Annotated in this window: 55 protein-coding genes and 2 pseudogenes (1 of these 57 cut by a window edge); 34 read left to right on the top strand and 23 right to left on the bottom strand. The window is 70.1% G+C overall.

The genetic code is table 11. The annotated features are described in order from the left end of the window. The first annotated feature begins 114 nt into the window (after positions 1–114). On the top strand, positions 115–390 hold the full coding sequence (locus tag PV396_RS37345; RefSeq protein WP_319212465.1) for a hypothetical protein: 276 nt from the start codon (positions 115–117) through the stop codon (positions 388–390). Between the two features lie 8 nt (positions 391–398). On the opposite strand, the pseudogene PV396_RS37340 reads toward PV396_RS37345, so the two are convergent. From PV396_RS37340 to PV396_RS37330, 3 genes and pseudogenes are all read right to left on the bottom strand, one after another. Then, positions 399–485 (bottom strand): annotated as a pseudogene (locus PV396_RS37340) (RidA family protein); the annotation flags it as partial. Positions 486–562: 77 nt separating this feature from the next. After that, positions 563–1,102: a GNAT family N-acetyltransferase gene (locus tag PV396_RS37335; RefSeq protein WP_319212421.1), complete on the bottom strand. Its 540-nt coding sequence runs from the start codon at positions 1,100–1,102 to the stop codon at positions 563–565. Further along, entirely contained in the window at positions 1,099–2,580 is a 1,482-nt protein-coding gene (locus PV396_RS37330) for a metallophosphoesterase family protein (RefSeq protein WP_319212419.1), read from the bottom strand. The genes PV396_RS37335 and PV396_RS37330 overlap by 4 nt, the downstream gene beginning before the upstream one ends. A gap of 323 nt (positions 2,581–2,903) precedes the next feature. On the opposite strand from PV396_RS37330, the gene PV396_RS37325 reads away from it, so the two are divergent. After that, positions 2,904–3,182 carry a DUF1876 domain-containing protein gene (locus tag PV396_RS37325; RefSeq protein ID WP_319212417.1) on the top strand — a complete coding sequence of 93 codons (279 nt, stop codon included), beginning with the start codon at positions 2,904–2,906 and terminating at the stop codon, positions 3,180–3,182. Between the two features lie 34 nt (positions 3,183–3,216). Here the strand turns inward: PV396_RS37325 and PV396_RS37320 are convergent, their stop codons facing one another. From PV396_RS37320 to PV396_RS37295, 6 genes are all read right to left on the bottom strand, one after another. Further along, positions 3,217–4,398, bottom strand: a complete 1,182-nt coding sequence (locus PV396_RS37320; RefSeq protein ID WP_319212461.1) for a serine hydrolase domain-containing protein — start codon at positions 4,396–4,398, stop codon at positions 3,217–3,219. Between the two features lie 47 nt (positions 4,399–4,445). Then, on the bottom strand, positions 4,446–4,850 hold the full coding sequence (locus PV396_RS37315) for an organic hydroperoxide resistance protein (RefSeq protein WP_319212459.1): 405 nt from the start codon (positions 4,848–4,850) through the stop codon (positions 4,446–4,448). Between the two features lie 220 nt (positions 4,851–5,070). Next, on the bottom strand, positions 5,071–5,547 hold the full coding sequence (locus tag PV396_RS37310; RefSeq protein ID WP_319212415.1) for a MarR family transcriptional regulator: 477 nt from the start codon (positions 5,545–5,547) through the stop codon (positions 5,071–5,073). Between the two features lie 28 nt (positions 5,548–5,575). After that, positions 5,576–6,382 carry an ABC transporter ATP-binding protein gene (locus tag PV396_RS37305; protein ID WP_319212413.1) on the bottom strand — a complete coding sequence of 269 codons (807 nt, stop codon included), beginning with the start codon at positions 6,380–6,382 and terminating at the stop codon, positions 5,576–5,578. Continuing rightward, entirely contained in the window at positions 6,370–7,131 is a 762-nt protein-coding gene (gene cbiQ, locus PV396_RS37300; protein WP_319212411.1) for a cobalt ECF transporter T component CbiQ, read from the bottom strand. The genes PV396_RS37305 and cbiQ overlap by 13 nt, the downstream gene beginning before the upstream one ends. Position 7,132: 1 nt before the next feature. Continuing rightward, entirely contained in the window at positions 7,133–8,188 is a 1,056-nt protein-coding gene (locus PV396_RS37295) for an energy-coupling factor ABC transporter permease (RefSeq protein ID WP_319212409.1), read from the bottom strand. 169 nt (positions 8,189–8,357) lie between these two features. Between PV396_RS37295 and PV396_RS37290 the strand changes: the two genes are divergently transcribed. After that, positions 8,358–8,705, top strand: a complete 348-nt coding sequence (locus PV396_RS37290) for an SsgA family sporulation/cell division regulator (protein WP_319212407.1) — start codon at positions 8,358–8,360, stop codon at positions 8,703–8,705. A 183-nt stretch (positions 8,706–8,888) separates the two neighbouring features. Here the strand turns inward: PV396_RS37290 and PV396_RS37285 are convergent, their stop codons facing one another. The 3 genes from PV396_RS37285 to PV396_RS37275 form a co-directional block, all read right to left on the bottom strand. Beyond that, a complete protein-coding gene (locus PV396_RS37285) occupies positions 8,889–10,580 on the bottom strand; it encodes a penicillin-binding transpeptidase domain-containing protein (RefSeq protein WP_319212405.1) in 1,692 nt (563 codons plus the stop codon). Between the two features lie 96 nt (positions 10,581–10,676). Further along, positions 10,677–12,308, bottom strand: coding sequence for a penicillin-binding transpeptidase domain-containing protein (locus PV396_RS37280; RefSeq protein ID WP_319212403.1), 1,632 nt, complete (start codon positions 12,306–12,308; stop codon positions 10,677–10,679). Between the two features lie 124 nt (positions 12,309–12,432). Continuing rightward, complete coding sequence (locus PV396_RS37275) at positions 12,433–14,175, bottom strand: dolichyl-phosphate-mannose--protein mannosyltransferase (protein WP_319212401.1); 1,743 nt, start codon at positions 14,173–14,175, stop codon at positions 12,433–12,435. 62 nt (positions 14,176–14,237) lie between these two features. Between PV396_RS37275 and rsmI the strand changes: the two genes are divergently transcribed. From rsmI to PV396_RS37255, 4 genes are all read left to right on the top strand, one after another. Then, a complete protein-coding gene (gene rsmI / locus PV396_RS37270; RefSeq protein ID WP_319212399.1) occupies positions 14,238–15,122 on the top strand; it encodes a 16S rRNA (cytidine(1402)-2'-O)-methyltransferase in 885 nt (294 codons plus the stop codon). 175 nt (positions 15,123–15,297) lie between these two features. Next, positions 15,298–15,687, top strand: coding sequence for a hypothetical protein (locus PV396_RS37265; protein ID WP_319212397.1), 390 nt, complete (start codon positions 15,298–15,300; stop codon positions 15,685–15,687). A 101-nt stretch (positions 15,688–15,788) separates the two neighbouring features. Beyond that, entirely contained in the window at positions 15,789–16,667 is an 879-nt protein-coding gene (locus PV396_RS37260) for a TatD family hydrolase (RefSeq protein WP_319212395.1), read from the top strand. A gap of 104 nt (positions 16,668–16,771) precedes the next feature. Then, positions 16,772–18,133 carry a ubiquitin-like domain-containing protein gene (locus tag PV396_RS37255; protein ID WP_319212393.1) on the top strand — a complete coding sequence of 454 codons (1,362 nt, stop codon included), beginning with the start codon at positions 16,772–16,774 and terminating at the stop codon, positions 18,131–18,133. Positions 18,134–18,142: 9 nt separating this feature from the next. Here the strand turns inward: PV396_RS37255 and PV396_RS37250 are convergent, their stop codons facing one another. Then, positions 18,143–18,529: an ATP-binding protein gene (locus tag PV396_RS37250; protein WP_319212457.1), complete on the bottom strand. Its 387-nt coding sequence runs from the start codon at positions 18,527–18,529 to the stop codon at positions 18,143–18,145. A 265-nt stretch (positions 18,530–18,794) separates the two neighbouring features. Between PV396_RS37250 and PV396_RS37245 the strand changes: the two genes are divergently transcribed. Together PV396_RS37245 and PV396_RS37240 are read left to right on the top strand one after the other, a co-directional pair. Continuing rightward, positions 18,795–19,646 (top strand): DUF5753 domain-containing protein, encoded by an 852-nt coding sequence (locus PV396_RS37245; RefSeq protein ID WP_319212391.1) that lies wholly within the window; start codon positions 18,795–18,797, stop codon positions 19,644–19,646. Between the two features lie 4 nt (positions 19,647–19,650). Continuing rightward, complete coding sequence (locus PV396_RS37240; protein WP_319212389.1) at positions 19,651–19,851, top strand: DUF397 domain-containing protein; 201 nt, start codon at positions 19,651–19,653, stop codon at positions 19,849–19,851. 4 nt (positions 19,852–19,855) lie between these two features. Here the strand turns inward: PV396_RS37240 and PV396_RS37235 are convergent, their stop codons facing one another. After that, positions 19,856–20,425 carry a DinB family protein gene (locus PV396_RS37235; protein ID WP_319212387.1) on the bottom strand — a complete coding sequence of 190 codons (570 nt, stop codon included), beginning with the start codon at positions 20,423–20,425 and terminating at the stop codon, positions 19,856–19,858. Between the two features lie 150 nt (positions 20,426–20,575). Here PV396_RS37235 and PV396_RS37230 point away from each other — a divergent pair, with 150 nt between their 5' ends. Both PV396_RS37230 and PV396_RS37225 read left to right on the top strand, forming a co-directional pair. After that, positions 20,576–21,178: a cysteine hydrolase family protein gene (locus PV396_RS37230; RefSeq protein WP_319212385.1), complete on the top strand. Its 603-nt coding sequence runs from the start codon at positions 20,576–20,578 to the stop codon at positions 21,176–21,178. Positions 21,179–21,188: 10 nt separating this feature from the next. Then, the gene (locus PV396_RS37225) at positions 21,189–22,097 is read left to right on the top strand and encodes a GlxA family transcriptional regulator (RefSeq protein ID WP_319212383.1); all 909 of its coding nucleotides are present in this window, start codon (positions 21,189–21,191) and stop codon (positions 22,095–22,097) included. Between the two features lie 78 nt (positions 22,098–22,175). On the opposite strand, the gene PV396_RS37220 is transcribed toward PV396_RS37225, so the two are convergent. Further along, positions 22,176–23,072, bottom strand: coding sequence for a LysR family transcriptional regulator (locus tag PV396_RS37220; protein WP_319212381.1), 897 nt, complete (start codon positions 23,070–23,072; stop codon positions 22,176–22,178). A 96-nt stretch (positions 23,073–23,168) separates the two neighbouring features. Between PV396_RS37220 and PV396_RS37215 the strand changes: the two genes are divergently transcribed. From PV396_RS37215 to PV396_RS37135, 17 genes are all read left to right on the top strand, one after another. Continuing rightward, positions 23,169–24,068 (top strand): alpha/beta hydrolase, encoded by a 900-nt coding sequence (locus PV396_RS37215; RefSeq protein ID WP_319212379.1) that lies wholly within the window; start codon positions 23,169–23,171, stop codon positions 24,066–24,068. Next, entirely contained in the window at positions 24,065–24,847 is a 783-nt protein-coding gene (locus PV396_RS37210; RefSeq protein ID WP_319212377.1) for a class I SAM-dependent methyltransferase, read from the top strand. The genes PV396_RS37215 and PV396_RS37210 overlap by 4 nt, the downstream gene beginning before the upstream one ends. A gap of 52 nt (positions 24,848–24,899) precedes the next feature. Beyond that, positions 24,900–25,823, top strand: coding sequence for a 16S rRNA (adenine(1518)-N(6)/adenine(1519)-N(6))-dimethyltransferase RsmA (gene rsmA, locus PV396_RS37205; RefSeq protein ID WP_319212375.1), 924 nt, complete (start codon positions 24,900–24,902; stop codon positions 25,821–25,823). After that, complete coding sequence (locus tag PV396_RS37200) at positions 25,820–26,713, top strand: 4-(cytidine 5'-diphospho)-2-C-methyl-D-erythritol kinase (protein ID WP_319212373.1); 894 nt, start codon at positions 25,820–25,822, stop codon at positions 26,711–26,713. Before rsmA ends, PV396_RS37200 begins: the two co-directional genes overlap by 4 nt. 226 nt (positions 26,714–26,939) lie before the next feature. After that, positions 26,940–28,115, top strand: a complete 1,176-nt coding sequence (locus PV396_RS37195; protein ID WP_319212371.1) for a peptidoglycan recognition family protein — start codon at positions 26,940–26,942, stop codon at positions 28,113–28,115. Between the two features lie 247 nt (positions 28,116–28,362). Further along, a complete protein-coding gene (locus tag PV396_RS37190) occupies positions 28,363–29,142 on the top strand; it encodes an MHYT domain-containing protein (protein WP_319212369.1) in 780 nt (259 codons plus the stop codon). A gap of 166 nt (positions 29,143–29,308) precedes the next feature. Then, complete coding sequence (locus tag PV396_RS37185; RefSeq protein WP_319212368.1) at positions 29,309–31,294, top strand: nitrate- and nitrite sensing domain-containing protein; 1,986 nt, start codon at positions 29,309–29,311, stop codon at positions 31,292–31,294. Between the two features lie 83 nt (positions 31,295–31,377). Next, on the top strand, positions 31,378–31,854 hold the full coding sequence (locus tag PV396_RS37180) for a hypothetical protein (RefSeq protein ID WP_319212366.1): 477 nt from the start codon (positions 31,378–31,380) through the stop codon (positions 31,852–31,854). 157 nt (positions 31,855–32,011) lie between these two features. Further along, positions 32,012–33,823, top strand: coding sequence for an ABC-F family ATP-binding cassette domain-containing protein (locus tag PV396_RS37175; protein WP_319212364.1), 1,812 nt, complete (start codon positions 32,012–32,014; stop codon positions 33,821–33,823). A 333-nt stretch (positions 33,824–34,156) separates the two neighbouring features. After that, positions 34,157–36,337: a PQQ-binding-like beta-propeller repeat protein gene (locus tag PV396_RS37170; RefSeq protein ID WP_416071546.1), complete on the top strand. Its 2,181-nt coding sequence runs from the start codon at positions 34,157–34,159 to the stop codon at positions 36,335–36,337. A 69-nt stretch (positions 36,338–36,406) separates the two neighbouring features. Continuing rightward, the gene (locus PV396_RS37165) at positions 36,407–38,041 is read left to right on the top strand and encodes a PQQ-binding-like beta-propeller repeat protein (RefSeq protein WP_319212362.1); all 1,635 of its coding nucleotides are present in this window, start codon (positions 36,407–36,409) and stop codon (positions 38,039–38,041) included. Positions 38,042–38,274: 233 nt separating this feature from the next. Continuing rightward, positions 38,275–38,976, top strand: a complete 702-nt coding sequence (locus PV396_RS37160; RefSeq protein WP_319212359.1) for a response regulator transcription factor — start codon at positions 38,275–38,277, stop codon at positions 38,974–38,976. Between the two features lie 184 nt (positions 38,977–39,160). Then, on the top strand, positions 39,161–40,219 hold the full coding sequence (gene galT, locus PV396_RS37155; protein WP_319212357.1) for a galactose-1-phosphate uridylyltransferase: 1,059 nt from the start codon (positions 39,161–39,163) through the stop codon (positions 40,217–40,219). Beyond that, positions 40,219–41,184, top strand: a complete 966-nt coding sequence (galE, locus tag PV396_RS37150; protein WP_319212355.1) for a UDP-glucose 4-epimerase GalE — start codon at positions 40,219–40,221, stop codon at positions 41,182–41,184. Before galT ends, galE begins: the two co-directional genes overlap by 1 nt. Positions 41,185–41,228: 44 nt before the next feature. Continuing rightward, positions 41,229–42,401 (top strand): galactokinase, encoded by a 1,173-nt coding sequence (gene galK, locus PV396_RS37145; protein WP_319212353.1) that lies wholly within the window; start codon positions 41,229–41,231, stop codon positions 42,399–42,401. Between the two features lie 116 nt (positions 42,402–42,517). After that, positions 42,518–42,823 (top strand): hypothetical protein, encoded by a 306-nt coding sequence (locus PV396_RS37140; protein WP_319212351.1) that lies wholly within the window; start codon positions 42,518–42,520, stop codon positions 42,821–42,823. Positions 42,824–42,979: 156 nt separating this feature from the next. Beyond that, on the top strand, positions 42,980–44,116 hold the full coding sequence (locus PV396_RS37135; protein WP_319212349.1) for a Fic family protein: 1,137 nt from the start codon (positions 42,980–42,982) through the stop codon (positions 44,114–44,116). 35 nt (positions 44,117–44,151) lie between these two features. Here PV396_RS37135 and PV396_RS37130 read toward each other — a convergent pair whose 3' ends face one another. Next, positions 44,152–44,517 (bottom strand): YybH family protein, encoded by a 366-nt coding sequence (locus PV396_RS37130; protein WP_319212347.1) that lies wholly within the window; start codon positions 44,515–44,517, stop codon positions 44,152–44,154. 110 nt (positions 44,518–44,627) lie between these two features. Between PV396_RS37130 and PV396_RS37125 the strand changes: the two genes are divergently transcribed. Then, positions 44,628–45,548 (top strand): LysR family transcriptional regulator, encoded by a 921-nt coding sequence (locus tag PV396_RS37125; protein WP_319212346.1) that lies wholly within the window; start codon positions 44,628–44,630, stop codon positions 45,546–45,548. Between the two features lie 54 nt (positions 45,549–45,602). After that, positions 45,603–45,990: pseudogene (locus PV396_RS37120) on the top strand (hypothetical protein). A 19-nt stretch (positions 45,991–46,009) separates the two neighbouring features. On the opposite strand, the gene PV396_RS37115 reads toward PV396_RS37120, so the two are convergent. Next, positions 46,010–46,474, bottom strand: a complete 465-nt coding sequence (locus PV396_RS37115; RefSeq protein ID WP_319212453.1) for a GNAT family N-acetyltransferase — start codon at positions 46,472–46,474, stop codon at positions 46,010–46,012. A 295-nt stretch (positions 46,475–46,769) separates the two neighbouring features. On the opposite strand from PV396_RS37115, the gene PV396_RS37110 reads away from it, so the two are divergent. Continuing rightward, on the top strand, positions 46,770–47,543 hold the full coding sequence (locus tag PV396_RS37110; protein ID WP_319212344.1) for a response regulator transcription factor: 774 nt from the start codon (positions 46,770–46,772) through the stop codon (positions 47,541–47,543). Positions 47,544–47,567: 24 nt separating this feature from the next. Here the strand turns inward: PV396_RS37110 and PV396_RS37105 are convergent, their stop codons facing one another. After that, the gene (locus PV396_RS37105; RefSeq protein WP_319212342.1) at positions 47,568–48,065 is read right to left on the bottom strand and encodes a MarR family winged helix-turn-helix transcriptional regulator; all 498 of its coding nucleotides are present in this window, start codon (positions 48,063–48,065) and stop codon (positions 47,568–47,570) included. A gap of 89 nt (positions 48,066–48,154) precedes the next feature. Here PV396_RS37105 and PV396_RS37100 point away from each other — a divergent pair, with 89 nt between their 5' ends. Together PV396_RS37100 and PV396_RS37095 are read left to right on the top strand one after the other, a co-directional pair. Further along, positions 48,155–48,994, top strand: coding sequence for a trans-aconitate 2-methyltransferase (locus PV396_RS37100; RefSeq protein WP_319212340.1), 840 nt, complete (start codon positions 48,155–48,157; stop codon positions 48,992–48,994). After that, positions 48,991–49,359: a VOC family protein gene (locus tag PV396_RS37095; RefSeq protein WP_319212338.1), complete on the top strand. Its 369-nt coding sequence runs from the start codon at positions 48,991–48,993 to the stop codon at positions 49,357–49,359. Before PV396_RS37100 ends, PV396_RS37095 begins: the two co-directional genes overlap by 4 nt. A gap of 20 nt (positions 49,360–49,379) precedes the next feature. Here the strand turns inward: PV396_RS37095 and PV396_RS37090 are convergent, their stop codons facing one another. Genes PV396_RS37090 through PV396_RS37080 form a run of 3 tightly spaced genes read right to left on the bottom strand, consistent with a single transcriptional unit; the run spans position 49,380 to position 51,342 of the window. Beyond that, positions 49,380–49,598 (bottom strand): type II toxin-antitoxin system prevent-host-death family antitoxin, encoded by a 219-nt coding sequence (locus PV396_RS37090; protein WP_319212336.1) that lies wholly within the window; start codon positions 49,596–49,598, stop codon positions 49,380–49,382. A 56-nt stretch (positions 49,599–49,654) separates the two neighbouring features. Further along, positions 49,655–50,332, bottom strand: coding sequence for a TetR/AcrR family transcriptional regulator (locus tag PV396_RS37085; RefSeq protein ID WP_319212334.1), 678 nt, complete (start codon positions 50,330–50,332; stop codon positions 49,655–49,657). Beyond that, positions 50,329–51,342, bottom strand: coding sequence for an acyl-CoA desaturase (locus PV396_RS37080; protein WP_319212332.1), 1,014 nt, complete (start codon positions 51,340–51,342; stop codon positions 50,329–50,331). Before PV396_RS37080 ends, PV396_RS37085 begins: the two co-directional genes overlap by 4 nt. 326 nt (positions 51,343–51,668) lie before the next feature. Between PV396_RS37080 and ppc the strand changes: the two genes are divergently transcribed. Next, a complete protein-coding gene (ppc, locus tag PV396_RS37075; protein ID WP_319212330.1) occupies positions 51,669–54,428 on the top strand; it encodes a phosphoenolpyruvate carboxylase in 2,760 nt (919 codons plus the stop codon). 113 nt (positions 54,429–54,541) lie between these two features. Here the strand turns inward: ppc and PV396_RS37070 are convergent, their stop codons facing one another. After that, positions 54,542–55,270 (bottom strand): LPXTG cell wall anchor domain-containing protein, encoded by a 729-nt coding sequence (locus tag PV396_RS37070; RefSeq protein ID WP_319212328.1) that lies wholly within the window; start codon positions 55,268–55,270, stop codon positions 54,542–54,544. A gap of 121 nt (positions 55,271–55,391) precedes the next feature. Next, positions 55,392–55,777: the 3' portion of a hypothetical protein gene (locus PV396_RS37065; RefSeq protein ID WP_319212326.1), read on the bottom strand. 133 nt of this gene lie beyond the right edge of the window; 386 of the gene's 519 nt are visible here — the last part of the coding sequence; its start codon lies off the right edge, out of view; its stop codon occupies positions 55,392–55,394.

Genomic DNA, 55,777 nt, shown 5'->3' with positions numbered 1-55,777 from the left:
TCAGGCCGTCCCGTATCTGTTTTGAGACGTCACGGTTCGTATGAGTTTCAGTCAAGATGGGTAGTTCCCCGCATCGGTGCTTGCGTTCGCGTCGCTGTGCACTCGGGGGGACTCGTGGAACTGGTCGTACGGTTTTTGATCGCGGTCATCGGCGGGCTTCTGTGCCTCTTCATGACCTGTCTGGTCGCCGCAAGCGGCTTCCTGTTCGCGGTGGTCTGCATCATGTTCGCGTGCACCGTCGGGGTCCTCGCCGGTGTGCTCGGCGGGAAGGGCGGCCGGGCGTTCGCGATGGACACGGCCCGGACGCCCATCAAGAGCCTGCGGGCCACCGGCCGTGGGGTCGGGGGGATCTGGGAGTTCTGGTCGAAAATGGTCTCCAGCGACGACTGACCGTCACGGCGTACGGCCACCGCGTCCACCTTGAACAGCACCCCCGGCAGGGCCGGCGAGGCGACCCCGCTGAGCGTCTGGGCCGGGAGCCGGTCGGAGGCGATACCCGGGCCGACGTCCGGGGGCACGCGCGATTTTGGTCAGGCGCCCGCAGGTGGCCGCGAGTGTCTGCTCAGGTCGTCGGTGCCGCGTAGCAGCGGAGCTTCACCCACTGGCCCGGCAGCCACTCCTGCTCCACGTCCGCCGCCAGCAGCGTCCAGCCCAGGCGCTCGTACAGGGCCGCCGCTGCCGGGGCCGTCGACGCCACGTCCAGTACGGGGTGCAGGGCACGGGACTTCGCCTCCGCCACCGCTCGGGTCATGAGCGCCGCGCCGACTCCCCTGCCCCGGGCCGCCGGATCGACGTAGAGGCGGTTGACCACGGCGGTGGGACCGTCGCTCCAGAGGGCCGCCGCCGCGTTGCCCACGTCGCTTCGGGACAGCACGACGTGGCCGATGATCTCCCGGGTGTCTTCCTCCTCCGCCACCCACACCGCGAGGAGTGACCCTGGGGTCAGCCAACTGGACGGGTCAGTAGGCCAGTTGAGGGGATACGCGTTCTGCTCGTGGATCGTCGACAGTACGCGTACGCACGCGTCGAGGTCGGCTTCCGTGCGGGGGCGGATGCGGAACTGGGCTGTCTTCGCGGGGGTGTTGGCCGAACTGCTCGTCATGCGCGCATGTAAGCACGCACCCCGGACAGGTCATGGAGCCGCATGCTGTTGCGGTCGGTCACCGAGCGGCCGAGGGCGTGGTGGGGCCAGAGGCCGCCCGCTGTGAGGCGGCTGCGTTCGACCCAGGCGCGGGCCGGGACGCTGCTGTTCTTGTAGTAGTTGAGCGCGTAGCCGCCGGTGTGGACACGCAGGAGGCAGAAGCCGCCCGGGTAGTCCTTGACCGCGCTGACCTCCTGCTGGGTGACGTGCGGGGCGCTGGTGAGGACCGTGCGCTTGTTGCGGTGGGTGTGGCCCGCGTGGTGCAGGAAGACGCCGGGGGAGGCCGCGTAGGCGTCGACGATCGAGCGGGCCTGGCCGCGGTCCAGACGCTGGCCCCGGCCCATCGGGAACACCGAGTCCCGGGTGGTGAGCGGGTGGTGGCCGAAGACGATGGTCGGCTGGTCGCGGTTGCCGCGCAAGTCGGCCTGGAACCAGGCAAGTTGCTCGGCGCTCAGCCCGCCCGCGTCGCCGCCGTTGCCGTTCTTCTCGTAGGTGTCGAGGCCGATCAGACGCAGGCCGCCCAGGTCGTGCGCGAAGTAGCCGCGGCCGTCGGCGCCGCCCAGGAAGCCGTCGCGGAAGGAGTCGCGGAACGAGTCGTCGGGGTGCCTCGGGCGGTCGTGGTTGCCCCGTACGACGAAGTAGTCCCGTCCGTGGGTGCCGAAGCCGTCCAGGATGCGGCGGGCCTCGGCCAGGTCCCGGGGCGCTCCGGCCGCCGAGATGTCCCCGGCCGCGAGGAGCACGTCCGCCCCGCGCCGGTGGGCCTCCTCGACCATCGCCACGCTCATGATCTCCGGGTACGGGTCCAGGCCGGGCTGCTGCGAGACCCCGCGCAGCATCGGTACACCGGCCACCCGGCCCGCGGTGGTCTCGCCGAGGTGCAGGTCGTTGCAGAGCGCGATGGAGAGGAGATGGCGGCCGGGAGGCGGCTCGGGGGTCGTGAAGGAGTAGGGGCCGCCGTGCGAGCCGAGACCGTGCAGCGAGGTGCCGACCGCGTTGCCGCGCACCAGGTGCAGGGGTGTCGGGGTGGCCGCCCGGCCGCGTGAACGGGCCTGGTAGTAGTACGTCTGGCCCGGTTCCAGGTCCGTCAGTTCGACGTGGTGGTGGGCGGTCGGGTGGCCCTCGGACGCTGTGCGGTTGAGGTGGGCCGGATGGGTGCCGTACACGACCTCGCCCTCGGTGACGGCGGGAATCAGGTGGCCGAAACCGTCGTCGGTGCCGGGCACGGCCGTGTACCAGGTGATGACGGCGCGGTCCTCGGTGAGCGTGACCAGCTCCAGGTTGACGGCCGTCACGACGTCGGTGCGGGTGATCCGTTCCCGGCGCGCGGCGAGCGCGGACCGGAGCACGGCGGGGGTGAGGAGCGCGCCGGAGCGGACGAGGTCGCGGGGCGCGGGGAACGCCGCGAGGGCGGCGAGCGGGGCGGGGAGACAGCAGCGCATGATCGGTACGTGCCCGTGGTCCGTCAACAGCCGCTGTGGGCGCGGTGGCGGCCGGAGGTACGGGGCACGACAACTCCTTGGCGTCGGTGCGGGAGGTGCGCGGGATGCTTTCGGCGGAGCGGGAAGCTTTCAGGAGAGCACGGTGAGGGCCCTGGGGGCACGGGAGGGAGGGCGATCGCGACGAAAGTCACACATCGGACGCGGTCGGGATACGCCGGGATCGGTACGCGCCGCAAGGCGTGCAGGCGTGCAGGCGTGCGTGCCGGGGCCGACAGGAGCACCCTGGAAGCAGCGGTACCGCAGGTGAGCCGGAGGTGATCGTCATGGCGCACACCGCAGTGGGATGGCATGTCGAGTTGCAGTTCGAGGAGGACGAGCAGCGGACGCGTGCCGCGGCCCTCGTACGACTCGCGGACGGGAGCGAGGTACGGGCCAACGGATACGCGAGCCGTCACCGGTCCGACGAGAATCAGCCGCGCGTCGGCGAGGAGATCGCCGGGGCGCGTGCCCTCAACGAACTGGCGATGAAGCTGCTGACGAAGGCACACGACGAGATCGACGCGGCGTCGGGGCGTACGTCGCATTCACTGGGCCTCAGATAGTCCACCGGCCCTCGGTCGGTTGCCCTCGGTCAGTTCACCGGCCCTCGGCCAGGAGGGCGGCCCGCACCCCCCGTACCAACGCCTGCGCCCGCCCGTCCGCCGTCACGCTCTTGCGGAAGCCGTTCGTCACATAGCCGAACGCGATCCCCGACTCGGGGTCGGCGAAGCCGAGCGCGCCGCCGCGCCCCGGGTGGCCGAAGGAGCCGGGGGCCAGGAGCGGCGAGGCGGCGCCGTGGAGCATGTAGCCGAGGCCGAAACGGGTGCCGATGACCAGGACACGGTCCGGGCCCACCGAGTGCTCGCGCCGGGCCGGTTCGACGGTCGCCGGGGTGAACAGGCGTGTCCCGCCGTCCACTTGGCCGATCAGGGAGGCGTAGAAGCGGGCGAGTCCGTCGGCCGTGGCGATGCCGTTGGAGGCGGGCAGGGCGGCGGCCCGGTACGCCGGGTCGTTCTCGTCGGGCAGCGGGGTGATCGCGGCGAAGGCGCGGCTGGTGAGGGAGTCCGGGTCGGCGTAGGCGTCGGCGACGGACCGCTTGGGGCGGGTTCTGAGGTGCGGGCCCGCCGTCTCCGGCGTCGGGACCCTGCCCACCCTGCCCACGCGCCCTGACGCGGCCACGGTCTCCGGCAGCCCGATCCACAGGTCGAGCCCGGCGGGCTCCGCGATCTCGGCGGCGACCCACTCGCCGATCGGACGCCCGCTGACCCGCCGTACCAGCTCACTCGTCAGCCAGCTGTACGTCTGCGCGTGGTACCCGTGGTCCGTCCCGGGTTCCCAGGCCGGTGCCTGGGCCGCGACCGCGGCGGCGCCGAGCGCGGGGTCCGCGGCCTGGGCCGGTGTGAGCGGTCGGTCGAGTACGGGGACGCCGACGCGGTGCGAGAGCAGGTGCCGTACGAGGGCCCGCTCCTTGCCCGCCGCCTTGAACTCGGGCCAGTACTCGCCCACGGGCGCGTCCAGGTCCAGTTCGCCGCGCTCGGCCAGCATCAGGAGTGCTGCGGCGGCCACGCCCTTCGTCGCCGAGCGCACGATCTGCGCGGTGCCGTGCTCCCAGGGCGCGTCGCCCTCCACGTCACGGGTGCCGGCCCACAGGTCGACGACCCGCCGCCCGTCCCGGTACACGGTGACGGCGGCGCCGCGCTCGCCGCCGGTCGCGAAGTTCGCCGCGAACGCCTCTCTGACGGGCTCGAAGCCCTCCGCCACTGTGCCGTTCACGTCCACGTTCAGGTCCACGCGGGGGTAACGCACCCGCACCCGCCCGCGATTCCTCAGCCCAGGATGATCGTCACGTCGATGTTGTCGCGGGTGGCGTTCGAGTACGGGCAGATCATGTGGGCCGCGTCGACCAGTTTGGACGCGATGCCCTGGTCCAGGATCGGCAGCGAGACGCTCAGGGCGACCGCGAGGCCGTAGCCGCGCTGCTTGTTGGGGCCGATGCCGACCTTCGCGGCGACCGTGGAGCCGGAGAGGTCGTAGCCCTCGCGGCGGCCGACCAGGACCAGGGCGTTGTGGAAGCAGGAGCTGTACCCGGCGGCGAACAGCTGCTCGGGGTTGGTGCCGTTGCCGTCGCCGCCCATCTGCGGCGGCATTGCCACCTTGAGCGCGATCTGGCCGTCCTGGCTGGTGACGTCACCGTTCCGACCGCCGTGGGCGGTGGCCTCGGCGACGTACATGATCTTCGTCGGACGGGTGTCCGGACGAGCATCGGTGGTACCAGCCTGGCTGTCGATACCGGCGTCGGTCACGACAGAACCCTCCCAAAGCGGACTACATGGACGGATGACATGGGCACGGACGCGTGTAGATTCCGCGAAGACAACAACTACATCGTGCACAAGGTACCGGCTGGTAGGTAGGGAACTCTTACCCGGGGGTAGGAACCGCGGGTAACCCTCAGGTCAGACGGGTCCGGTCGGCCGCCACCTGGGCCCGCTCCGCCAACTGACGCAGTTCGCCCCGCAGTCGGGCGACCGCGCCCTCGTTCAGCTCCGTCGCCGCGAGCAGCGCACCCGGTACGAGCGCCGCGCGCTCCCGGAGTTCCTCGCCGCGCCCGGTGACACCGATGGAGAACGACCGCTCGTCCCGCGTCGACCGCTCCCGGCGGACCAGACCCGCCGACTCCAGCCGTTTGATCAGCGGCGAGACCGTGCCGTAGTCCAGGCACAGGGCGGTGCCCAGCTCCTTCACGGTCACCTCGCCGCGCTCCCACAGGACCAGCAGCACCAGGTACTGCGGGTAGGTGATGCCCAGTTCGTCCAGGAACGGGCGGTAGGCGGCGGTCATCGCGCGCTGGGCCGCGTACAGCGCGAAGCACAGCTGGTCGTCGAGGCGCGGCGACCCGGGGTTGTGCGCGTCCTCTTGTTCGATCACGAGACCATTGTCACGGACGCCCCGGGAGTCACGGAGTGCGGGCCGCCGAGACCGAGCGCGGGTCGAATCCGAAGGGCAGTTCGAGGCGGTGGGCGCGCATCAGGTCGTCGTCGGCGAGGAGCTCGCCGGTGGGCCCGTCGGCGGCGATGACGCCCTCGCTGAGGATCAGCGCGCGCGGGCACAGCTCCAGGGCGTACGGCAGGTCGTGCGTGACCATGAGGACGGTGACGTCCAGCGACCGCAGGATATCGGCCAGTTCGCGGCGCGAGGCGGGGTCGAGGTTGGAGGACGGTTCGTCGAGGACGAGGATCTCCGGTTCCATCGCGAGCACGGTCGCCACGGCAACCCGGCGCCGCTGCCCGAAGGAGAGATGGTGCGGCGGCCGGTCGGCGAAGTCCGCCATCCCGACCAGGTCGAGAGCGGTACGCACCCGCCTCTCCAGCTCCTCGCCCTTCATTCCGGCGGCGGCCGGCCCGAAGGCGACGTCCTCGCGGACCGTCGGCATGAAGAGCTGGTCGTCGGGATCCTGGAAGACGATCCCGACCTTGCGTCGGATTTCGGCCATGTGCCGCTTGCCGACGGGCATCCCGGCCACGGTGACCGTCCCCGCGCCCCCGCTGAGGATGCCGTTGAGATGCAGCACGAGGGTCGTCTTGCCGGCCCCGTTGGGCCCCAGCAGCGCCACCCGCTCACCGCGCCCGACGGTGAAGTCGACGCCGAAGAGGGCCTGATGGCCGTCGGGGTAGGCGTAGGCCAGCCCGGCCACCTCGAGGGAGGGGGAGGGCAGGGGTGTGGATGAGGGCGTGGACGGGGGTGCGGCTGTCACAAGGACCATCCCAACACACAGACGGCGAGCGCGGTGACGGGCAGCGCGAAGGCGTACGACCACTGCGCCCGGGACGCGGTCACCTCGTCGATGACGGGCATCGAACCGGCGTAGCCCCGGCTCACCATGGCCAGATGTACGCGCTCGCCCCGCTCGTACGACCGGATGAACAGCGCCCCGGCGGACTTCGCCAGCACACCCCAGTGCCGGACTCCCCGCGCCTCGAACCCCCGCGACTCACGGGCGATCCGCATGCGCCGCATCTCGTCGGTGATGACATCGCCGTACCGGATCATGAAGGACGCGATCTGGACGAGCAGCGGCGGGAGCTTGAGGCGCTGCAAACCGAGCAGGAGTTCGCGCAGTTCGGTGGTGGAGGCGAGCAGTACGGACGTGGCGACGCCGAGGGTGCCCTTGGCGAGGACGTTCCAGGCGCCCCAGAGGCCGCTGACGCTGAGCGACATGCCGAGCACCTCCACCCGCTCGCCCTGCGCCACGAACGGCATGAGCACCGCGAAGGCGACGAAGGGCACCTCGATCAGCAGGCGCCTGAGCAGGAACGCGGCGGGCACGTGGGCGGCGCGGGCCACTCCCGCCAGCAGTACGGCGTACACCGCGAACGCCCACACGGCCTCGCGGGGCGTGGAGACGACCACGATCACGAAGGCGAACGCGGCGGCCAGCTTGGTGTGCGGCGGCAGCGCGTGCACGCGGGAGTGGGCGGGCCGGTAGAGCCGGTGGGCGTGCCCCGCGCCCATGTCAGACGCTCGCGCGCGGGGTGACGGCCGTGCTGTCCTCGTCGGTACGACGCTTGCGCACCGCCCAGAAGACGCCGGTGCCGGCGGCGATCGTCGCGCCGACGCCGATCACGCCGGCGAGGCCGCCCGAGAGCCGGCCGTCGGTGATGCCCTCGACGCCGTAGTCGGCGAGCGGGGAGTCGGCGGCGGCGTGTTCCTCGACCTTGACGTCGATGCCCTTGTCGGCGGCGACCTTCTCCAGGCCGTCGGGGCTCGCGGAGGCGTAGAAGCTGACGACCCCGGCGAGGACGAGGGAGGCGGCGAGGCCGGTGAGCCAGACGTTGCGGGTGCGGTGTGCGGGGGCGAGTTCCGGCTTGGGGTCAGGTGCCGCGTCCACCAGTTCGCCGCCGACCCGCAGTTGGAGCTTCTGGCGCAGACCACGGGCGCCGTACACGAGATCCGGCCGTACGGCGATGACGGCGCCGACCGTGAACGCGGTGATCGCGGCCTCGCCGAGCCCGATCAGCACGTGCACGCCGACCATCGCGGTGAGGACCCGGCCGAGCGGTACGTCCGTCGTGCCGCCGATCGCGTACACGAGCGTGAAGGCGAGGGCGGCGGCCGGCACGGACAGCGCGGCGGCGACGAACGCGGAGACGGTGACGGAACGGCGCTTCTTGGGCAGCACCTTCACCAGTCCGCGGAACACGGCGTAGGCGACGACGGTCGTCACCACGGCCATGACCGTGATGTTCACGCCGAGCGCGGTGAGGCCGCCGTCCGCGAAGAGGATGCCCTGCATGAGCAGGACGACGGACACGCACAGGACCCCTGTGTAGGGGCCCACGAGTATCGCGGCCAGCGCCCCGCCCAGCAGGTGTCCGCTGGTTCCGGCGGCGACCGGGAAGTTCAGCATCTGCACGGCGAAGATGAACGCGGCCACCAGGCCCGCGAGCGGCGCGATCTTTTCGTCCAGCTCGCGCCGCGCGCCGCGCAGGCTCACGGCGACGGCGCCGGCGGCGACGACTCCGGCCGCTACGGAGACGGGGGCGTTGATGAATCCATCTGGCACATGCACCGTTCGATGATAGTGGCTTGTTGCGAACCTCTTGCAAGAGCGATGCGTCACTGATTAGCGGGGGCCGAAGAGGGGGACGGGGCGTAATTCGGAAAATATGGGACATTGGAGGGGAGGTGAAGCGGATTCATGGATTCCGCACAGGTTACGCAGCGTAAGGGGCCGTCTGATGTCCGTAGTCGAGCAGTACGCGCGAGCCCATATCGTCACGGACACCCAGGACGACGATCGTGAGGCGGTGCCTGTGGTGCTGCGGTACGACCCGGACGCGGATCCGCGCGCGGTGCGGGTGGGGTTGCCCGGGGCGCATGAGTGGACGTTCTCGCGGGAGCTTCTGGAGGAGGGGTTGCGGGCGCCGGTGGAGGCGGGGGAGGTGCGGGTGTGGCCGTGCGGGCGGGTGCAGGCGGTTGTCGAGTTTCACTCGGCGGGGGGTGTGGCTGTGGTGCAGCTCGAGAGGCAGGCGTTGATGCGGTTTCTGCGGCGTACGTATATGGCTGGGGCGCGGGTGTCCAGTTGACGTGGGGGTTTTCGCCCCCGCCGCCCCTACCCGTCCCATCCTGAACCTGGAGGCTGCGCCCCCAGACCCCCCTTCGGCCCTGAACGGGCCTTGTCCTCAAACGCCGGACGGGCTGGAAATGTGGGTCGGCGCCTCAAAGGGCGGACGGGCTGGGGGTGCGGGCCGGGGCCCGCAACGGAAACGTCAGGAACCCGCCTTTAGTAGTGCTGCCACGATCGGGCCCGCCGTGCTGCCCCCGTGGCCGCCTGCGATGACCACTCCCGCTCCTGCCAGGTCGCCCTTGTAGGCCGTGAACCAGCCGTTCGGCTGTTTCTGGCCGTCCACCTCCGCCGAGCCTGTTTTCGCGCCGTAGTCGGGGCCCAGGCCCGCCATCGCCTCCGCCGCCGTGCCGTACGCCGCCGTGTACTGGAGCAGTTCCCGGAGCTGGGAGAGCGTTGCGGCGGACATGGTGCGTGTCGCCTTCGCCAGGGTGCGGCCGTCCAGGTCGGGGGAGACCAGGTACGGCTGCCGGAAGACCCCGGACTCCACGGTCGCCGCCACCGACGCCATGTTCAGGGGGTTCATCCGCACCCCGCCCTGCCCGATCAGCGAGGCCGCCATCTGGGCCTGGGACTGCACCGGTACCGAGCCGTCGAAGGTCGAGACGCCGATCGCCCAGTTGTCCATGCCGAGGCCGAACACCTGCTGCGCCTGCTTGGTCAGACTGTCGTTGTCGAGTCTGGGCGCCTGGCTGATGAAGGCCGTGTTGCAGGACCGCGCGAAGCTCGCCTTGAACGTGCCGCCCTTGATCTCGAACTTGTCGTCGTTCTGGAACTTCCAGCCGCCGTACGTCGAGAACTTCGGGCACGGATGCGGCTTGTCCGGCGACGCCAGCTTCTTCTCGATCAGCAGCGACGACGTGACGACCTTCATCGTCGAACCCGGCGCCAACGAGCCCTGGAACGCCGTGTTGAAGCCGTGGGACTGGTTCGCCACCGCCAGGATCTCGCCCGTCGAGGGGCGCATGAGGACCACAGACGACTTCGCCTTCTTCGCGACCTGCGCCTCGGCCGCCGCCTGCAGGGCCGGGCTCAGGGTCGTCTTCACGGTGCCCGGGGTGCCCTTGCTCAGCTCCAGCAGCGTCTTGTCGGCCGACTTGGCCGCCTTGGACTCCTTGCCGCGCACCACGCGCAGTTCGATGCCCGCCTTGCCGCCGGCCTTCTTGCCGTACTTCTCCCGGAGGCTGTCCAGGACCGTGCCCAGCGAGGGGTATTTGGTGAGGGTCAGTTCGCCGCCGTCGCGGTCCACCGCCTTGATCGGCGGGGTGCCGGCCTCGCCGGTGAGGAGCTTGTCGCCGTCCGCCAGGTCGGGGTGGACGACCGAGGCGTGCCAGTCGACCAGCGGCTTCCCGTCGGACGTACGGCGGACGACGTTCAGGGCGCTCTGGTACGTCAGCGGCTTGCTCGTGCCGCCGTACGTCACCGTGCCCTTGACCGTGAAGGGGACCTTGGCGCCCGTCGCCGTGCCAGGTGTGATCGTCACACCGTTGATGTGGGCGTCCTTGGTGTAGCCGGTGAGGAGGGCCGTGGCGGCCGTGGTCGTGTCGTTCGTCGCCGCCACCGCCTGGGCGATCCTGCCCGTCTGCCAGGACGTCAGGAACTGGGTGGCGATCGCCTTGACCTGGGGCGCCGGAACGGGGCCCGTCGGCACCGACGGCTTCTTGTCGGCCGTGGCCGCCGTGGCGGAGCCGTCCTCGGCCGCCGCTCCACCGCCGAACAGCGCGTAGACGCCGAAACCGGCGCCGCCGACGACGACGGCGATCATCCCGCCGATCATCGCGGGCCTGGTCTTGCGTGCAGCACTCCGTCGCTCGGCGACGCGCCTTCTCTTGCCCACAGCTCCCGATCCTCCGCGAAATCCCCAGGGTCCCCGTTGCCCTCATTCATCTCAACGACTACGGACACCCTAGAGTCCCGTCCCACGAGAGTGAGTTCAGCCTCCGGTCCGTAGCACGGCTGCGACAATCGGGCCGGCCGCGTCGCCGCCGTGGCCGCCCTCCTGGGTCATGGCCGCCGCCGCGATGTCGCCCCGGAACCCGGTGAACCAGCTGTTGGACTTGGCCTGCCCGTCGACCTCGGCGGACCCCGTCTTCGCCCCGATGTCCCCGCTCAGCCCGGCCATGGCCTGAGTCGCGGTGCCCTGCGTCGCCGTCATCCGCATCATCTCCTTGAGCTGCGTCGACGTACTCGCCGGCAGCCCCTTCGCCGTCGCCAGCTGACGCTTGTCCAGGTCCGGCGAGACGAGATACGGCTGCCGGAACTCACCCGTGATCGCCGTCGCCGTCACCGACGCCATGTTCAGCGGGCTCATCTGGACCTGGCCCTGGCCGATCGCGTTGGCCGCCCGGTCCGGGCCGGGGGAGGCGGGGACGCTGCCGTCGAAGGAGGTGATCCCGGTCTTCCAGTTGTCCTGGCCGAGCCCGAACCGCTCCTGGGCCTCGGTCGTCAGCGACTCGTCGGTGAGCGGGTTCGCGTCGGTGCCGTCGATCAGGTTGATGAAACCCGTGTTGCAGGAGCGCAGGAAGTCGTTGGCGAGGGTGGCGTTCTCGTTCGGGTCCATGCCCTTGAGGTTGCTGAAGGTCTGGCTCTGCCAGACCGCTGTCTGCGTGCAGGGCGCCGGCCCGTTCATCGACGCCACGCCGTTGTCTATCAGCATCGCCGCCGTGATGATCTTCATCGTGGAGCCCGGCGCGAGCGTCCCCTCGAAGGCCGCGTTGAACTGGTCCTTGCGGTGGTTCGCGACCGCCAGCACCTGACCGGTGCTCGGCTGTACGGCGACCACGGACGACTCGGAGAACTTCAGCACCGCCTGCTCGGCGGCGGCCTGCGCGCTCGCGCTCAGCGTCGTCTCCAGCTTGCCCGGGGTGCCCTCGGCGAGGGTCACCAGCGAGGTGTCGGCGATGTTGGTGTCGGCGTGCCTGACCATCAGCTCGACGCCCGGTGCACCGCCCGCCTTGTCGCCGTAGCGGGCCCGCAGGGTGTCCAGGATCGGCCCGAGGGAGGGGTACTTCTCCTTCGTCAGGACCTTGCCGTCCCGGTCGACGGCCTCGATCGGGGGGCTCCCGGCCTCCCCGGTGACCAGCTTGTCCCCGACAACCTTGAGGCCGGGGTGGAGGACCGACGGCTTCCAGTCGACCAGCGCCCGCCCGGTCGTCGTACCCCGGACGATCCGCAGACTGCTCGTGTAGGCGAGGGGCTTGCTCTTGCCCTGGAACGACACCGTGGCCTTCACCGAGAAGGGCACGGTCGCTCCGGTGGCCGTCCCGGGGGTGATCTTCACGCCCGTGATGTGCGCGGTCGCCTTGTAGTCGCTGATCAGGGTGGTCGCGGGCGCGGCGTTGTTCGTCAGCTCGCCGGCGGCCTGCGCCTGCCCCTTCTCCCAGGCCGCGAAGAACTTCTCGCTGGTCTCCGCGATCTCGTCCTTCGACGGCGGCCCGGTCTTCACGGCCGGCGGCCCGCTGTCCTCGTTGAGCGCGGACACGATGTTGAACGCGCCGTACCCGGCCCCGCCGACCATCACCGTGAACACGGATCCGACGATGGCGGCCTTTGCTCCCTTGCGCATGTGAGTTCCCCTCCCCGTTGGCCTCTGCACTGTAAGTGGCGCGAGGGGCCCCTGTGAGGGGAGTTTCCGTCTCTTGTCCCAACTCTTGTCCGAAGAGTGATCAGAAATGTGATTCACAGAGCGGTCAGACCCAGGTATCGAGCCACATCCGTGAACGCCAGGAGTCGATCGGGATCGCTGTCCCCGTGTACAGCGGCCAGAAGTAGATGAAGTTCCACGCGATCAGCAGCACCAGCACGCCCGCGCCCGCCGCCCCCGCGACCCGGCGCCGTTCGCTCGACCCCGGTGGGCCGATCATCGCGCCGATCATCATCGCCACGGCCAGGCACAGGAAGGGCAGGAAGACGATCGCGTAGAAGAAGAAGATCGTGCGCTCCTGGTACATGAACCAGGGGAGGTAGCCCGCCGCGATCCCGCAGGCGATGGCGCCCGCGCGCCAGTCGCGCCGCAGCAGCCAGCGGTACAGGACGTACAGGACCGCGAAGCAGGCCGCCCACCACAGCAGGGGCGTGCCCAGGGCCAGGACCTCGCGGGCGCACTGCTCACCGGCGTTGGTCGGGCAGCCGCCCGAGCCGGGTTCGGGGGCCTCGTAGAAGAAGGAGACCGGGCGGCCCAGGACCAGCCAACTCCACGGGTTCGACTGGTAGTTGTGCGGGGTGTGCAGGCCCACGTGGAACTCGTACACCGCGTGCTCGTAGTGCCACAGGCTGCGCCACCAGTCCGGGAACAGCCATGACCAGTCGCTGCTCTTGCCCTGGGTCGCGGCCCAGTTGCGGTAGTAGCCGCCGGTGCCGTCGGACGGGGAGAGGATCCAGGCCGTCCAGGAGAGGAGGTACGTGACGATGGCGACCGGGACCGTCGCCAGGAACGCCCAGCCCAGGTCGCGCCTGAGGACCGCCTCGTACGGGTGCCGGGCGCCGGCGACCTTGCGGGTGCCGACGTCCCACAGCACCGCCAGCACACAGAACGCGGCCAGTATGTACAGCCCGTTCCACTTGGTGCCGATGGCCAGGCCCAGCATCAGGCCGGCGAGCCAGCGCCAGGGGCGTACGCCGAAGCGGGTCGTCTCGGCGGTGTGCGCGTCCGGCCGTACGACACCGTCCGCGTCCGGCGGGAGCGCCGCCGCCATCCGTTCGCGGGCCTTGTCGCGGTCGATGACCAGGCAGCCGAAGGCGGCGAGGACGAAGAACTGGAGGACGCCGTCGAGCAGCGAGGTGCGGCTCATCACGAAGGCCAGACCGTCGACCGCCATCAGGGTGCCCGCCAGGCACCCCAGGAAGGTCGAGCGGAAGATACGGCGGCCGATACGGCACAGGATCAGGACGGACAGCGTGCCCAGCAGCGCTGTCATGAAGCGCCAGCCGAACGGATTGAACCCGAACATCCATTCGCCGAGCCCGATGACGTACTTCCCGACGGGCGGATGCACGACATAGGCCGGGTCGGTCGGGATCGGCACGCGCCCGTCGGTCTGGAGGATCAGGTTGTTGACGTCCTTGCCCCAGTTGACCTCGAAGCCGCGGTGGATGATCCCCCACGCGTCCTTCGCGTAGTACGTCTCGTCGAACATCACCCGCTTCGGGCTGCCCAGGTCCCAGAAGCGCAGCAGGCCCGCCAGCAGCGTCACCAGCAGCGGGCCCACCCAGCCCGACCAGCGTGTGATCCGGTCGGTGAGGGTCGGCGGCAGCCCGAGGGTCGCCCAGAGGCGGGGGTTCGGCTCCGTGTACGGCGGCACCAGCCGGTCCCGGACGTCACTTCTGGGCTTCGCCGTGTATCCGAAGCGGCGCAGCCGCTGCTGCCACGTCGGCCGCTGCTCTGGCGAGGATGAGCTTTGCCGGATGTCCGTGGAGGGCGCGGTACTGGTCACCGCGCCATCGTAGGGAACGGCGCTGTGTGCGTCCCGTGGAAGTGCCCTGCGAGGATGGAAACGTGACAGGAACCTTGGTTTTGGCAGGCACCCCCATCGGCGACATCACGGACGCGCCGCCCCGGCTCGCGGCGGAACTGGCGGGCGCCGACGTCATCGCGGCCGAGGACACCCGGCGGCTGCGCCGGCTCACCCAGGCGCTCGGGGTGCAGCCCAAGGGCCGGGTCGTGTCGTACTTCGAGGGCAACGAGGCCGCCCGCACCCCCGAACTGATCGAGGCGCTGCTCGGCGGCTCGCGGGTGCTGCTGGTGACGGACGCGGGCATGCCGTCGGTGTCCGACCCCGGCTACCGGCTGGTCGCCGCCGCCGTGGAGAAGGACGTCAGGGTGACGGCCGTACCCGGCCCGTCGGCCGTGCTCACCGCGCTCGCGTTGTCCGGGCTGCCCGTCGACCGGTTCTGCTTCGAGGGCTTCCTGCCGCGCAAGGCGGGCGAGCGCCTCTCCCGCCTCCGTGAAGTGGCGGAGGAGCGCCGCACCCTCGTCTACTTCGAGGCCCCGCACCGCCTCGACGACACCCTCGCCGCGATGGCCGAGGTGTTCGGCGGGGACCGACGGGCCGCCGTCTGCCGGGAGTTGACGAAGACGTACGAGGAGGTCAGGCGCGGTCCGCTGGCCGAGCTGGCGGAGTGGGCGGCCGAGGGCGTACGGGGTGAGATCACCGTCGTCGTCGAGGGCGCCCCCGAGCGGGACGGCGGGGAGCTCGGCGCGGAGGAACTGGTGCGGCGGGTGCGGGTGCGCGAGGAGGCGGGGGAGCGGCGCAAGGAGGCCATCGCGGCGGTCGCGGCGGAGGCGGGGCTGCCCAAGCGGGAGGTGTTCGACGCGGTGGTTGCCGCGAAGAACGCGGAGGCCCCCGGCGGTCCTGGAAGTGCGACACCGGTCACGCCATAAGGGGGCAAAGGGGGAGGGCGGAAGGCAAAGCACGGACCTCGAATGCGGGCTGTTCCCACAAGGAATGGCCAAGACGCCTTCAACACTCGACAGGTCTGATGCCTTCACGCCGGTAGAGGCGTCCACTGGTTCACAGGACGCACCGTCCTTGGTCCAGCGGACTAGAGGAGCTGGCATGAGCGAGATCACCGGCCACCGCGGCACGGCCACCGCCGTCGTTCACGAGTCGTATTCCTTCGCCTGCATGCGCTGCGGGCACGGCTGGGAACAGTCGTACGAGATCGAGCACCACACTGACGCCGAGGGCGCGCAGATGGTCATGTACGTGGCGGACGGCCACGTCGTACCGTCCCCGCTGACCCGGCCCACCTGCCTGAACTGCGACGGCCATGTCGTGCGCATCATGCGGGCGGGGCAGGTGTCGTCGGTCCAGAACTCGATGCACCGGCAGCGGACGGCACCGAAGGCTGTGCCGGACACCGACGAGACTTCGGCGGCGCCGAAGGAAGAGCATCACTGGCACCTGTCGGATCTCCTCCACCCGTTCCACCGCAAAGCGAGCTAGCTCCGCCGGAAAGGGCGGTTCTTCTGCTGCGGCTCGGTGGGGGCTGGTCGCGCAGTTCCCCGCGCCCCTTTGGGGCGCGGGGCGTCCGTAGGATCAGGGGCATGTCTGCCAAGTCCCAAGACGCCTCGGCGCCGCCGCTGCCCGAACCCCTGCGGGTGGCGGTCGCCGACTCGCACACCCACCTCGACATGCAGTCCGGCACGGTCGCGGAGGGCCTCGCCAAGGCCGCGTCGGTCGGGGTGACCACGGTCGTCCAGGTCGGCTGCGACCTCAAGGGATCCCGGTGGGCGGCCGAGACGGCGGCCACGTACGAGAGTGTCCACGCGACCGTCGCCCTGCACCCGAACGAGGCCCCCCGGATCGTCCACGGCGACCCCGACGGCTGGTCCCGGCAGGGCGCGCGCGTACCCGGCGGGGACGCGGCCCTCGACGAGGCGCTCGCGGAGATCGACCGGCTCGCCGGGCTCCCGCAGGTCAAGGGTGTCGGCGAGACGGGACTGGACTACTTCCGCACCGGCCCTGAGGGCAAGGCGGCCCAGGAACGCTCGTTCCGGGCGCACATCGAGATCGCCAAACGGCACGGCAAGGCGCTCGTCATCCACGACCGGGACGCGCACGCCGACGTCCTGCGGGTGCTGAAGGAAGAGGGCGCCCCCGAGCGGACCGTCTTCCACTGCTACTCGGGCGACGCGGAAATGGCCGAACTGTGCGCCGCGAACGGCTACTTCATGTCGTTCGCCGGGAACATGACCTTCAAGAACGCCCAGCCGCTGCGCGACGCGCTCGCCGTGGCGCCCGTGGAGCTGATCCTGGTCGAGACGGACGCGCCCTTCCTCACCCCCGCGCCCTACCGGGGCCGGCCCAACGCCCCCTACCTCATCCCGGTCACCCTGCGGGCGATGGCCGAGGTGCGCGGTATCGACGAGGACACACTGGCGACGGCCATCGCGACGAACACCGCACGCGCCTTCGATTACTGACGCGCACTGACGTGCTTTGACGCTCCGTAGCCGCGTCGCTTTGGAGAGTGACGGCCGCTCCGCTAGGTTCTGGTGCCCGTCGCCGGAACCTGGAGCGTGTCGTCGTGAGCAGTTCGCCGCCGTACGAGACGTACAGCACCCTGGGCGGGCCACAGCCGCCGTCGCCGTACGGGGAGCACGACCCGCACACCGCGGAAACGGTGGTGTACGGGATGCTGTCGTCGCCGCCCTACGTGCCTTACGAGGACACGTACCGCCCCGCCTACGAGCCGCTCCCGGCGCCGCAGCCGTCGCCCACGCTGCCCCAGCAGCAGGTGCCGGGCGAACGAATCCGCGAGGGGCGGGCCGCCAGGCGCCGCAAGGGCTCCGAACGGCCCGACACCATCCGCCGATTGCTGCCGCAGGCACTGGTCGTGGCCTTCCTGGCGGGCGGTACGACGGCCTTCGTCGCCAAGGACAAGGCGATCGAACTGAACGTCGACGGCAAGCCGCGCACCCTGCACACCTTCGCCGACGACGTGACCGAACTGCTGGCCGACGAGGGGGTCGCGGTCGGCGCCCACGACGTCGTCGCCCCCGCGTCGGGCACGGCACTGGCCAGCGGCGACGAGGTCCACGTCCACTACGGGCGACCCGTACGTATCACTCTGGACGGTGAACGGCGTGAGCTGTGGACGACGGCACACACGGTGGAGGAAGCACTCAGACAGTTCGGGGTGCGCGTCGAGGGCGCGTATCTCTCCCTCGCGCGCTCCCAGAAGATCGGCCGCCACGGACTGGCCATCGACGTCCGCACCGAGCGCACGGTGACGATCATCGCGGACGGCAGGGCCCGCACGATCCGTACGAACGCGGCGACGGTCGGCGAGGCGGTACGGGAAGCCGGGATCACGCTGCGGGGCGAGGACGCCCTGTCGGTGTCCCCCGCGAGCTTCCCGCGCGACGGCCAGGCGGTGACGGTGCTGCGCGTGACGGACTCCAAGGAGGTACGCGAGGAGGCGATCCCCTTCGACGTGCGGCGCACCCAGGACGCGACCCTGTTCAAGGGCACGGAGGTCGTCGAACAGTCGGGCCGCCCGGGCCTGCGCCGGGTCACCTTCACCATCCGCGCGGTCAACGGAGTGAAGCAGAAGCCACGCCGGGTGCGTACGGAGGTGGTGCGCGAGCCCCGGGCCCAGCTGGTGAGGGTCGGCTCGAAACCCATGCCGACATCGGTGGCCGGGGCGGACCACCTGGACTGGGGGTCGCTGGCGGCCTGCGAGTCCGGGGGCCGCCCGAACGCGGTGGACCCGTCGGGCACGTACGGCGGCCTGTACCAGTTCGACACGCAGACCTGGCAGAGCCTGGGCGGCTCCGGGCGCCCCCAGGACGCGTCGGGGGCAGAACAGACGCTGCGGGCGAAGAAGCTGTATGTGAAGCGGGGGGCGGGGCCTTGGCCGCATTGTGGGGGGCGGTTGCATGGCTGAGGGTCTCTTTTAGGCGGTGGCGCCGACGCCGGTGGCGAGTTCACACCACACGAACTTGCCGCGATTCCCGAACCGGGACAGCGGCTGCCATCCCCAGAGGTCGGAACAGGCCCGGACCATCCCCATCCCGCGCCCGTCTTCCGAGTGGCTGAGCTGCCCCAACTCCTTCGGTGGCTCGGGTGGTTGGGGATCGGCGTCCCAGGCTCCGATGCGCAGGACGCCGGCCGACCAGCGCACGCGTAGGGCGGCGGGGCCCTTGGTATGCCGTACGGCGTTCGAAACGAGCTCGGTGGCGAGGAGTTCGGCGACATCGACGAGGCTGATCAGTCCGTGCATGGTGAGGATGAGGCGGAGGGTGCGGCGGCTGATGGTGACGGCGCGGAGGTCGTTGGGGATGTAGAGGGGGTACTCCCAGGACTCGGGCTCGGACTCCGGCTGGGCGTTCTACTCGGTTTCGGCCATGCGTCAACTCCCGTTCGGTGGTGGGGGGTTGCGGTGGGCGGGCGGCGGCGGGACGGAGCGGTGCGCTTCCGGGGCCTGGGGTTCCGCAGGGTGTGCGTCGCGTCACTGACGGTAGACTTAACTTTTTAAGTTTCGCAAGTGGATCGCGTACCTGACCCCGAACGAGTGGCGCTTTCAGGTGGGTTGGGAGGAGTAGCCGATGGTGTTGAGGCGAGAGCCCACGGCGCGTCAGATGCGTCTGGCGGTCGAGCTGCGCAAGCTTCGAGACGCGGCAGGACTCGCCGCGCGCGATGCCGCAGCACTCCTCGGAGTGAGTTCCGCGCAGATCAGCCAGATCGAGACCGGCCTCACCGGGGTGAGCGAGAAGAGGCTGCGCCATCTCGCTGCCAATTACGCCTGTGGGGACGGCGAGTTGATCGATGCCTTGGTAGCCATGGCGAGAGACAGGACGCGAGGCTGGTGGGAGGAGCACCCGTGCCAACTGCCGACGCCGTTCCTGGAGTTGGCAGAGTTGGAGCACCATGCTCGTTACCGGTGGGATGTGGACTTCCTGCACGTCCCCGGGCTGCTTCAGACCGAGGACTACGCTCGGGCGCTCTTCTCATACGTCAACCCGGAGTTCCCAGCGAGCGAAGTGGCGCGATGGGTGGAACACCGTATGAAGCGAAAGGTCATCATCGAGCGTCCCGATCCCATCCCGTATGAGGCCGTAATCCATGAAGCGGCGCTGCGTATCCGGGTCGGCGACAGGGCCACGACACGAGCTCAACTCACCCGCGTCCTGGAAATCTCAGAGGCAGACCACATCACGGTGCGCGTCATCCCCTTCGACCTGGACGACTTCGGCGGGGCCGGAAGCACGATGGTGTACGCGGGCGGACCTGTCCCCAGACTGGACACCGTGGTACGCGACGGGCCCAACGGGCCAGTGTTCATCGACGCCGAGGCCCAACTCAGCCGCTACCGAACGCTCTTCCGTAGGGTAGGGACAGTCGCACTCGAGTCTGAGCGTTCGCGGGACTTCATCTACAAGCTGGCGAAGGAGCTGTAGAGGCATGACCACCCCTGACACCTGGCGGAAGTCCTCCCACTCCGGCGGCGGCCAGGGGGACGCCTGCGTAGAGATAGCAGACCACCTCGTCCAAGTAGCCGTACGAGACTCCAAGCTCCCCGCCCACGGCACCCTCACCTTCCCCGCAGGAGCCTTCACTCGCTTCGTCGAGGGTCTCAAGTCACCCACGGCCCACGCCAAGTGACCGCTCATACTCGACGCGCCGCGGCCCCGTCCTGCCGGCGGTAGAGGTCGCGCAGCAGGGAAATCTCGGCGCCGTGATGGATCAGCTCCCTGTTGACGTGCAGGACCCTGTTCTCCATGGGAAACCGCTCGGGACCCACCGTGGGCGGATTCTCCAGGTCGGCGTCCGAGAGCTCGAGGACCCCCGCGTTCCATCTCCCGTACATCTCGTCGAGCTGTTTCAGCGCCTCGTCAGCGGTCCCCGCGTAGGCGAATGTCCCGGAGTCGACGTCCTGCCCGCCGAAGTACCATCCGACCCGATAGCCCAGGCAGGAGACGATGATGTGCGCCAGCCGCCAGGCAATCGTGGTCACCGGCGCCGGCTCCGGCACCGTGTCGGGGGACGCGGAGTCCATCGTCCAGTCCCCCGAACCTTCCGACATCGGCGCGGCCGACGTGCCACGCGGGCGGACGCTCCAGCAGTCGCGCACCGGCTCCCAGAAGTACTCCTCGTCGGTAAGACCTTCCAGCCGCGGCCGCAGGTTCTTGCGCCAGTACCAGTCCAACTGCTCCGCGAGCCGCTCGCTTCGTGTCATTTCCGCAGACTACTGATGGCAACGACCGACTCCGTGCTCGAAATCCCCGAGGAGCCGCGTCCGCACCCATGGCTCCTCTGACCGAATCGATCCGCTTCGGGACCCGATGAGGCCTGTCGCCGCCCCCTCCGCATGGCAGACGCTAGGTGCATGACCCGAGCACTGATCGTCATCGATGTCCAGGAATCCTTCCGCGCCGATCCGCTGTGGGAGACGATCTCCGACCCCAAGATCGCCGACAAGGTGAACCGGTTGGTCCGGCTGGCCAGGCGTGCCGGGGACCTGGTGGTGTGGGTACTGCACTCCGAGCCCGGGAGCGGCGGGGCCTTCGACCCTGCCCTCGGTCACGTACAGCTGATGGAGGAGCTGGAGCAGCCTCAGGACGGCGAGCCGCTGGTCCGGAAGACCTCACACAACGCCTTCACCACCACCAACCTGCAACAACTCCTCACCGAGCGCGGGGTCCGCGAACTCGCCGTCTGCGGCATCCGCACCGAGCAGTGCGTGGAGACCACCGCCCGACTGGCCGGCGACCTCGGCTACCAGGTCACCTTCGTCGTCGACGCGACCGCCACCAACCCCGTCGCGCACCGCGACGCCCCCGCCGGCCTGAGCGTCGCCGAACTGCTCGCCGACCCTCGTACCCTGGCCGCCGAGGAGATCATCCGGCGTACCGAGTACGCCCTTGCCGGACGCTTCGCCACCATCGCGACGGTCGACGAGCTGGAGGCCGCCACCGGTCTTCCGGCATGATGACCGAATCGTGAGCCACATCGTCTTCTTCCTGGTGCCCGGAGTCCATCTGCTGGACCTGGCCGGCCCCGCGCAGGTCTTCTCCACCGCGGCCGACTTCGGGCACCCCTACACCCTGAGTTACGTCGGCGAGCAGCCGCAGGTGCCCACAGCCCAGGGGCTGCCCGTGCTGGTGGGGCTCGACTGGCCCGACCTCGGGCCCGAGGACCTGATCGTGGTCCCAGGCTGGGAGGTCGCCACCCTCGCCGACTCGCCCGCCATCGCCGAAACCTCCCTGAAGGTCCTGCGGGACCACCACACCAGGGGCGGAACAGTGGCCAGCGTCTGCGCCGGAGCAGAAGCGCTCGGTCGGGCCGGCCTGCTCAGAGGCCGCCGCTGCACCACCCACCACTCGGTGCAGGACGAGCTGGCCCTGCGCCACCCCGGCGCGGTCGTCGTCCGCGACGTCCTGTTCACCGCCGACGACCGGGTGATCACCTCCGCCGGTATCGCCAGCGGCATCGACCTGGCCCTCCATCTCGTCGCCGGCCGGCACGGGCCCGCCGTCGCCGCTCAGGTCGCCCGGGACATGGTCGTCTACGCCCGCCGCAACGGTCACGAGCCGCAGGCCAGCGCGATGTTCCGGCACCGGTCCCACCTCGACGACACCGTGCATCGCGCCCAGGACCTCATCGACACCCGCTTCGACCAGCCCCTGCCGCTGCCCCACCTCGCCTCGGCCGTCGGAGTCAGCGAACGCACCCTCACCCGGCTCTTCACCCGCGCCATCGGCCTCACCCCGCTGCGCTACCAGCAGACGCTGCGCCTGGAACGCGCCGAGCACCTCATCAGCCACGGCTCCACCATCGGCGCCGCCGCCCACTCGGTCGGCTTCGAGGACGCCCGTATGCTGCGCCGCCTGCGCAACCGCCTGGTCTGACGGGACGTGGGGCGTTGGGGAAGTGGGGGACGGCGGGGACATGGGGACGCGGTGAGGGAAGCCCCAACGAAAACGCGATCAAGACCGCCCCCCGATCCTCCCCGCGGCCTCCACAGCGATCTCGATCGCCCGTGCCGCGAGTGGGGAGTGGGTTCGGCCCGTCTGCCACAGCAGGAAGATCTCGCGGGGTGGGAGCGCCGGCTCGAGTTCGTGGACGCGCAGCGACTCGTCGGAGTCGATGTCGGCACCGCTGACGGCGAGTCGGGGCAGGATCGCGGAACCCAAACCTGCCCGCACCATCGACAGCACCGTCTCGTTGCCCGCCGTACGGCACACGACGTGCGGTCGGACGCCGCGCCGGGCCAGCGCCTGCTCCATCCTGGCCTGGTCGCAGATCGCCGGATGCGCCACCATCGGTACGCCGTCCAGCTGGGCCGTCCGTACTGGACCCTCGGGGAAGGTGCCGGTGCGGGCCACCAGCAGGTAGGGATCGTCGAGCAGCTTGCGGTGTTCGACGTCACCGTCCACGCGGCCGTCGAAGAACATCAGGTCGAGGTCCTGGATCTGGGGCCGGTCGGTCTCCTCCTCGAACAGCCTGATGTCGCAGCCGGGGTGCTCGTCCCTGAGCCAGCGTACGACCGACGGCAGCAGGGCGTTGGACACGCTCTGGAACGTGCCGATGTCGACCCGGCCGTCCCCGGCCTTGAACCGGTCGACGGCCGTCGCCATCGCGTCGGCCCGCGCCAGCAGATCCCGCCCGTGTGTCAGTACGACCGCGCCGAGCGGCGTGATCCGCACCGGTTTCGGCCCGCCCGGCCGGTCGAACACGGCACCGCCGACGGCCTTCTCCAGAGCCGCGATCTGCTGGCTCACCGTCGACTGGGTGTACCCGAGCAGCGCCGCCGCCCGCCCGAACGAGCCCTCGTCGGCCACGGCGGCCAGGGCGATCAGATGGCGCAGTTCCACGTCGAGCATGGTCCGTCTTCCTCGTCGGGTTCATCGTCAATCACGATTGACTTGATCGGAAACTATCGCTTTTTGCGATGGCCGGCCGCATCTAGCGTGGTGTTCATGACCGATCACCTTTCGCACGGCGAGAAGCTCATCCACATCGCGGCCGAGACGGAGAAGGGCGGTGTCGAGCTCTGCGTCGAGACCTTCGGAGACCCCGCCGACCCGGCGATCCTCCTCATCGACGGCGCCTCCGCCTCCATGCTCTGGTGGGAAGCCGAGCTGTGCGAGCAGATCGCGCGCGGGGGCCGGTTCGTGATCCGCTACGACAACCGGGACACCGGCAGATCCACCAGCTACCCGCCGGGACAGCCCGGCTACACCTACACCGACCTGGCCGCTGACGCGCTCGGCATCCTGGACGCCCTGCACGTCGAGCGCGCGCACGTCGTCTGCCGGTCCATGGCCGGCGGACTCGGCCTCATCCTCGGCGTGGACCACCCCGACCGGGTGGAGTCACTGACGTTCGTCTCCACCTCCACCGGCGAGGACGGCCTGCCGCCCTCGTCCGACGAACTCGCCGCCGGTATCCCCGCCGAGCCGGACCCCGCCGACTCCGACGCGGTGGTGGACTACGTCGTCGCGTCGGCGAAGGCATGCTCGGGCGGCTCGCCCTACTTCGACGAGACCGCCACCCGCACGCTGGTCGAGCGGGACGTGGCCCGTACGCGCGACTACGCGGCCACCCTCGTCAACCACTATGCGATCTCCTTCGACGGATCGTCCCGCGACTTCGCTTCCCTCAAGGCCCCGACCCTGGTCATGCACGGCGACCACGACCCCGTCCTCCCGCTCCCGCACGGACACGCGCTGCGTAACGCGATTCCCGGTGCGAAGCTGCTCATCCTGGAAGGCGCCGGACACGACCTGCCGAAACCCCTGTGGGACGTGTTCGCCACGGCTCTGCTCCAGCACACCGGTGACGGAGACGGAGACGCCGACCTCGAAGGGACCCGATGACGGTGACGTCCAACCTGTTCGACTACGACGCCGAACTGCGCCTGCACAACAACCACTTCCGAGCCGCCGCCCGCGTCCGCCCCCGCGACCGTGTGCTCGACATCGGCTGCGGCACGGGCCAGACCACGCGCGAGGCAGCCCGCGCCGCCGACACCGGAAGCGCGCTGGGCGTCGACCTCTCCGCGTCCATGCTCGAACGGGCCCGCCGGCTCAGCGACGACCAGGGGCTGACCAACGTCACCTTCCAGCAGGCGGACGCCCAGACCCACGACTTTCCGCCCGCGCACTTCGACCTCTGCATCAGCAGGTTCGGGACGATGTTCTTCACCGACCCGGTCGAAGCGTTCACCAACATCGGGCGTGCTCTGCGCCCCGCCGCGCGCCTGGTGCTGCTCGTCTGGCAGGAGCGCGAGCGCAACGAATGGGCCACCGCGATCCGCCGGACCCTCACCACCGCCCCGGCAGCCGCGTCCGACGGCCCGGATCCGTTCTCGCTCGGCGACCCGACCGTCACGGAAGGCACCCTCACGGCGGCAGGCTTCACGGACGTCACCTTCACCGACGTACACGAACCCGTCCACTACGGCCCGGACAGCGACACCGCCTTCGACGCCGTACTCCGCCTGTGGGAGGTCAGGGACCTCCTCGCCGCCCTCGACCCCACGGCCGCAGAGGAAGCCCGGGCGCGCCTACGCGCCACCCTCGACGCCCACACCACCGCCACCGGCGTGCACCTCGACTCACGCGCGTGGATCGTCACGGCTCGCCGCCGCCACTGACCGGGAGCGGACAGTTGCCATCCACGCCCCCCACCCCCCGTACCCTTGACCCGTGAGTACCAGCCCCGCCCCCGACGCCGTCCCCGACGCCTCCTCCGACGCCCTGTTCGGTGCCGCCGACATCCGTGAGCTGGCCGGCGCCCTCGGTGTCAGGCCCACCAAGCAGCGCGGGCAGAACTTCGTCATCGACGCGAACACCGTCCGCCGTATCGTCCGTACCGCCGGTGTGCGGCCCGATGACGTGGTCGTCGAGGTCGGGCCGGGGCTCGGTTCGCTCACGCTCGCGCTGCTCGAGGCCGCCGAGCGGGTGGTGGCCGTCGAGATCGACGACGTCCTCGCGGGCGCGCTGCCCGCCACCGTCGCCGCCCGGATGCCCCACCGCGCCGACCGGTTCTCGCTGGTGCACTCCGACGCCATGCGCGTCACCGAACTGCCGGGCCCCCCGCCCACCGCGCTGGTTGCGAACCTGCCGTACAACGTCGCCGTGCCCGTGCTGCTGCACATGCTGGAGACGTTCCCGAGCATCGAGCGGACCCTCGTCATGGTGCAGGCGGAGGTCGCCGACCGGCTCGCCGCGCCGCCCGGGTCGAAGGTGTACGGCGTTCCTTCGGTGAAGGCGAACTGGTACGCCGAGGTCAAGCGGGCCGGTTCCATCGGCCGAAACGTCTTCTGGCCCGCGCCCAACGTCGACAGCGGGCTCGTCTCGCTCGTCCGGCGTGCCGAGCCGCTGAAGACGACCGCCGAGCGCAGCGAGGTCTTCGCGGTCGTGGACGCCGCCTTCGCCCAGCGGCGCAAGACGCTGCGTGCCGCGCTCGCCGGGTGGGCCGGGTCGGCCGCCGCCGCCGAGACCGCCCTCGTCGCCGCCGGTGTCTCCCCGCAGGCGCGCGGCGAGTCGTTGAGCGTCGAGGAGTTCGTCCGCATCGCGGAGAACAAAGCCGAAGAAAAGAACGACCACGAGGAGTCCGGGCAGCAGTGAGCGTCACCGTTCGGGTTCCCGCCAAGGTCAACGTCCAGCTCGCGGTGGGTGCCGCGCGTCCCGACGGCTTCCACGACCTCGCCAACGTCTTCCTCGCCGTCGGCCTGTTCGACGACATCACGGTGACTCCGGCCGACGAGCTCCGGATCACCTGTGAGGGGCCGGACGCCGCCCAAGTACCCCTGGACGGTACGAATCTCGCCGCCCGCGCCGCCGTCGCGCTCGCCGAGCGGTACGGACGTACGCCCGCCGTGCACATCCACATCGCCAAGGACATCCCGGTCGCGGGTGGGATGGCGGGCGGCAGTGCGGACGGTGCCGGGGCGCTCGTGGCCTGCGACGCGTTGTGGGGGACCGGCGCCTCGCGGGTCGAACTGCTCGACATCTGCGCCGAGTTGGGCAGCGATGTGCCCTTCAGCCTGGTGGGCGGGGCCGCGCTCGGGATGGGGCGCGGGGAGAAGCTGACGGTCCTGGAGACCGGCGGCACCTTCCACTGGGTGTTCGCGGTGGCGGAGCGCGGTCTGTCGACGCCGGCCGTGTTCCGGGAGTTCGACCGGCTGGTCGCTGACAGTGAGGTTCCGGTGCCCGTCGCCTCTTCCCGTCTCCTCGACGCGCTCGCCGAGGGCGACCCCGACGCGCTGGCGGCCACCGTCTCCAACGACCTTCAGCCCGCCGCCCTTTCGCTCTTCCCGGCCCTCGCCGACACCCTCGCCGCAGGTCGCGCGGCAGGCGCGCTCACCGCTCTGGTCTCGGGTTCCGGTCCGACGACGGCGTTCCTCGCCCGGGACGCGGGCGGCGCCCGGCAGGTCGCGGAGGCGCTGTCGGCGTCCGGCACCTGTCGTGCCGTACGGGTGGCAGCGGGGCCGGTACCGGGTGCCCGCGTGCTGTGACACCGCGCACACAGGGTTACCACCGGGTTGACCCAATTGTCTGACCCGCACAGGGAATTCACCGTTCCTTGGCATGGAGCGGTGCGGACGGACGGGCGTGACGCGTAGGGTCTTTTCAACTTCAAGCACTCGCCGTCGCGGAGCTCCGTACGAGTTGGATGAGCGCGCACGGCGTGGGATCCCCCTTGAGTTGCCAACTCCCCCAGCAAGTTTGGAAGGCATCTCCGTGTCCGTACCTCCCCCCACCCATCGCCGGAAAGTCCCCCTCACCCGGCGCGGCATGATCGGCGCCGCGGGTGCCGTCGCCGTCGGCGGCGCGCTGACCCCGGTGGTCTTCGCGGCCACCAACGGTGAGGATTCCTCGTCCGGTTCGACCGACGGTTCGGCCTCCGGTACGGCGGACAGCGCGTCCGGCACTTCCGGTGCCGCCGGCACCGAGCCGCAGAAGTTCCCGGCCACCCGTACCGAGGCCGCCACCGGCACCGCCGAGGCCAACACGGCCTTCGCGATCTCGTACGTCGGTGTGCGCTGGACCGGTACGGCCGACGGTGCCGGGATCAAGTTCGCGGACGGTGCCTCCGCGCCCGGCAAGTGGCAGGAGTTCAGCGGGGGTTGCGCGACCGTCGAGGGCGGCGGCACGAAGCTGGTGGCGGCGGGGGACGCCACCGCGTACGAGCTGAAGCTGCCGGACGGCGTGAGCGTGAGCGCGGCACGGTCGCTGGCGATCGACACGACCGGCGGAGCCGGCAAGACCTTCCGGGTGCCGACCGAGCCGACCCGGGTGCGCGGCGTGCAGTACCTGTCGCGGCCGGCGTGGGGCGCCGACGAGTCGAAGCGGTACAAGGACGGGAAGGTCAACTCGCCCGAGGTGTACTACCCGTTCCAGACGGTCACCGTCCACCACACGGACACCCCGAACGCCGATCCCGACCCGGCGTCGACCGTGCGCGGCATCTACGAGTACCACGCGATCACCCTCGACTGGGGCGACATCGGCTACCACTTCCTCATCGACGAGGCGGGTGCCGTGTACGAGGGCCGCTACTCCGGCGACGACCCGATCCCGGCCTTCGACAAGGACGGCAAGCTCGTCACCGCCTTCCACACCGGTGGCTTCAACTCCGGCAACCTCGGCATCGCCCTCATCGGCACGCTGGTCGACCAGCCGCCGACGGACGCGGCCAAGGCGTCCTTGATCCGCCTGATCAAGGTGATCGCCCGCTACAAGGGCCTGGACCCGCAGGCCAAGCTGACCTATGTGAATCCGGTCAACGGGGTCACGAAGGACGTCAACGCGATCAGCGGCCACCGCGACTGGCTGGCCACCGACTGCCCCGGCCAGACCATGTACGACCTGCTGGGCGAGGTTCGCACGGCTGTCGCCGCCGGCAAGTCCGCCTGATCCAGGGAACAAAAGCAGGAAGGGTGTCGAGGGGTCGGCGGGAGTCGGCCCCTCCTTGATGAGATGCGCAAACACGCTGGTCAACTGTTAGCAGCCGCACGGTAGTTGAGGGCAGCCAGTCGCCCCCTTGGTCCCTTTTCGGAAGTGCCCAGGGGAGTTGATCAGCCATTCGCCGGTCTCCTGCTATCGGCGTTACTTCCCGAGAAGCGGCAGCCTGCCCGCGTCTCGGGCGAGAGGAACTCCCCCCATGGGCCACATGGACCACTTCAGCGCCGGATGGGTCACCCCCGTCCTCTCCTACGCGATGGCCTGTCTGGGCTCCGCACTCGGACTGCGCTGCACCGTACGGGCGTTGGAATCGGACGGCGCCTCCAAGCGGAACTGGCTGACGCTGGCCTCGGTCGCCATCGGGTCCGGCATCTGGACCATGCACTTCGTCGCGATGATGGGCTTCAGCGTGACAGGCACCCCCATCCGCTACGACGTCCCGCTGACCGTCCTCAGCCTCCTCACCGCGATCGCCGTCGTCGCCGCCGGTGTCTTCACCGCCGGGTACGGCCGCTCCCGCGTCAGGTCGGTCGTCCTCGGCGGCCTCGGCACCGGCCTCGGCGTCGCCGCCATGCACTACGCCGGTATGTACGCGCTCAACCTGCACGGCGACATCTCCTACGACCCGCTGCTCGTCATCGCCTCCGTCGCGATCGCCGTCGTCGCCGCGACCGCCGCGCTCACGCTCACGCTGATCGTGCGGGGGCCCGTGCTGGCGACGATCGCCGCGCTGGTCATGGGGCTCGCGGTGAGCAGCATGCACTACACGGCGATGTTCGCGGTCGAGGTCACGCTCGCGCCCAGCAGTGCGGAGTTGGCGGGGGCCACGGCCACCGAGTTCCTGTTCCCGTTGGCCGTGCTGCTCGGGTCGTTCCTGTTCCTTGCCTCGGCGTATGTCGCGTTGTCGCCCACGGGGAAGCGGGCGGAGGCGGCGGTCGCGGCGGAGTTGCTCCGCGAGGTCGAGCTGTCCACGGCCTGAGTTTTTCTCGCCCCGCCGCCCCTACCCGTCCCATCCTCTCCCTGGGGGCTGTGCCCCCAGACCCCCCCTTCGCGCTGGACGCGCTCGTCCTCAATCTCCCCCCAGAGGGGGGACCCCCAGACGGGCTGGAGATGCGCCGCGGGGTTTACAGGCAACGAGGTTCCCCATGCGTATGGTTCACGCCGCCCGGCGACTGCGGCCCCGATCCGTCCGGGCGAAGATCGTCGCCCTGCTGATGCTGCCCGTCGTCTCGCTCATGGCTCTGTGGAGCTTCGCCGCGGTCACCACCGCGTCCACCATCGGTGACGCCGAACGAGCCAAGGAGGTCAACTCCGAACTCCTCGCCCCGGTCGCCGACTTCGTCGCCGCGATACAGGCCGAGCGGACCGCCGCCGCAGCCGGCGACGCGGAGATCCTGACGCGTGCCCAGGCGGCCACCGACAACTCCGCCGAGGCCCTGCTCGACGGCGTCAACGCCACCAGTTCCGACGCCGCACTCCTCAACTCCGCCCTCCCCGACCGCCTCGACAAACTCACCGCCGACACGCACGGCCTGAACGCGCTGCGCAGGACAAAAAGCGCGACACAGACCACGTACACGGCCTACACCGGCATCATCGAGGACGCCTTCGCCGTCACCGGCGCGCTCACCGGGGAGAACAGCACCACCACCGCCTCCGAAGCCCGCGTCGTCCTCGAACTCTCCCGCGCCCGCGAGGCTTTGGCCCAGGAGCAGGCGCTCCTCGCTGCGGGCGGCGCCGCCGGGAAACTCACCGCCGAGCAGTACGCGCTCTTCGTCGGCGCGGTCACCGTCCAGCGGGGACTGCTGAAGCCCGCGGTCGCCGATCTGCGGCCCGAGCACCAGAAGGCGTACAACACCCTTCTGGAGAGCGACAGTTACAGTCGGCTCGCCGGGATCGAGAACCGCGTACTCAGTGCCGGGCCCGGTCGATCGGCCGTCGCCGACGGCCTGTTGAAGGGCTGGGACGGCTCCGCGAACGCCGTACTGACCTCCCTCGCCAAGGCCGAGACCGAGGCCGGTACGGCAGCCGCCGCCAAGGCGAACCCGTTCGGCTGGGACACCCTCGGCGCCTCCGGGATCGCCGTGGTCCTGGGCCTGGTCGGCGTGCTGCTGTCCCTGCTCGTCTCCGTCTCCGTCGGGCGCGGCCTCATCGTCGAGCTGCTCGACCTGCGCAACTCCGCCCTCGAAGTCGCCGGCCGCCGGCTCCCGCAGGCCATGCGGCGACTGCACGCCGGACACGGCGTCGACATCGACGCCGAAGCCCCGATGCGCCGCCTCGCCGGAGACGAACTCGCCCAGGTCGGCACCGCGTTGACCGCCGTACAGCGGGCGGCGCTCAAGGCTGCCTCCGAACGCGCCGAACTCCTCAGCGGCATCTCAGGCGTGTACGTCAGCCTCGCCCGCCGCAGCCAGGTGCTGCTGCACCGCCAGCTCGACATCCTCGACCACCTCGAGCAGCGCCCCCGCGACCCCGCCGAACTGCACGAGCTGTACCGCGTCGACTACCTCGCCACCCGCATGCGCCGCCACTCCGAGAGCCTTCTCATCCTGTCCGGCATCGCGCCCGGCCGCGGCTGGCGGGAGCCGATTCCGCTGGGGGACACCCTGCGCGCGGCGGTGGCCGAGATCGAGGACGCGAACCGCGTCCAGATCTGGGCGGCCCCGCGCGTGTCCCTGCACGGCGGCTCGGTGGCCGACGTCATCCATCTCCTCGCCGAACTCGTCGAGAACGCGGCCTCGTTCTCCCCGCCCAGCACCAAGGTGCAGCTCCGCGCGGCCCGTATGCGCGACGGTGTCGTCATCGAGGTCGAGGACGGCGGCTTCGGCATGAACGAGGACGCGCTGGCCGACGCCAACCGCAAACTCCGCTCGGAGAAGGTCGACCTCCTCGACGCGAAACAGATCGGCCTGTTCGTGGTGAACCGCCTCGCGGACCGCCAGGGCCTACGCGTAGAACTCCGCAACTCCCCGACCGGCGGCGTGACCGCGGCCGTACTCATCCCGGAGAACCTGCTGCGCGACGACATGCCGGTGCACGACGACGAGTACGGGCACGAGCTGCCGACACCGGTGCCCGCCCCTTCCCCCGCTCCCGGCCCCGCGGTGATTCCGCGGCAGCGGGGCGAGTAGCCCCCGAGCCCCCGCCGGCAACCACCCCCTCGCGCCCAACAGGTACCGTCCCCCTGGATTCCCCATCGGCCAGGAGGAGACTCGTGTTCCACAGCCTGACCCGGATACCCGCCCTCCTCTTGGGCGTACTGCTCATCGGAAGCCTTGCCGCCTGTGACGTGGGTGGGCTGCACTCGGCCGAGCAGGCCGGGCCCTTCCCGCACGAGTCTCCGTCGGACGCCGCCGATGTCAGCCTCGAACAGGCACTGTCCGATCACCAGGTCCGCCTTCCGGAAGAGGCGCGGGACATCACCTACGGAGCCCTCAAGGCACTGGACGGTTATCCGTTCAGTGTCGAGTTCTCGATCGCGTGCGACCGCGTGCCCGCGTTCACCAGCGACAACAAGCTCGTCCCGGCCGGAAAGAAGACCCCCGACGAGGTACTGACCGAGGCGATGGACGCGGGGTTCGCTCCGGACGGCAGCCCGGCCTACGTACGGGCGAAGGGAACGAAGCTGCCCAAGGTCGCCGGAGCCGTCTTCGAGCGCTCGGGGACCTGCACGGTGTTCCTCGGCTCCTGAGCCCGTCGCCACCCCGTATCCCGCACCCCGTACCCCGTACCCCGTCGCTGACAGTGGCCGCACCGCGCTGCTTCGTGACCCCGGTGAATCCGCCCGCCGACCTCACCCACCCGGCCCACTACCCTGGAAGGTCGATCCACCCCAACTCAGGAGCGAAATGGCCGTCAACCTCGTCAATGTCGAGAACGTCAGCAAGGTGTACGGGACCCGTGCCCTGCTCGACGGGATCTCGCTCGGGGTGTCCGAGGGGGACCGGATCGGTGTCGTGGGGCGCAACGGCGACGGCAAGACCACCCTCATCCGGATGCTCGCCAAGCTGGAGGAGGCCGACACCGGGCGCGTCACCCACTCCGGCGGCCTGCGGCTGGGGGTACTCACCCAGCACGACTCCCTCGACCCCGCCGCCACCGTCCGCCACGAGGTCATCCGGGACATGGCGGACCACGAGTGGGCCGGAAACGCCAAGATCAGGGACGTACTGACCGGGTTGTTCGGCGGGCTCGACCTCCCCGGGTTCCCGCAGGGGCTCGACACCGTCATCGGGCCGCTCTCCGGCGGTGAGCGGCGCCGCATCGCGCTCGCCAAGCTGCTCATCGACGAGCCCGACCTGATCGTTCTCGACGAGCCCACCAACCACCTCGACGTCGAGGGCATCTCCTGGCTCGCCCGGCATCTGCGCGAGCGCCGCTCCGCGCTCGTCTGCGTCACCCACGACCGCTGGTTCCTCGACCAGGTCTGCACGCGCATGTGGGACGTGCAGAAGGGCGCCGTGTACGAGTACGAGGGCGGCTACACCGACTACGTCTTCGCCCGTGCCGAGCGCGAGCGCATCGCCGCCACCGAGGAGGTCAAGCGGCAGAACCTCGTCCGCAAGGAGCTGGCCTGGCTGCGCCGCGGGGCCCCCGCCCGTACGTCGAAGCCGCGCTTCCGCGTCGAGGCCGCCAACGAGCTGATCGCCGACGTACCGCCGCCCCGGGACAGCAGCGAGCTGATGCGGTTCGCGTCCTCGCGGCTCGGCAAGACCGTGTTCGACCTCGAGGACGTGACCGTCCAGGCCGGTCCCAAGGTGCTCCTCAAGCACCTCACCTGGCAGCTCGGCCCCGGTGACCGCATCGGCCTCGTCGGGGTGAACGGCGCCGGCAAGACCTCCCTCCTGCGTGCCATGGCCGAGGCATCCCGCAGCGACGGCGAGACACAGCCCGCCGCCGGGAAGGTCGTCGTCGGCAAGACCGTCAAGCTGGCCTACCTCTCCCAGGAGGTCGGCGAGCTCAACCCGAACCTGCGGGTCCTGGAGGCCGTACAGCAGGTCCGGGACCGCGTCGACCTCGGCAAGGGGCGCGAGCTGACCGCCGGACAGCTGTGCGAGACGTTCGGGTTCGGCAAGGAGAAGCAGTGGACCCCGGTCGGGGACCTGAGCGGTGGTGAGCGGCGGCGGCTGCAGATCCTGCGCCTCCTGATGGACGAGCCCAACGTCCTCTTCCTCGACGAGCCCACCAACGACCTCGACATCGAGACCCTCACCCAGCTCGAGGACCTCCTCGACGGCTGGCCCGGCTCCATGGTCGTCATCTCCCACGACCGCTTCTTCATCGAGCGGACCACCGACCGCGTCTTCGCCCTCCTCGGTGACGCCACCCTCCGTATGCTGCCGCGCGGCATCGACGAGTACCTGGAGCGGCGGCAGAGGATGGAAGAGGCCGCCGCTGCCGCGATCCAGGCCGCCGCCCCCGCCGCCAGGCCCGTCGCCGAGAAGAGCGCCGCCGACGTCCGGGCCGCGAAGAAGGAACTCCAGAAGATCGAGCGGCAGTTGGACAAGATCTCCGAGCGGGAGAGCAAGCTGCACACCCAGATCGCCGACAACGCGACCGACTTCGAGAAGGTCGCCAAACTCGACGCCGAACTTCGCGAACTCTCCGGCGAACGCGACGACTTGGAACTGCGGTGGCTGGAACTCGCGGACGAGTCGTAGTCGGGGAACAGATGGCACAGAGGCGCACAGCGGCGCGCAGAGGCCGACTCACGCGAAGCGTGAAGCTCACAGACGTGGCGTGAAGGGCACGTGAACGCGCATAACAGTGGCATCACGGGCCGGTTCGCCCTTGGGAACAGAGGCGGGCGGGGGCGGATACGGTCCGGTGCGGGAGGGCCACGGAGTGGTAGAAAGAGCGCTCTGAGAACTCCCTGAGCACGTATACGTATCCGAGTGCGGTTCCCGCGCGGCTCCATTGCCTGTCCGCGCCCCTCCGCGCCTTCCGCGTTCCTCAGGGCGTGGCTAAAAATCAGCTGAAGGGGGAGCGCGCTGATGACCCAGCCGCCCAGCCAACCGCCCGTGGGACCTCCCTACGGGCCGCCCCAGGGTGGCTTCGGCCCGCCGCCGGAGGTACCGCCGCAGCCGCCTGAGGCACCCCAGGCCCCCCAGGCTTCTCCGGCCCCCCAGGGCGGGCCGGGCGTGCCGCCGGCCACTCCGCAGCAGGCGATGCCGTACGGGACCCCACCGCCCCCGCAGGGCCGGCCACCCCTGCCCCCGGCCCCGCCCACGCCTGAGCCCGGCTACGCCTACCCGCAGCAGCCCGCCCCCGCCCCCTACGCCCCGCCGTCACCCTCCGGCCCGTACGACGCCCAGTCCGGCCCGTACGGGACTCAACCCGGCCCGCACGACGCGCAGTCCGGTCCGCACGGCACCCCGTCCGGCCCGTACGGGACTCAACCCGGCCCGCACGACGCCCAGTCCGGTCCGCACGGCACCCCGTCCGGCCCGTACGGGACTCAACCCGGCCCGCACGACGCCCAGTCCGTCTCCTATGGGACTCAACCCGGCCCTTACGGGACGCAGCCCGGCCCGTATGGCGCCCAACCGGCCCCCTACGGCACGCCGCCGGCCCCCTACGCCGCCGCCCAACCCGCCCCCCACGGCACCCAGTCCGACCCCTACGGGTACGGCGCCGCCCCCGGATACGGCTACCCCGGCCAGCAGTCCCCTCAGTTCCCCGGCGCCCCCGTACCCCCGCCGCAGCTGCCACCCGGCGGCGGTTCCCGCAACGGCAGCCCCTTCAAGCGGCGGCCCGCGCTGATGCTGGGGGCTGCGGTCGCCGCGCTGCTCGTTGTCGGGGGCACGGTGTTCGCCGTGACGAGCGGCGACGGTGACGACAAGAAGCCCGCCGTGGCCGACCCCGAGCTGCCCGTGCCCGCCTCCGGGCCCATCAACCCCGGTGACGACAGCGGCGGGGACGGCGGCGGCGGCGATGTGGCCGGCGCCGACCCCGACAACCTCAACGCGGGCCGCCAGGCCGGTGAGTCGAAGGTGCTCTGGTCCAAGGACGCGCCGGACGCGCCCGCCTCCGGTGCCGACGCCAACGGCATGTGGATCACCGACAAGGTGGCCGTGAAGGTGGCGTACAAGCAGGTGTTCGCGTTCCGCGTCGGGAACGGGAACACGGCCTGGGGACCGATCACTTTCCCGCAGAAGATCTGCGCCGTCACACCGCAGAAGTCGGCCGACGACAAGATCGTGGTCGCCTATATGAGCGGCGCCGGCTCGCGCGCCAAGTGCAACAAGCTCCAGCTGCTCGCCCTGAACACGGGTGCGAAGGGCTGGAGCGGTGAGGTCGCCGACGGCGCCCTGTTCGACAGCGCGCTCAGCGTCGAACTGACCCTCACGGGGAAGACCCTGATGGTCGGGCGCTCACAGTCCGGCACCGCGTACGACCTGGACACCGGCGCCAAACTGTTCGACAAGGTGAAGTACGGAGCCGCCTGCTTCCCGGCCGCCTTCGCGGGCGGCGCGAAGCTGATCGTCGTGTCGTCCTGCGGGGCGTCCACCTCCACCGAGCACGACGAGGTGCAGGAACTGGACCCGCGCACCGGTGCGGCCAGATGGACCCGGCCGATCCCGAAGGGGTGGCGGGTCGGGCGGACGTACTCCGTCGATCCTGTCGTCCTCTACCTCACCGACGAGGACAAGAAGTCGTGGAACATCTCCACGCTCAAGGCCGACGGCAGCTTCCGTTCCGAGGTCTCCGTCAACGAGTCCTTCGCACCCGTGTGCGGCTGGGCGCTTCTCGAACGCGACCTCCAGGGCTGCCAGGGCGTCGCCGCCGACGCCGACACCCTCTATCTGCCGACCGAGGCGAAGACCGGCGCCAACGAGATCGTCGCGATCAACCTCGCCACCGGCAAGGAGAAGTGGCGCGTCAAGTCACCGGCCGCGGAGACCATGCTGCCGCTGAAGACCGAGGGCGGCGCGCTCATCGCGTACGTCGAGCCGTCGTACGACGCCGGCGGCCAGGTCGTGTCGATCCCCGTCACCGGCAACAGCCACACCCCGACGACACTCCTGAAGAACCCGACGGCAGCCGCCGACGTCGAGAACGGCTTCTACTCCAAGGCGTACGACTGGGCCGACGGCCGCTTCTACCTCTCCACCACCCGGCTGAGCGGCAGGGACGAGCTGAAGGAGAAGCTGATGCTCGCCTACGGCAAGTAGGAAACCCCGCCGCCCCCTCCGCTCCCGCCGCTCCCCTCTCTTCTCCCCGTTTCCCGAGGTACGCACGTCATGACCCAGCCGCCGCCCCCGCCCAACCAGCCCCCGCCGCCCCCCGGCTACGGCTACCCCCAGCAGCCGAACCCGTACGCCCAGCAGCCCCAACCGCCGTACGGCTACAGCTACCCGCAGCAGCCACAGCCCGTCTATCCACCTCAACCGCAACCTCCGGCTCCTCGGAGGAAGTCGAACGCCCAGGCCGTCATCATCGTCTCGGCCCTCGCGGCGATCGCGCTGATCATCGGCGGCGGTGTCTGGTACTCCTCCTCCAAGGACGGCCGGGCGGACGACAAGGCCGGCGACAAGAACAACACCGCCGGTGCCACGGCGGGAACCGGCGGCGGCGAGGGCGGCGAGGGTGCCGGAGGTGACAAGGGTGCCGGCAAGGCGCCCGCGAACACCGCCTCCAAGGTCCTCTTCCAGGTCCCCGAGCCCGCCGTCGGCGCCGACGAGAACAGCGCCACCGTCGTCGGCTCCTGGCTCACCGACACGGTCTACGCCAAGAGCGGCCGGGCCGAGATCGTCGGCTACGACCCCGTGAAGGGGACCAAGCTCTGGACGGTCCCGCTGCCCGGCCCGGTCTGCGAGGCCAGCCGTCACACCACCGCCGGCCACCAGACGGCGATCGTGTACGAGCCCGCCATGCCGACCAAGGACAAGCCTTCGCACGGCTGCAGCCAGGTCGCGGCGATCGACCTCGACGAGGGCAGGAAACTGTGGACGCGGACGGTCAAGTCCGGCGACCAGGTGATCAACCTCGACAACGTGACGATCAGCGCGAACACGGTCGCCGTCGGCAGCACCAGCGGCGGCGCCGCCTTCGACATCACCGGCAAGTCCCTGTGGGCCCCGAAGCCCGGCGACTCCTGCTACGACGCGGGCTACGGCGGCGGCGAGAAACTGGTCGCGGTGCGCAAGTGCGGCTCGTACGGAGCCCGGCAGCTGGCCATCCAGACCATCGACCCCGTCTCCGGCAAGGTGCTCTCCGAGTACGCGATGGCCAAGGGCATCGAGGACGCCAGCATCGTGTCGACGAACCCGCTGGTCGTGGCCGCCGACATCAACCGCTCCGCCGGCGACGGCAGCGGCATCTCCGACTTCTTCTCCATCGACAACAAGAGCGGACGGCTGCGTACGAAGATCTCGGCGCCCGGCGACAGGTACGCCGCCGAGTGCGAGGGTGTCTCGCGGATCGAGTACTGCACCAAGCTGGCCGTCGGCAACGACAAGCTGTATCTCCCGACCGAGAACCACGACGGCACCGGCGAGTACAGCAAGACCAACGAGATCGTCGCCTTCGACCTCGCCACCGGCAAGCTGGACGGTCAGCGGGCCGACGCCGGCGACGGCTGGACCATTTCCCCGCTCACCATGGCCGACGGCAACGTGATCGCGTACAAGCGCCCGCCCTACGACAAGGGCGGCGAGGTCGTCAGCATCGACAGCGGCTCCTTCGCGCAGACGACGCTGATGCGGAACCCGGCGACCAAGGCGGTGCGCGAGGTCGAGTTCAGCATGCAGCCCGAGTTCGCCGAGATCATCTACGCCGACGGCCGCCTCTACATGTCGCAGGTGTATGCCCGGAAGCCCTCCAGCACAGGGGGGCCCAGGTACCTGGCGATCGCGTACGGCACCAGCTCGAACTGAGCCCGCTCGCCTCCCAGTTCAGGGGCGGGGCACGGCACGTACTACTCATCACCCTCGAATGCGAGGAATTTCGGCGATCCGGGGCACTTCTCACCAGTAGGGGAAGCGCAACGTCGAACAAGCGTGTAGCTTCCGGGGGCATAGAAAGCGGGGGGAGCCGGGGGGCTCCCTTCCGTGTGGACCAATGGGCATCCAGAAGGGGACAACCATTGGGGGGACTGGGGGGTGGCTCGATGGGTGTGCGGTTGATGGTGGTCGACGACCACCGACTCCTCGCCGAGGCTCTTGCCTCGGCGCTGAAGCTGCGCGGGCACCGGGTGCTCGCCGCGGCGGCGCCCGCCGCGGGCGCGGCGGAACTGGTGATCACCCGCGCGCCGGAGGTGTGCCTGCTGGGCACGGCGACACCGGCCGAGCCGGGCATGTTCGACCCGGTGGTGCGGATCAAGCGCGAGCGTCCACAGGTGGCGGTCCTGGTGCTGGGCCCGGTGCCCAGCCCGCGCGGCATCGCCGCCGCCTTCGCCGCGGGGGCTTCCGGGTACGTGCGTCACGACGAGCGGATAGAGGGCGTCGAGCGCGCCATCATGAAGGCCAGGGCGGGCGAGGCGGCGGTCGCTCCGCAACTGCTCCAGGGCGCGTTCAGCGAACTGCTCAACCCCGCCGCCCAGCCCGACGACGAGGGCCAGCGTCTCCTCCAGATGCTCACGCCCAGGGAGGTCGAGGTCCTGGTCCGGGTCGCCGAGGGCGAGGACACCCGGCTGATCGCGGCCGGCATGGGGATCGCCCCGAGTACGGCTCGTACGCATGTCCAGCGGGTGCTGATGAAGCTGGGAGTGGGTTCGAGGCTGGAGGCGGCGGCGCTGGCGGCCCGTACGGGGCTGCTGGATCGGGCGGGCCCCGTGCAGCAGCACTCGCCCCCTGAACCGGGCGCCTTCTGACCGGCGTCACCCTCCAGACCGCGGAGCCGGAGTTCCCGTGAACTCCGGCTCCGCTCATGTGTCACGGACGGCTTGCGCGGACGGCTTTCACGGACGGTATTCCCATACCCATGGTTGTGGATTTATGATTTGATGTGTTCGGTTCTGTTTGAAGCTAGGTATGGGTACGGATGGAGAGTCCGGCGTGAAGAAGACCTCGACGAGGCTCGCCGACGGTCGTGAGCTCATCTACTACGACCTGCGCGACGACACAGTGCGTGACGCGGTGGACCGGCGCCCCCTGGAGCGCACCGTCACCACATCGCAGGTACGCCGGGACCCGCTGCTCGGCGATGACGTGGCGATCGCCTCGCACCGCCAGGGCCGCACCTACCACCCCCCGGCCGACGAGTGCCCGCTCTGCCCGACCCAGGGCGACCGGCTGAGCGAGATCCCGGACTCGTCGTACGACGTGGTCGTCTTCGAGAATCGTTTCCCCTCCCTGGCGGGCGACTCCGGGCGCTGCGAGGTGGTCTGCTTCACCTCCGACCACAACTCGACCTTCGCCGACCTCACCGAGGAGCAGACGCGGCTGGTCCTGGAGGCATGGACCGACCGGACGTCGGAGCTGTCCCACCTCCCCGCCGTCGAGCAGGTGTTCTGCTTCGAGAACCGCGGCGCCGAGATCGGCGTCACCCTCGGCCATCCCCACGGCCAGATCTACGCGTACCCCTTCACCACCCCCCGTACGGCCCTGATGCTCCGCTCGGTGGCCGCGCACAAGGAGGCGACGGGCGGCGAGAACCTCTTCGACGACATCGTCGAGAAGGAACTCGCGGGCGAGCGCCTCGTCCTGGCCACCGACCACTGGGTCGCCTTCGTGCCGTACGCCGCCCACTGGCCCTACGAGGTGCACCTGTACCCGCGCCGCCGCGTCCCGGACCTCCTCGGTCTCGACGAGGACGCCCGCACAGAGTTCCCCAAGGTGTACCTGGAACTCTTGAGGCGCTTCGACCGGATCTTCGGCGAGGGTGAGCCGCCGACGCCGTACATCGCGGCCTGGCACCAGGCACCCTTCGGCACCCTGGACGAGTTCGAGGGCGTCAACCGCGACGACTTCGCGCTGCACCTCGAGCTTTTCACCATTCGACGTACTTCCGGCAAGCTGAAGTTCCTCGCGGGCTCCGAGTCGGGGATGAGCGTGTTCATCAACGACATCGCGCCGGAGTCCGCGGCCCAGCGACTGCGAGAGGTAGCGAGTTGATGAGCGGTAAGTACCTGGTCACCGGCGGTGCGGGCTATGTCGGCGGGGTGGTCGCCCAGCATCTGCTGGAGGCCGGCCACGAGGTCGTCGTCCTCGACAACCTCTCGACGGGCTTCCGGGAGGGCGTCCCGGCAGGTGCCACGTTCGTGGAGGGCGACATCAAGGACGCGGCCAAGTGGCTGGACGCCTCCTTCGATGGCGTGCTCCACTTCGCGGCCTCCTCCCAGGTCGGCGAGTCGGTCGTCAAGCCCGAGAAGTACTGGGACAACAACGTCGGCGGCTCGATGGCCCTGCTCACGGCGATGCGCGAGGCCGGCGTACGCAAGCTGGTCTTCTCCTCGACCGCCGCGACGTACGGCGAGCCGGAGACGACCCCGATCGTCGAGACCGCCCCCACGTCCCCGACGAACCCCTACGGAGCCACCAAGCTGGCCGTAGACCACATGATCACCAGCGAGGCGGCGGCCCACGGCCTGGCCGCGGTGTCGCTGCGCTACTTCAACGTGGCCGGCGCGTACGCCACGCAGGGCGAGCGCCACGACCCCGAGTCCCACCTGATCCCCCTGGTCCTCCAGGTCGCGCAGGGCAAGCGGGACGCGATCTCGGTCTACGGCGAGGACTACCCGACCCCCGACGGCACCTGCGTACGGGACTACATCCACGTCGCGGACCTGGCCGACGCCCATCTGCTGGCCCTCGCGGCGGCGACGGCGGGCGAACACCTCATCTGCAACCTCGGCAACGGCGAGGGCTTCTCCGTCCGCGAGGTCGTCGAGACGGTACGCCGGGTCACCGGCCACCCGATCCCCGAGGTCGTGGCCCCGCGCAGGGGCGGCGACCCGGCGATCCTGGTCGCCTCCGCCGACCGGGCCAAAACCCGCCTCGGCTGGAACCCGACCCGGGCCGACCTGGCGGGAATCGTCGCGGACGCCTGGGAGTTCGCGCAGCGGCACGGCAGCAACTAGCGGTACGCGGTACTGGAACATACGAGAGGTCAGAGGTAGAGGGCATGACGACTGCGGATGTCGCCGAGGTTTTCGAGGAGCTGTACGGATCGGCACCGGAGGGAGTGTGGGCGGCGCCCGGCCGGGTCAACCTGATCGGCGAGCACACCGACTACAACGACGGCTTCGTCATGCCCTTCGCCCTCCCGCACACGGCGCTGGCAGCGGTCTCCCGCCGCACGGACGGCGCCGTACGCCTGCACTCGTCGGACATCGAGGGCGGGGTCATTGAGCTGCGCCTCGACGCCCTGGCCCCCGAGTCGGACAAGAACTGGACGGCGTACCCGGCAGGCGTGATCTGGGCGCTGCTGGACGCGGGTCACGAGTCGGTCTCCGGCGGCGCGGACATCCACCTCACCTCGACGGTACCGACGGGCGCGGGCCTGTCGTCGTCGGCGGCACTGGAGGTGGTGGTCGCCCTGGCCCTGAACGACCTGTACGAACTGGGCCTGCAGGGCTGGCAGTTGGCCCGCCTGTGCCAGCGCGCGGAGAACGTGTACGTGGGCGCCCCGACCGGCATCATGGACCAGACGGCCTCGGCATGCTGCACCGACGGCCACGCCCTCTTCCTCGACACCCGGGACCTCTCCCAGGACCAGATCCCCTTCGACCTGGCGGCCGAGGGCATGCGCCTGCTGGTCGTGGACACCCAGGTCAAGCACTCCCACAGCGAGGGCGAGTACGGCAAGCGCCGCGCGGGCTGCGAGCGGGGCGCGGCCCTGCTCGACGTGACCGCCCTGCGGGACGTGCCGTACGAGGACCTGGACGCGGCCCTGACCCGGCTGGCCGACGCCGGTGCGGACGAAGAGGTGCAGCGCCTGGTCCGCCACGTCGTCACGGAGGACCACCGCGTGGAACGAGTGGTCGCCCTCCTGAAATCAGGCGGCGACACCCGCGCCATCGGCCCGATCCTCACCGAGGGCCACGCCTCCCTCCGCGACGACTTCCAGGTCTCCTGCCCCGAGCTGGACCTGGTTGTCCAGGCTGCGGTCGAGTCCGGCGCCCTGGGCGCCCGCATGACGGGCGGCGGCTTCGGCGGCTCGGCGATCGTCCTGGTCGAGGCGGAAGAAGCGGACCGGATCACAAAGGCGGTGGAGTCGGCGTTCGACTCGGCCGGCTACACGGCTCCCCGAGTGTTCGCGGCGGTGCCTTCGGCGGGGGCTCGGCGGGTTCGGTGACGGTGGGCCGAGGGGCTCGCGCCGAATCCCTGGCCGACTGTTTCCGGCGGATCGCCAGGGAGGCCGGATGGACTGTCGTACGGCTCCCTGGCGAAGCTCTGCGAAGCTGGGAAGCGATGGTCGACGAGTGCGTGGACGGCTACGACATGGACGTTTCGGAGTACCTGAACGACCTGTCCATCCGTGACCTGCTCCAGCGCGTCACAGACGACCCGATAGTGCGGTCGCTCCCCGAGTTCGCATGGTTCACGGCCGAGCTTGCCGGAATCGACGAGCGATTCAGGGCGGTTCTGGCGGACGGTCCAATGGTCCGGCCCGGCGAACATCGGTGGTGGCGTCGGTCCCTCCCGGCCGTAGGGCAGGAAGATTTCGTCAGGGACGCGAAGGAGCGATATCGGGTGGAGCTGAGACTGGTCGGCTGAGTGGCGCTCGGAGTGCTGTTCATCGAATGAACTCCTGTCGTGCCGCAGCCCGCGCGCAGTGTCGGCGCCCGGCCCACCGTCCTTTCGCCAGGCGGCTCGGCGCTTCAGAGGCTCGATGCACTCGACGCAATGATTGCGTCATTGTATCGTCGGGGTGTGCTCTTCCCCACCCCCTCCCTCGACCCCGACGACCACCGCGTGCTCGAAGAGGTCGATCGGATGCGCGACGCTCTGCGGCACCAGGTGCGTGCCTCCCCCACCAAATGGACGGACGGCCTGCGCAAGTTCCTCACCGCGGACGCCGTGGCGGCATCGAACTCCATCGAGGGCTTCAAGGTGTCCACCGTCGACGTCGAAGACCTGATGGAGGGGGAGACCGAGGTCGAGGTGTCCGATGAGGACCGGGACGAGACCCTTGCCTATCAGCGGATGATGACCTACATCCAGACGCTCCACGACGTCGAGGACTTCACCTACGGCAAGGGGTTCCTCAACAGCCTGCACTGGATACTGCAGGGCCACCGCCACAGCGCCCGCCGACCCGCCGGCCAGTGGCGCAAAGGGCCCGTCTATGTCACGGACGCCCGCGATCCCAGCATCGCCGCCTACACCGCACCCGACGCCGCTGCCGTCCCCGCGCTGATGCTGGAACTCGTCGACTGGCTCAACGCCGACGACGACAGCCACCCCCTGGTCCGTGCGGCGATGGCCCACCTGCATCTGGTGTCCATCCATCCGTGGGCGGACGGCAACGGCCGCATGTCGCGCTCGCTGCAAACCCTCATGATCGCCAGGGAAGGTGTCCTGGCCCCCGAGTTCTCCTCCATCGAGAGCTGGCTCGGGCGGCCGGGCAACACCTGGGAGTACTACCGCCGGCTCAACGACACCGGCACCCACTACACACCCCAGCAGGATGTCTCCAGCTGGGTCCGCTTCAATCTCACCGCCTACCACCAGCAGGCCCAGACCGTCTCCGGCCGGTTCATCCGCTCCGGCCGCGTGTGGACAGCCCTCGCCGACTTCGCCGAGGAAACCGGCCTCGACGACCGTACGGTCACCGCCCTCCACGACGTCGCCATGGCCGGACGCGTGCGCCGCTCCCGCTACCAGCACGCCGAAGCCCTGAGCGTCCAACAGGCCCAACGCGACCTCCGCGACCTCACCACCGCCCAGGTCCTGCAACCCGTCGGCCGCACCCGCGCCCGCTACTACGTCGCCGGCCCCCGTTTCCCCGAGCCTGCCGCCGACATCGTCCGCACCCCCATGACCCTCACTCATCCGTACCGCACCTGATCTTCCCCACGGCACCGGAATGACGTGACTGCTCGTCAGCGGCCGGGAGGCACGAACTCCGGCTGGTCCAGCAGTCGCAGCCAGCTTCCGTCCGGCTGACGCCGGACGACCTGTGCCCGGGCGCCGGTGCCGTCCTTCGGTGGGGTCGAGGTGAGGGCGATGTCTCCGCTGACCAGTGTGGGCAGTGGCTGTTCGCGCTCGAAGCGCGGACGGTTGGCCAGCACCTCCTCCCACAGCGCCCGGATCGCCTCCCGGCCCACCGTCCGCTCGCCGGGCGGATAGGCCAGCACCGCGTCCGCTTCGTACAGGGCGGCCACTCCCTCCGCGTCACCGGCGTTGGACCGCTCGACGAACAACCGGGTGATGTCCTCGGGCCGCATGGCCTTCTCGTACTCCGGCATGGTTACCTCCTGGCGTCGTCGGGCTCGGCTTCGGCTTCTTCTCCCCAGCCTGGGTACCTGCCTGCCAGAAGTCCAACAGATGGTTCTTCTGGAAACTAGAATCAACAGTCATGGAATTGAGGCAGCTCGAGTACTTCGTCGCGGTCGCCGAAGAGCTGAACTTCACCAGGGCCGCCGAGCGGGTGCACATCAGCCAGTCCGGCGTCAGTGCCCAGATCCGGCAGCTGGAACGTGAGCTCGGCGCCAAGCTGTTCGACCGTTCGGCACGCACCGCCACCCTCACCGTCGCCGGAAAGGCCATGCTCCAGCACGCCCGCGCCGCGCTCGCCGCAGCCGATGCCGTCGGTCAGGCAGTGGGTGAGGTGACCGACCTGATCCGGGGCCGGCTCACGGTCGGGATGGTCATCGGCTGCGCGATCACACCGCTCTTCGACGCACTCGCCGCGTTCCACCAGGCACACCCCGGTGTCGAACTCTCGCTGCTGGAGGACAACTCCTACCGCCTCGTCGAGGCCGTACGCGCCGGCGCCGTAGACCTCGCCCTCATCGGTACGGCGACCGCCACCCCCGACGGGCTGGACGCCTTGACGATCATCAGCGAGCGGCTGGTTGTGGCCGTTCCCGCCGGGCACCCCCTCGCACGACAGAGGCGAGTCACTCTGCGCGACCTGGCCGCTCACCCCCTCGTGTGCATGCCGCCCGGCACCGGCCTGCGCACGGTGCTCGACCGCGCCTGCGCCGCCCACGGCCTCCAGCCCACGATCTCCCTGCAGGCGAGCTCCGCGGACACTATTGCGTACCTCGCCGCCCGAGGCCTCGGCGTCGCCGTCCTCAGCGAATCGCTCGCCGCGGACAACCGCGACCGCCTCACAGCCCGCACCATCGACGACGTCGAGACACCGGCGCTGCTCGCCCTGATCTGGAAGAACCCACCCGCCCCCGCCCTGCGCGAACTGCTCGCCCACAGCCGACGGGCGTTCACCGAGCGGGACAGACAGGGTGGTTCCTGGTCAAGGTGTCACCCGTTGTGATGACGGCTCCGGATTCCTGTCCTCATATGGGAAAGCAGATCGAGGATCTCGGCCATGAGTGAATCACCGACGTACACCGTGGACGACCTGTTCACGCTGCCAGACCTTGGAACGCGACCGAGCTGATCGACGGCAGCCTGGTCCTCCCGAGGCCACAGACACAGTTCCCCAGTGTCATGACCGACCTGCTGGTCAGCGGCCTGCGACGCACGGTTCCGAAGCATCTCAAGGTCGAACGTCAGATGACCGTTGTCCTGGATCACCACAACGCCCCGCTGTCGAGATGGCCGACCCCAACCAGCACCCGGTCGTCCGTGCCTACGAGATCGACCCCGTGAACAAGACGTACGCCCTCACCGGCATCCACCACGACCACCTCAAGCTCACAGTCCCCAATGACATCGACGTCGACATCAGCTTGCAAGCGCTCGAGGAACTCTGAGGCACACCCACCGTCCCCCTCAAGCCCTTGCGGGCAACCGCTTGGTCAGCGTGTACTCCGTGACCCCCGGCGGATAGTCCGGGATCACGCACACCACCTCGTACCCCTGCTTCCGGTAGAAGTCCGGTGCCTGGAAGTCCCACGTCTCCAGGCGTACGTGGTCGCACGCGCGCTCCTCGTGTGCCACGCGCTCCGCTTCCGCGAGGAGGCGGGTGCCCAGGCCGGAACCCCGGTGGCGGGCGTCCACCCAGAGGTACGTCACATGCAGCCAGGTCGTCCAGGTGTGGCCGACCAGGCCACCGGCCAGGTTTCCGGCCTCGTCCAACGCCCATACGTGGAGCGGGAGTTCCCGCTCGGCAGGGGTGCCGCGCAGGGCGCGCAGGACAGGTGACGCCGCCGTGTTCGCCTCGCGCAACCGCGACCGGAGCAAGGACAGGCATTCCTTGTCGACTTCTGTCGCAATACGAAACATGCGGCACACCATAAACGCGCTGGCCAATCAGTTCTGCGAATTACCTTCCGCTCCTGCCTCCCAGCCGTACCCTGATGAACAGCACCGGTGGGGGCCGGTGCTGATCAGGGGGCGAGACAGCCGGGTACGACGCCCGGAGCGGGGGTAGCAGTCATCGCACGGCGGCGGCCGTGCGGTCGGTGACCGCGGCCCCGTCCCAGGCCGGCAACAGCAGCCGGGGACTGCTCCGGGCGTCGTGTCCGCACGGGCCGTCCCCCCGACGATTGGGTGTCCCCAGCTCTTGAGGAGCTCGGGGAAGGGGGTTTCAGTGGTTCGCATCCGAGTCCTGGTCGTCGATGACCACCGCATCTTCGCCGAGTCTCTCGCCGCCGCACTGGCCGCGGAGCCGGACGTCGACGTCTCCGCCGCCGGCAGCGGTCCCGCCGCGCTGCGCAGTCTGGAGCGCGCGGTGGCCGAGGGCCGCCGGTTCGACGTCCTGCTCGTCGACTCCGACCTGGGCGGCAACGTGCCGGGCGCGCGCCCGGCGGTGCCCGTGCAGGAGGGCAACGAGGAAGGGCTGGTCGACGGGATCTCCCTGGTCGCGGGCGTCCGTACGGGACATCCGCACGTACGGACCGTCGTCCTCGCCGAGAAGGACGACCCCCGCAGGGCCGCGCTCGCCCTGCAGGCGGGTGCCTCCGGGTGGGTCGCCAAGGACTGCTCGCTGTCCCGGCTGCTGACCGTCATCCGGGGTGTGCTGCGCGACGAGACGCATCTGCCGCCCGCCCTGCTCACCGGCGTGCTGCGCGAACTGACCGCCGCCCGCAAGCACCGCACCGAGAGCGAGCGGCTCGTCGAGTCGCTGACGCCCAGGGAACGGGAAGTGCTGCGCTGCATGGTCGCCGGACTGGGCCGCAAAGCCGTCGCCGAACGGCTGTTCCTCTCCCCGCACACCGTGCGCACGCACATGCAGAACGTGCTGGGCAAACTCGGCGTCCACTCCACCCTCGCCGCCGTCGCCCTCGCCCGGCGCGCCGGAGTCGGCCCCGCAGACCTCGGCCATGGCACACGCGTCGCAGTCGAGGAGAGCAGCAGCGCCTGACCGGCGACAAGCCCCCGGGCTCGGTCAGCCGGGGATGTTGTCGAACGGCGCCGTCAACTGGCGCAGCAGCGCGGCCAGCTCGGCCCGCTGCGCGCGTGACAGCTCCGCCAGGATCGCGCGCTCCTGGTCCAGCAGACCTGCGAGCGCCTGATCCGCCCTGTCCTGGCCCTCCGGCGTGAGCCGCACCAGCACCCCTCGCCGGTCGCTGGGGTCGGGAAGACGCTCCACCAGGCCCTTCTTCGTCAGCCGGTCGATACGGTTCGTCATCGTGCCGGAGGTGACCAGGGTCTGGGTGAGGAGCTGTCCGGGGGAGAGCTGATACGGGTTTCCGGCCCGCCGCAGCGCGGTCAGGACGTCGAACTCCCAGGGCTCCAGGGCGTGTTCGGCGAACGCCAGTCTGCGCGCACGGTCCAGATGCCGGGCGAGCCTGCTGACCCGGCTGAGCACTTCGAGCGGTTCCACGTCGAGGTCCGGGCGTTCCCGGCGCCACGCGGAGACCAGCCGATCGACCTCGTCCTCCATGGCGATCAGTGTAGTGGTTGTGTCGATGTGAAGTCTCTTGGCGTCAAGTCTCTTGACATCGAGACAGTTGCGGCGGGAAGGTGACTGCCATGACGACCCCCACCTGGGACCCCGCCCAGTACCTCCGCCACGCCGACCACCGCGCCCGCCCCTTCACCGACCTCCTCGCCCGCATCCCCGACCTCCCCACGCGACAGCCCGAGGGGCATCCCCGCATCGCCGACCTCGGCTGCGGCCCCGGCAACGTCACCGCCGTCCTCGCCGACCGCTGGCCCACCGCACACATCACCGGCTACGACAACTCCGCGCCGATGCTGGAACAGGCGGCCCGGTACGCGGGCCCCACCGCCGGCGGCGGACGCCTCGACTTCGCCCACGCGGACGCCTCGCGGTGGACGCCCACCGAGACGTACGACCTGCTCGTCTCCAACGCCGCCCTCCACTGGGTCGAGGGCCACCTCGACGCGTTCCCGGCCTGGCTGGACACCGTCGCCCCCGGCGGGACCCTCGCCTTCCAGGTGCCGAACAACCTTGACGCGCCCCTGCACGCCCTGATGCGCGAACTGGGCACCGGCGCCCGCTGGAAAAGCCGCCTCGGCGAGGTACTGCGCCACGAGGACTCCGTCCACGCACCCCACGTCTACCTCGACCGGCTCGCCCGCCTCGGCTGCGAGACGGACGTGTGGGAGACGACGTACCTCCATGTCCTGCAGGGGGAGGACCCGGTGCTCGACTGGGTCAAGGGGACCGGCCTGCGACCCGTGCTCACCGCCCTGGCGGACGACCCGGAGGCCCGCGACGCGTTCGTCACCGAGTACCGCGAACTGCTGCGCGCCGCGTATCCGATGGAGCCGTACGGCACCGTGCTGCCCTTCCAGCGGCTGTTTGCCGTGGCGCGCAAGAGCGGGGGACGGCGGGCCGAGCGGTGATCGCCGCCATCGACCATGTGCAGCTTGCCGCGCCGCCAGGCGCGGAGGACGACTTGCGCGCGTTCTACGCCGGCATCCTCGGGATGACCGAGATTCCGAAGCCGCCGCTGCTCGCCGCACGGGGCGGCTGCTGGTTCCGGGCGGGGAGCGTACAGCTCCACCTGGGCGTGGAGCCCGACTTCCGGGCCGCCCGGAAGGCACACCCCGGCCTGCGGGTCACGGACATCGAGGCGTACGCGGCCCGGCTGGAGGCCCGCGGGGCGCGGCTGACCTGGGACGACGACCTGCCGGGCCACCTGCGCTTCTATGCCCAGGACCCGGTGGGCAACCGATTGGAGTTCCTGGAGCCGGCGCCTACGGGGTGAAGCCGCGCGTCCGCCTGACCTCAGCGCGTGGGACAACCCGGCCCGAGGGTGCCCTCGGCCTTGCGGCGCCGGCGGTCGGCGACGGCCAGGGAGTCTTCGAGGCCGGCGACGACCAGCGGAGAGACCAGCAGCGCGGTCACCCCCTCGTCGTCGGCGAGGGCGATCGTCTCGCCGTCCGCCGCGCGGCGGACGAACTCGTCGAGCTGGGAACCGGCCTGGCCGATCGCGATCTCAGTCATGCGCCCACGGTGCACAGCCCGGCCTCGCGGTCAGCCGAAGCGCTCCGCAGTCACCCTCAAGCCTTCCGGCGCCCGATCAGGCGAGGCTTCGCCTCCAGGCCGTCCAGGCCGTGCCAGGCCAGGTTCACCAGGTGCGCCGCCACCTCCGCCTTCTTCGGGCGCCGCACGTCCAGCCACCACTGGCCGGTCAGCGCGACCATGCCGACCAGAGCCTGGGCGTACAGCGGGGCCAGCTTGGGGTCGAAGCCCCGGCGCTTGAACTCGCGGCCCAGGATGTCCTCCACCTGCGTGGCGATGTCCGAGATCAGCGACGCGAAGGAACCCGTCGACTGCGGGATCGGGGAGTCGCGGACCAGGATGCGGAAGCCGTCCGTGTACTCCTCGATGTAGTCGAGGAGCGCGAACGCGGCCTGCTCGCACAATTCACGGGGATGGCCCGCGGTCAACGAGCTCGTCACCATGTCCAGCAGGCGCCGCATCTCACGGTCCACGACCACCGCGTACAGGCCCTCCTTGCCGCCGAAGTGCTCGTAGACCACCGGCTTGGAGACGCCGGCCCTGGCCGCGATCTCCTCCACCGACGTGGCCTCGAACCCCTTCGAGGCGAACAGCGTGCGGCCGATCTCCAGCAACTGGGCCCGGCGCTCGGCACCCGTCATCCGGGTGCGGCGAGGACGCCGCGGTTTCTCATTGCTCTCGGTGCTGCTGGAGTCGGTCGCCACGCCGTCAATCATGCCGCCTTCGCCGGTTCCTTCCGGCGCCGAGAGCCGTCCTGGTCCGTGTTCCGCCGCGAATCGATACGCGAGCGTGACGGCCAGCGCACGTCATAGGCCCATCCGAGCTTCTCGAACCAGCGGATCAGCCGCGCCGAGGAGTCGACCTGCCCGCGCATCACACCGTGCCGCGCCGACGTCGGGTCGGCATGGTGCAGGTTGTGCCAGGACTCGCCGCAGGACAGGACGGCCAGCCACCACACGTTCCCCGACCGGTCCCGTGACTTGAACGGGCGCTTGCCCACCGCGTGGCAGATCGAGTTGATCGACCAGGTGACGTGATGCAGCAGGCAGACGCGGACCAGCGAACCCCAGAAGAAGCCCGTGAACGCGCCCCACCAGGACATCGTCACCAGACCGCCGATCAGCGCGGGCAGCGCCAGCGACAGCATCGCCCAGAAGATGAACTGACGGGAGATCGCCCGAATGGTCGGGTCCTTGATCAGATCAGGCGCGTACTTGTCCTGCGGAGTCTGCTCCTCGTCGAACATCCACTCGATGTGCGCCCACCACAGGCCCCGCAGCAACGCCGGAACCGTCTCCCCGAACCGCCACGGCGAATGCGGATCACCCTCCGCGTCCGAGAACTTGTGATGCTTGCGATGATCCGCCACCCAACGCACCAGCGGACCCTCCACCGCCATCGAACCCGCGATCGCGAGCGCGATCCGCAAAGGCCGCTTCGCCTTGAAGGCGCCATGCGTGAAGTACCGGTGGAAACCGATCGTGATGCCGTGACAGCCCAGGTAGTAGAAGAAGACGAGCAGGCCGAGGTCCAGCCAGCTCACCCCCCACCCCCACGCCAGCGGCACCGCCGCCAGCACCGCGAGGAACGGGACGATGATGAAGAGGAGAAGCGTGATCTGTTCGAGTGAACGCTTCTGTTCGCCACCCAGCGTGGCCGAGGGCAGTGAGGAGTCGTCGGGCGTCTTCCCAGCGTCTTCGAGCGCGTCGGAAGGTGAGGTGGTCATACGCGTCCCCTGGGGGGTGGTGGGTCCAGTCAGATACCGGGGTACGGAATCCGAGGGCGCCCTCGGATCCTCAGGCTCCCTACGGTTGCGTAACCTACGGCGTCGTAAGTATGTCAGCGCGTCGCCCGGCGGCAAGAGCCCGAAATTCTGCGCGTCCCCCTCGACACCTATCCTTGAGTCGGTCGGACAGCGCGGTCCGCTCTCTTTTCTTCCCGGATGCCCCGCCCCCAAGCCTCCCCGAGGCGGCCCCGGCGCGGCTCCCGGGCCGTCCGGACGCCGTCCGGGTACCCTCCCGCCCAGCCTCCACACTGCAAGGAGCCGCACCTGTGAGCAGTGCCGACGACCATGGCCAGGCCACCACGACCACCAGCAGCGAACTGCGCGCCGACATCCGGCGCCTCGGCGACCTGCTCGGCGAGACCCTCGTCCGCCAAGAAGGCCCTGAGCTGCTGGAACTCGTGGAGAAGGTCCGCCGTCTGACCCGCGAGGACGGCGAGGCCGCCGCCGAACTCCTGCGCGGCACCGAACTGGAGACCGCCGCCAAGCTCGTCCGCGCCTTCTCCACCTACTTCCACCTCGCGAACGTCACCGAACAGGTCCACCGAGGCCGCGAACTGCGCGCCCGACGCGCCGCCGAAGGCGGCCTCCTCGCCCGCACCGCCGACCGCCTCAAGGACGCAGACCCCGACCACCTGCGCGCCACGGTCAAGAACCTCAACGTTCGCCCCGTCTTCACCGCCCACCCCACCGAAGCCGCCCGACGCTCCGTCCTCAACAAGCTGCGCCGCATCGCCGCCCTGCTCGAGACCCCCGTCATCGAGGCCGACCGACGCCGCTACGACACCCGTCTGGCCGAGAACATCGACCTCGTATGGCAGACCGACGAACTGCGCGTCGTACGCCCCGAACCCGCCGACGAAGCCCGCAACGCCATCTACTACCTCGACGAACTGCACGCCGGAGCCGTCGGCGACGTACTCGAGGACCTCACCGCCGAACTCCAGCGCGTCGGCGTCACACTCCCCGACGCCACCCGCCCCCTCACCTTCGGCACCTGGATCGGCGGCGACCGCGACGGCAACCCCAACGTCACCCCCCAGGTCACCTGGGACGTCCTCATCCTCCAGCACGAACACGGCATCAACGACGCCCTCGAGCTGATCGACGAACTGCGCGGCTTCCTCTCCAACTCCATCCGCTACACCGGCGCCACCGAGGAACTCCTCGAATCCCTGCGCCTCGACCTGGAGCAACTGCCCGAGATCAGCCCCCGCTACAAGCGGCTCAACGCCGAGGAGCCCTACCGGCTCAAGGCCACCTGCATCCGGCAGAAACTGGAGAACACCAAGCAGCGCCTGGCCAAGGGCACCCCGCACGAGGACGGCCGCGACTACCTCGGCACCAGCGAACTGCTCAGCGACCTCACCCTCATCCAGACCTCCCTGCGCGAGCACCGCGGCGGCCTCTTCGCCGACGGCCGGATGAACCGCACCATCCGCACCCTGTCCGCCTTCGGCCTCCAGCTCGCCACCATGGACGTCCGCGAACACGCCGACGCCCACCACCACGCCCTCGGCCAGCTCTTCGACCGCCTCGGCGAGGAATCCTGGCGGTACGTCGACATGCCCCGCGAGTACCGGGCCAAGCTCCTCGCCAAGGAACTGCGCTCCCGCCGGCCCCTCGCACCCACCCCCGCGCCCGTGGATGCCGCCGGCGAGAAGACCCTCGGCGTCTTCCAGACCGTGAAGCGAGCCCTGGAGGTCTTCGGACCCGAGGTCATCGAGTCCTACATCATCTCCATGTGCCAGGGCGCCGACGACGTCTTCGCCGCCGCCGTCCTGGCCCGCGAGGCCGGACTCATCGACCTGCACGGCGGCTGGGCCAAGATCGGCATCGTGCCCCTCCTGGAGACCACCGACGAGCTCAAGGCCGCCGACACCATCCTCGAGGACATGCTCTCCGACCCGTCCTACCGGCGCCTCGTCGCGCTGCGCGGCGACGTCCAGGAAGTCATGCTCGGCTACTCCGACTCCTCCAAGTTCGGCGGCATCACCACCAGCCAGTGGGAGATCCACCGGGCGCAGCGACGGCTGCGCGACGTCGCCCACCGGTACGGGGTGCGGCTGCGCCTCTTCCACGGCCGCGGCGGCACCGTCGGCCGAGGCGGCGGCCCCTCCCACGACGCGATCCTCGCCCAGCCCTGGGGCACCCTGGAGGGCGAGATCAAGGTCACCGAACAGGGCGAGGTCATCTCCGACAAGTACCTCGTGCCCTCACTGGCCCGGGAAAACCTGGAACTGACCGTCGCGGCCACCCTCCAGGCGTCCGCCCTGCACACGGCTCCCCGCCAGTCCGACGAGGCACTGGCCCGCTGGGACGCCGCGATGGACATCGTCTCGGACGCCGCCCACGCGGCCTACCGCCGGCTCGTCGAGGACCCGGACCTGCCGACGTACTTCCTCGCCTCGACCCCGGTGGACCAGCTCGCCGACCTGCACCTCGGCTCACGGCCCTCCCGCCGCCCCGGCTCGGGCGTCTCCCTCGACGGACTGCGCGCCATCCCGTGGGTGTTCGGCTGGACCCAGTCCCGCCAGATCGTCCCCGGCTGGTTCGGCGTCGGCTCCGGCCTCAAGGCACTGCGCGAGGCGGGCCTCACCGCAACATTGGGAGGAGAGGGCGTCCTCGACGAGATGCACGAACAGTGGCACTTCTTCCGCAACTTCATCTCCAACGTCGAGATGACCCTCGCGAAGACCGACCTGCGCATCGCCCGCCACTACGTCGAGACCCTCGTCCCCGCCGAACTCCAGCACGTCTTCGCCGACATCGAGGCCGAGCACGAACTCACCGTCCGCGAGGTCCTGAAGATCACCGGCGAGGACGAACTCCTCGACGCCACCCCGGTCCTCAAGCAGACCTTCTCCATCCGCGACGCCTACCTGGACCCCATCTCCTACCTCCAGGTCACCCTCCTCAAGCGCCAGCGCGAGGCCGCCGCAGCAGGCGCCGAACCCGACCCGCTCCTCGCCCGCGCCCTCCTCCTCACCGTCAACGGAGTAGCGGCAGGCCTGCGCAACACCGGCTGACCGACACCACACCCGGACACGACGATGCCCCCGGCCCGCCTGCGCGGACCGGGGGCATCGCCATAAAGGGCGCATCGCCACACCGTGCGAAGCCCTACGAAGCCGTACGTACGTCAGTTACCGGCGGCCTTCCGGCGCCGCAGCACCAGATAGGCTCCGGCCCCGACCAGGGCGAGCGCGGCGGCCGACAGCAGACCGGCCGGGGCACTGCTGCCGGTCTCCGCGAGATCACCCGCGCCACCCTGCCCCGACGGTGACGCCGACGCCGACGGGTCCACCGCCGGGCCGGAACCCTCCTCGGACGAACTCGGCGACGGTGTCACCCCCTCCGTGTCCGTCGGCGAAGCGGAGGACGAGACGGTCGAGGAGGGCGACGGGGACGGCGACGTGCCGCCACCCCCGGTGCCCTCGGAAGGCGTGGGCGACGCGGAGTCCTCGCAGTCCGTCCAGAACACCTTGTGCTTCGCGGCGCCGTTCTCGCCCTCGAACTTCCAGAACAGCTTGTAGTGCCCGTCCGGCAGCGACAGGTCCTCCGTACGACCATGACCCTGGTCGTCCAGGGTGATCTCGCCGGACTTCACCGTCCCGCCCTCGGTCGGGGCCCACGCCTCGATGTGCCAGTCGACCTCCTGGACCGAGTCGAAATCGAAGGCATCGAGATAGAAGGTGCAGACGTGGGGCTCGTTCTGGTGCAGCTCCTCGCCGGTGGTGGCGTCATGGATCTTGACGGTGCCGTTGTCGCCATGAGGCGTGGCGAGGGAGAGAGCGTGGGCGGCCGGACCAAGGAACAGCATGGCCGAAACACCGGCGGTCAACGCGCCGGCGCGGATGAGGGTACGCATGGGCATCCATCTTCGGGAATCGAGCGGGAAGATGTGGAGGGGGCGGCTCAGCTTCCAGTTCCGACTGACCTGCGGTCAATCACAAACAGGCAACGCACCGATTCTTCACAGCGAAAACGGCTCAAAGCGCCACAAAAGCCGCCGTCAACAGTGCGATTCCCGAACCCGCCATCGCCCACCCCACCCGCGTCAACCCCAACCCACCCGCCACCACCACCGACGCGAGCAACAACCCCCCACCCAACGGAACCCACGCGTACAACATCCCCGCCGGCCCCGAACGCACCACATCACTCGTACCCGGCTTCACCACAACCGTGTACGTCCGGCCCTCCCGCGCCCCCACCGACGCGTCCAGAACCACCCGCTCCCGCGCCCTCGACCCCACCGACACCGGCCGATACGGACCCGTACACGCATCGTCGTCACACGACGCCACCGTCATCGTGCCCTGCTCACGCCCCTTGCTGAGCACCACGTGCTGCGCCGTCCCCCACGACGCCCACA

It is taken from the genome of Streptomyces sp. ME02-8801-2C, assembly GCF_033793965.1.
Lineage (GTDB): Bacteria > Actinomycetota > Actinomycetes > Streptomycetales > Streptomycetaceae > Streptomyces.
Note: the sequence above shows the minus strand (reverse complement) of the source record. Positions and strands in the feature narration are given on the sequence as shown.

Bases quoted from the DNA above. Each gene is read 5' to 3' on its own strand.
- PV396_RS37080 (WP_319212332.1), bottom strand. From the start codon at position 51,342: ATGACCACCTCACCTTCCGACGCGCTCGAAGACGCTGGGAAGACGCCC.
- PV396_RS37215 (WP_319212379.1), top strand. From the start codon at position 23,169: ATGACCGATCACCTTTCGCACGGCGAGAAGCTCATCCACATCGCGGCC.
- PV396_RS37105 (WP_319212342.1), bottom strand. From the start codon at position 48,065: ATGGAGGACGAGGTCGATCGGCTGGTCTCCGCGTGGCGCCGGGAACGC.
- PV396_RS37245 (WP_319212391.1), top strand. From the start codon at position 18,795: ATGGTGTTGAGGCGAGAGCCCACGGCGCGTCAGATGCGTCTGGCGGTC.
- PV396_RS37190 (WP_319212369.1), top strand. From the start codon at position 28,363: ATGGGCCACATGGACCACTTCAGCGCCGGATGGGTCACCCCCGTCCTC.
- PV396_RS37175 (WP_319212364.1), top strand. From the start codon at position 32,012: ATGGCCGTCAACCTCGTCAATGTCGAGAACGTCAGCAAGGTGTACGGG.
- PV396_RS37185 (WP_319212368.1), top strand. From the start codon at position 29,309: ATGCGTATGGTTCACGCCGCCCGGCGACTGCGGCCCCGATCCGTCCGG.
- PV396_RS37260 (WP_319212395.1), top strand. From the start codon at position 15,789: ATGTCTGCCAAGTCCCAAGACGCCTCGGCGCCGCCGCTGCCCGAACCC.
- PV396_RS37335 (WP_319212421.1), bottom strand. From the start codon at position 1,102: ATGACGAGCAGTTCGGCCAACACCCCCGCGAAGACAGCCCAGTTCCGC.
- galE (WP_319212355.1), top strand. From the start codon at position 40,219: ATGAGCGGTAAGTACCTGGTCACCGGCGGTGCGGGCTATGTCGGCGGG.
- PV396_RS37230 (WP_319212385.1), top strand. From the start codon at position 20,576: ATGACCCGAGCACTGATCGTCATCGATGTCCAGGAATCCTTCCGCGCC.
- PV396_RS37265 (WP_319212397.1), top strand. From the start codon at position 15,298: ATGAGCGAGATCACCGGCCACCGCGGCACGGCCACCGCCGTCGTTCAC.
- PV396_RS37100 (WP_319212340.1), top strand. From the start codon at position 48,155: ATGACGACCCCCACCTGGGACCCCGCCCAGTACCTCCGCCACGCCGAC.
- PV396_RS37290 (WP_319212407.1), top strand. From the start codon at position 8,358: ATGTCCGTAGTCGAGCAGTACGCGCGAGCCCATATCGTCACGGACACC.
- cbiQ (WP_319212411.1), bottom strand. From the start codon at position 7,131: ATGGGCGCGGGGCACGCCCACCGGCTCTACCGGCCCGCCCACTCCCGC.
- PV396_RS37085 (WP_319212334.1), bottom strand. From the start codon at position 50,332: ATGATTGACGGCGTGGCGACCGACTCCAGCAGCACCGAGAGCAATGAG.
- PV396_RS37210 (WP_319212377.1), top strand. From the start codon at position 24,065: ATGACGGTGACGTCCAACCTGTTCGACTACGACGCCGAACTGCGCCTG.
- galK (WP_319212353.1), top strand. From the start codon at position 41,229: ATGACGACTGCGGATGTCGCCGAGGTTTTCGAGGAGCTGTACGGATCG.
- PV396_RS37070 (WP_319212328.1), bottom strand. From the start codon at position 55,270: ATGCGTACCCTCATCCGCGCCGGCGCGTTGACCGCCGGTGTTTCGGCC.
- PV396_RS37125 (WP_319212346.1), top strand. From the start codon at position 44,628: ATGGAATTGAGGCAGCTCGAGTACTTCGTCGCGGTCGCCGAAGAGCTG.
- PV396_RS37235 (WP_319212387.1), bottom strand. From the start codon at position 20,425: ATGACACGAAGCGAGCGGCTCGCGGAGCAGTTGGACTGGTACTGGCGC.
- PV396_RS37170 (WP_416071546.1), top strand. From the start codon at position 34,157: ATGACCCAGCCGCCCAGCCAACCGCCCGTGGGACCTCCCTACGGGCCG.
- PV396_RS37325 (WP_319212417.1), top strand. From the start codon at position 2,904: ATGGCGCACACCGCAGTGGGATGGCATGTCGAGTTGCAGTTCGAGGAG.
- PV396_RS37130 (WP_319212347.1), bottom strand. From the start codon at position 44,517: ATGCCGGAGTACGAGAAGGCCATGCGGCCCGAGGACATCACCCGGTTG.
- PV396_RS37305 (WP_319212413.1), bottom strand. From the start codon at position 6,382: ATGGTCCTTGTGACAGCCGCACCCCCGTCCACGCCCTCATCCACACCC.
- PV396_RS37090 (WP_319212336.1), bottom strand. From the start codon at position 49,598: ATGACTGAGATCGCGATCGGCCAGGCCGGTTCCCAGCTCGACGAGTTC.
- PV396_RS37220 (WP_319212381.1), bottom strand. From the start codon at position 23,072: ATGCTCGACGTGGAACTGCGCCATCTGATCGCCCTGGCCGCCGTGGCC.
- PV396_RS37165 (WP_319212362.1), top strand. From the start codon at position 36,407: ATGACCCAGCCGCCGCCCCCGCCCAACCAGCCCCCGCCGCCCCCCGGC.
- PV396_RS37240 (WP_319212389.1), top strand. From the start codon at position 19,651: ATGACCACCCCTGACACCTGGCGGAAGTCCTCCCACTCCGGCGGCGGC.
- PV396_RS37280 (WP_319212403.1), bottom strand. From the start codon at position 12,308: ATGCGCAAGGGAGCAAAGGCCGCCATCGTCGGATCCGTGTTCACGGTG.
- PV396_RS37315 (WP_319212459.1), bottom strand. From the start codon at position 4,850: ATGTACGTCGCCGAGGCCACCGCCCACGGCGGTCGGAACGGTGACGTC.
- PV396_RS37330 (WP_319212419.1), bottom strand. From the start codon at position 2,580: ATGCGCTGCTGTCTCCCCGCCCCGCTCGCCGCCCTCGCGGCGTTCCCC.
- PV396_RS37140 (WP_319212351.1), top strand. From the start codon at position 42,518: ATGGTCGACGAGTGCGTGGACGGCTACGACATGGACGTTTCGGAGTAC.
- PV396_RS37160 (WP_319212359.1), top strand. From the start codon at position 38,275: ATGGGTGTGCGGTTGATGGTGGTCGACGACCACCGACTCCTCGCCGAG.
- PV396_RS37115 (WP_319212453.1), bottom strand. From the start codon at position 46,474: ATGGTGTGCCGCATGTTTCGTATTGCGACAGAAGTCGACAAGGAATGC.